The 44404-nt window shown below is 39.0% G+C and carries 38 protein-coding genes and 1 tRNA gene; 13 read left to right on the forward strand and 26 right to left on the reverse strand.

Going from position 1 to position 44404, the window contains the following annotated elements:
* Positions 1 to 34: 34 nt before the first annotated feature.
* The 3 genes from BKK50_RS07860 to BKK50_RS07870 are packed head-to-tail and all read right to left on the reverse strand — an operon-like array spanning position 35 to position 2520.
* On the reverse strand, positions 35 to 1387 hold the full coding sequence (locus BKK50_RS07860) for an anti-phage deoxyguanosine triphosphatase (protein ID WP_077416968.1): 1353 nt from the start codon (positions 1385 to 1387) through the stop codon (positions 35 to 37).
* A 5-nt stretch (positions 1388 to 1392) separates the two neighbouring features.
* Entirely contained in the window at positions 1393 to 2088 is a 696-nt protein-coding gene (locus BKK50_RS07865; protein WP_077416970.1) for a CidB/LrgB family autolysis modulator, read from the reverse strand.
* A 6-nt stretch (positions 2089 to 2094) separates the two neighbouring features.
* Positions 2095 to 2520, reverse strand: a complete 426-nt coding sequence (locus BKK50_RS07870; protein WP_077416972.1) for a CidA/LrgA family protein — start codon at positions 2518 to 2520, stop codon at positions 2095 to 2097.
* Positions 2521 to 2739: 219 nt separating this feature from the next.
* Here BKK50_RS07870 and BKK50_RS07875 point away from each other — a divergent pair, with 219 nt between their 5' ends.
* Genes BKK50_RS07875 through ppnN form a run of 6 tightly spaced genes read left to right on the forward strand, consistent with a single transcriptional unit; the run spans position 2740 to position 7786 of the window.
* Positions 2740 to 3228, forward strand: coding sequence for a thermonuclease family protein (locus tag BKK50_RS07875; RefSeq protein WP_077416974.1), 489 nt, complete (start codon positions 2740 to 2742; stop codon positions 3226 to 3228).
* Entirely contained in the window at positions 3218 to 4417 is a 1200-nt protein-coding gene (locus BKK50_RS07880; protein WP_077416976.1) for a cysteine desulfurase, read from the forward strand. The genes BKK50_RS07875 and BKK50_RS07880 overlap by 11 nt, the downstream gene beginning before the upstream one ends.
* Complete coding sequence (locus BKK50_RS07885) at positions 4414 to 4794, forward strand: SufE family protein (protein ID WP_077416978.1); 381 nt, start codon at positions 4414 to 4416, stop codon at positions 4792 to 4794. Before BKK50_RS07880 ends, BKK50_RS07885 begins: the two co-directional genes overlap by 4 nt.
* Positions 4785 to 5570: a Zn-ribbon-containing protein gene (locus BKK50_RS07890; RefSeq protein WP_077416980.1), complete on the forward strand. Its 786-nt coding sequence runs from the start codon at positions 4785 to 4787 to the stop codon at positions 5568 to 5570. Before BKK50_RS07885 ends, BKK50_RS07890 begins: the two co-directional genes overlap by 10 nt.
* Positions 5571 to 5582: 12 nt before the next feature.
* Entirely contained in the window at positions 5583 to 6422 is an 840-nt protein-coding gene (gene queF, locus BKK50_RS07895) for an NADPH-dependent 7-cyano-7-deazaguanine reductase QueF (protein WP_077416982.1), read from the forward strand.
* An 8-nt stretch (positions 6423 to 6430) separates the two neighbouring features.
* Positions 6431 to 7786 (forward strand): nucleotide 5'-monophosphate nucleosidase PpnN, encoded by a 1356-nt coding sequence (gene ppnN, locus BKK50_RS07900; protein ID WP_077416984.1) that lies wholly within the window; start codon positions 6431 to 6433, stop codon positions 7784 to 7786.
* 72 nt (positions 7787 to 7858) lie between these two features.
* Here ppnN and BKK50_RS07905 read toward each other — a convergent pair whose 3' ends face one another.
* The 12 genes from BKK50_RS07905 to topA all read right to left on the reverse strand — a co-directional run bounded on the left by BKK50_RS07905 (position 7859) and on the right by topA (position 22240).
* Positions 7859 to 8800 (reverse strand): restriction endonuclease, encoded by a 942-nt coding sequence (locus tag BKK50_RS07905; RefSeq protein WP_077416987.1) that lies wholly within the window; start codon positions 8798 to 8800, stop codon positions 7859 to 7861.
* Between the two features lie 19 nt (positions 8801 to 8819).
* Complete coding sequence (locus BKK50_RS07910) at positions 8820 to 9578, reverse strand: PP2C family protein-serine/threonine phosphatase (RefSeq protein WP_077417044.1); 759 nt, start codon at positions 9576 to 9578, stop codon at positions 8820 to 8822.
* Positions 9579 to 9589: 11 nt separating this feature from the next.
* Positions 9590 to 10426 carry an SIR2 family NAD-dependent protein deacylase gene (locus BKK50_RS07915; protein WP_077416990.1) on the reverse strand — a complete coding sequence of 279 codons (837 nt, stop codon included), beginning with the start codon at positions 10424 to 10426 and terminating at the stop codon, positions 9590 to 9592.
* A gap of 9 nt (positions 10427 to 10435) precedes the next feature.
* Positions 10436 to 12139, reverse strand: a complete 1704-nt coding sequence (locus BKK50_RS07920) for a leucine-rich repeat domain-containing protein (RefSeq protein WP_077416992.1) — start codon at positions 12137 to 12139, stop codon at positions 10436 to 10438.
* Positions 12136 to 12399, reverse strand: a complete 264-nt coding sequence (locus BKK50_RS07925) for a DNA translocase FtsK (protein WP_158074658.1) — start codon at positions 12397 to 12399, stop codon at positions 12136 to 12138. Before BKK50_RS07925 ends, BKK50_RS07920 begins: the two co-directional genes overlap by 4 nt.
* Positions 12400 to 12593: 194 nt before the next feature.
* Positions 12594 to 13301, reverse strand: a complete 708-nt coding sequence (locus BKK50_RS07930; protein ID WP_077416996.1) for an SIR2 family NAD-dependent protein deacylase — start codon at positions 13299 to 13301, stop codon at positions 12594 to 12596.
* A gap of 87 nt (positions 13302 to 13388) precedes the next feature.
* Positions 13389 to 15458 (reverse strand): AAA family ATPase, encoded by a 2070-nt coding sequence (locus BKK50_RS07935; protein WP_244149435.1) that lies wholly within the window; start codon positions 15456 to 15458, stop codon positions 13389 to 13391.
* A 76-nt stretch (positions 15459 to 15534) separates the two neighbouring features.
* Positions 15535 to 16764: a PD-(D/E)XK nuclease family protein gene (locus tag BKK50_RS07940; RefSeq protein WP_077416998.1), complete on the reverse strand. Its 1230-nt coding sequence runs from the start codon at positions 16762 to 16764 to the stop codon at positions 15535 to 15537.
* Positions 16765 to 16785: 21 nt separating this feature from the next.
* Positions 16786 to 17280 (reverse strand): opioid growth factor receptor-related protein, encoded by a 495-nt coding sequence (locus tag BKK50_RS07945; protein WP_077417000.1) that lies wholly within the window; start codon positions 17278 to 17280, stop codon positions 16786 to 16788.
* Between the two features lie 203 nt (positions 17281 to 17483).
* Positions 17484 to 18422, reverse strand: a complete 939-nt coding sequence (locus BKK50_RS07950) for a helix-turn-helix transcriptional regulator (RefSeq protein WP_077417003.1) — start codon at positions 18420 to 18422, stop codon at positions 17484 to 17486.
* Complete coding sequence (gene add, locus BKK50_RS07955) at positions 18422 to 19462, reverse strand: adenosine deaminase (protein ID WP_077417005.1); 1041 nt, start codon at positions 19460 to 19462, stop codon at positions 18422 to 18424. The genes BKK50_RS07950 and add overlap by 1 nt, the downstream gene beginning before the upstream one ends.
* A gap of 171 nt (positions 19463 to 19633) precedes the next feature.
* Positions 19634 to 22240 carry a type I DNA topoisomerase gene (gene topA, locus BKK50_RS07960; RefSeq protein WP_077417007.1) on the reverse strand — a complete coding sequence of 869 codons (2607 nt, stop codon included), beginning with the start codon at positions 22238 to 22240 and terminating at the stop codon, positions 19634 to 19636.
* Between the two features lie 95 nt (positions 22241 to 22335).
* Between topA and BKK50_RS07965 the strand changes: the two genes are divergently transcribed.
* On the forward strand, positions 22336 to 23229 hold the full coding sequence (locus BKK50_RS07965; protein ID WP_077417009.1) for a LysR family transcriptional regulator: 894 nt from the start codon (positions 22336 to 22338) through the stop codon (positions 23227 to 23229).
* Between the two features lie 178 nt (positions 23230 to 23407).
* Here BKK50_RS07965 and smrB read toward each other — a convergent pair whose 3' ends face one another.
* The gene (gene smrB, locus BKK50_RS07970; RefSeq protein WP_077417011.1) at positions 23408 to 23911 is read right to left on the reverse strand and encodes an endonuclease SmrB; all 504 of its coding nucleotides are present in this window, start codon (positions 23909 to 23911) and stop codon (positions 23408 to 23410) included.
* Between the two features lie 93 nt (positions 23912 to 24004).
* On the opposite strand from smrB, the gene prmB reads away from it, so the two are divergent.
* Together prmB and BKK50_RS07980 are read left to right on the forward strand one after the other, a co-directional pair.
* On the forward strand, positions 24005 to 24949 hold the full coding sequence (gene prmB / locus BKK50_RS07975; RefSeq protein ID WP_077417013.1) for a 50S ribosomal protein L3 N(5)-glutamine methyltransferase: 945 nt from the start codon (positions 24005 to 24007) through the stop codon (positions 24947 to 24949).
* Positions 24950 to 25109: 160 nt separating this feature from the next.
* Entirely contained in the window at positions 25110 to 25739 is a 630-nt protein-coding gene (locus BKK50_RS07980; protein WP_077417015.1) for a hypothetical protein, read from the forward strand.
* A gap of 266 nt (positions 25740 to 26005) precedes the next feature.
* On the opposite strand, the gene cysB is transcribed toward BKK50_RS07980, so the two are convergent.
* The 8 genes from cysB to BKK50_RS08025 all read right to left on the reverse strand — a co-directional run bounded on the left by cysB (position 26006) and on the right by BKK50_RS08025 (position 36148).
* Entirely contained in the window at positions 26006 to 26977 is a 972-nt protein-coding gene (cysB, locus tag BKK50_RS07990; RefSeq protein WP_077417019.1) for an HTH-type transcriptional regulator CysB, read from the reverse strand.
* Positions 26978 to 26986: 9 nt separating this feature from the next.
* Positions 26987 to 27904: a 23S rRNA pseudouridine(2605) synthase RluB gene (gene rluB, locus BKK50_RS07995; protein WP_425272390.1), complete on the reverse strand. Its 918-nt coding sequence runs from the start codon at positions 27902 to 27904 to the stop codon at positions 26987 to 26989.
* Between the two features lie 139 nt (positions 27905 to 28043).
* On the reverse strand, positions 28044 to 28667 hold the full coding sequence (locus BKK50_RS08000) for an L-threonylcarbamoyladenylate synthase (RefSeq protein ID WP_077417024.1): 624 nt from the start codon (positions 28665 to 28667) through the stop codon (positions 28044 to 28046).
* Between the two features lie 121 nt (positions 28668 to 28788).
* Positions 28789 to 29658 (reverse strand): succinate--CoA ligase subunit alpha, encoded by an 870-nt coding sequence (sucD, locus tag BKK50_RS08005; protein WP_077417026.1) that lies wholly within the window; start codon positions 29656 to 29658, stop codon positions 28789 to 28791.
* Complete coding sequence (gene sucC / locus BKK50_RS08010; protein ID WP_077417028.1) at positions 29658 to 30827, reverse strand: ADP-forming succinate--CoA ligase subunit beta; 1170 nt, start codon at positions 30825 to 30827, stop codon at positions 29658 to 29660. The genes sucD and sucC overlap by 1 nt, the downstream gene beginning before the upstream one ends.
* A gap of 99 nt (positions 30828 to 30926) precedes the next feature.
* Positions 30927 to 32156 carry a 2-oxoglutarate dehydrogenase complex dihydrolipoyllysine-residue succinyltransferase gene (gene odhB / locus BKK50_RS08015; protein WP_077417030.1) on the reverse strand — a complete coding sequence of 410 codons (1230 nt, stop codon included), beginning with the start codon at positions 32154 to 32156 and terminating at the stop codon, positions 30927 to 30929.
* Between the two features lie 86 nt (positions 32157 to 32242).
* Positions 32243 to 35050, reverse strand: coding sequence for a 2-oxoglutarate dehydrogenase E1 component (sucA, locus tag BKK50_RS08020; RefSeq protein WP_077417032.1), 2808 nt, complete (start codon positions 35048 to 35050; stop codon positions 32243 to 32245).
* A 324-nt stretch (positions 35051 to 35374) separates the two neighbouring features.
* On the reverse strand, positions 35375 to 36148 hold the full coding sequence (locus BKK50_RS08025) for an FNR family transcription factor (protein WP_077417034.1): 774 nt from the start codon (positions 36146 to 36148) through the stop codon (positions 35375 to 35377).
* A gap of 286 nt (positions 36149 to 36434) precedes the next feature.
* Between BKK50_RS08025 and BKK50_RS08030 the strand changes: the two genes are divergently transcribed.
* A tRNA-Leu gene (locus BKK50_RS08030) sits at positions 36435 to 36520 on the forward strand.
* Positions 36521 to 37122: 602 nt separating this feature from the next.
* On the opposite strand, the gene apbC is transcribed toward BKK50_RS08030, so the two are convergent.
* Entirely contained in the window at positions 37123 to 38235 is a 1113-nt protein-coding gene (apbC, locus tag BKK50_RS08035) for an iron-sulfur cluster carrier protein ApbC (RefSeq protein WP_077417036.1), read from the reverse strand.
* A gap of 157 nt (positions 38236 to 38392) precedes the next feature.
* Between apbC and metG the strand changes: the two genes are divergently transcribed.
* The 3 genes from metG (at position 38393) to tehB (ending at position 43133) form a co-directional block, all read left to right on the forward strand.
* Positions 38393 to 40441 (forward strand): methionine--tRNA ligase, encoded by a 2049-nt coding sequence (metG, locus tag BKK50_RS08040; RefSeq protein WP_077417038.1) that lies wholly within the window; start codon positions 38393 to 38395, stop codon positions 40439 to 40441.
* Between the two features lie 137 nt (positions 40442 to 40578).
* Positions 40579 to 42180: a multicopper oxidase CueO gene (cueO, locus tag BKK50_RS08045; protein ID WP_208606146.1), complete on the forward strand. Its 1602-nt coding sequence runs from the start codon at positions 40579 to 40581 to the stop codon at positions 42178 to 42180.
* 92 nt (positions 42181 to 42272) lie between these two features.
* Positions 42273 to 43133, forward strand: coding sequence for an SAM-dependent methyltransferase TehB (gene tehB, locus BKK50_RS08050; RefSeq protein ID WP_077417040.1), 861 nt, complete (start codon positions 42273 to 42275; stop codon positions 43131 to 43133).
* 70 nt (positions 43134 to 43203) lie between these two features.
* Here the strand turns inward: tehB and dapD are convergent, their stop codons facing one another.
* The gene (gene dapD / locus BKK50_RS08055; protein WP_077417042.1) at positions 43204 to 44031 is read right to left on the reverse strand and encodes a 2,3,4,5-tetrahydropyridine-2,6-dicarboxylate N-succinyltransferase; all 828 of its coding nucleotides are present in this window, start codon (positions 44029 to 44031) and stop codon (positions 43204 to 43206) included.
* Positions 44032 to 44404 lie beyond the last annotated feature (373 nt).

Here is a 44404-nt window from a genome sequence, read left to right on the forward strand (position 1 = left end):
CTGCATAATACCGAAAATTAGCCTTTTGTTTTCATTATAGTTGTTGATAAATCCTCATCGCATAGGCATCGGACATACTTGCAATATAATCACAAATGACACGTTTTTTCTGTTCATTTGGGGCATTTTGCCATTCTTCGGCAGTGTGACGAGGTAAAAGGCGAATAGGATCAGATTCAAAAATTTGGAACATTTCCGTCAACATTCTTTGCCCTTTATATTCAATTCTCTGTGTATCAACACTCCGAATCACATATTTCCACACAAATTTTTTGAATACATTAAGTGCCATCACCACCGGTTTGGGTAATTCTGCGTTATAACGTAACAAAGGCTCATCAAAATGCTCGGTAAGCATCCAACGTACATTAGTTATAAAAAAGTTGACTAATGCCCCAATGGCATTTTTTCGTTCAAAATGTTTGTCAGAGAAAAGCCCTTGGCTAATCTGTGGGATATTTTTTTCTAACCACGGATAAGGAATTTGCGCTAATGCGGCCTGGGCTTCTTGCCATTGATGTTGATTTACCATTTTGGTGACAATCGCATCTTCTAAATCATGTACGGCATAAGCAATATCATCCGCTAATTCCATAATACTGCAATCAAGAGATTTAAAACGGGTTTTTAAAAATTCGGCAGAAGTTGACCGCACTTTTTGTACTGACGTAAACAAAGTGCGGTCATTTTCACTGAGATTTTCCAACAACCAATGAAACATCGCCAAATCATCACGGAAAATGCCTTTCCCGGGTTTCCAATCACTGATTTTGATATAACGGGCATCAACTGAGGTTAAATGCGGTAAATGGGCATATTGTGGCGATGCGTTATCTAAAATAGTGGGATATTTGACAACACCAAGCAAGGTACGACGTGTTAAATTCATCCCTGCATTTTCCGTATAAGGTTCAAGTTTTGTCAGAATCCGGAACGTTTGCGCATTGCCTTCAAACCCACCATATTGATTCATCATAAAATTCAATGCCACTTCCCCACCATGCCCAAAAGGCGGATGGCCGATATCATGAGCAAAGCAGAGGCTTTCGATTAAATCATTGCTGGGTAATACCCCTTTAAGCTGCTTTTGTAGGTCTGTTTGTGCCCAATTTAATTGTTCGGATAAATGATGAAATGCCTCAGCATATTTTAGTTGTGCCACCAAACTACTTCCAATTTGAGCCACTTCTAAGGAATGGGTTAAACGGGTGCGATAAAAATCATTTTCGCCAATGGCGTGAATTTGGGTTTTCGCTTGCAAACAACGAAATGCAGCAGAATGTAAAATTCGTCCACGATCTCGGCGAAATGGCGGACGATAGTCTTTTTCACGGGGTAAATCGGGTATAAATCGTTCAGTCCAACGAGGGGATAAGGTATTTTTCATAGGGCTTAGACAAACACATAAATTATTTTAAACACCAAGGGGGCAAGGATAGCGCTGATAATGCCACAAAGCACCAAAGAAATCGAACTATAACTCCCCGCTTTGGGATGAATTTCCATACAGCTCACCGTACCCAAAGCGTGAGATACCGAGCCTACGGATAAACCTATCGCTTCTTGGTGGCGTAATCCGATTTTTTTCAAAATCAAGTAGCCAAAAATCGATCCTTGTAAACCGGCCAACACCACTCCTACGGCGGTAACCGCAGGCAGCCCACCCAAATGGGCGGAAACTTCCATCGCAATCGGTGTCGTAATGGATTTTGGCAATACTGTTGCCACCATTTCCGGTGTCGCCCCTAAAATTAAGGCAATCATTGCACCGCTAAACATTGAAAAGACAGAAGCAAGTAAGACAACAGAAAGAATAATACGCCATTGCTTGGCAATTTGCCGTAATTGTTCATAAAGTGGCAAGGCAAGCGCCACGATGCTCAGGCTCAATAAATGATTGATGGGGGCGTTGCCTTGCATATAGTCATCATAAGGAATTTTGCCCATCACTAAAATGGTGACTAGAATTAACACGGTTAGAATAAATGAGTTGAAAATAATGGATTTCCAACGCTTATTAATTTGGAGAGCAAGCCAAAATCCGAAAATCGTTAAAAAAGTATAAAGATAAAGGGAGTAATTCATCATTTTCCTCTAGTGTATTGGGTTTTCTTCTTGTGCTGTGCGCTTGGCTAACACTTTTTTACGTTTATGACGAAAGGATTGACGTTCAAACATCAGATTTGCCACAATACCGATAAAAACAAGTGTGGTACAAGTGCTAACGACATTCGGAATTAACAAAATATTCATTTGTTCCCATAGTAGATCGGAATACTTAATAATCCCCACGCTCACAGGGACAAACAACACCGCCATATAACGAATCAATAAACTTGCCCCCAAATAAATCCATTCCAAACGGATAATTTTTGTCGTCAAACCAACAAAAAGGAGCAACAGTCCCCAAATGCTGCCGGGCACACCAACAGGGATAAAATGGGCAATTTGATTACCAAGATAAAGCATAATGTAGAGGAGCAATAAGGAACGAACCAAAAGAAACAGCTTGTATAACATCTTTTTCCTTTTCAACTTTTCCAATAAAATTTAAAAAATATTTTACGCCTATTGCTTGAACCTTCGCTACCCTTTTTCTTGAAAAACACAAGAATTTATGCGTTTGATCAAAAAGCAGACTTATCGTTCATTTGCGCTGTAATTTGTTACAATAGCCAACTGCCTTTTTCAATGTAAGAAATTGCTCAATAATTCGCAGGAATGAATTTTAATAACGCTATGATTAAAAATACCATTATTTTAATTTCGCTACTTTTTTTAACCGCACTTTCAGCCCACGATCAGCCTTTCCGTAATTGTCTTGTGGTGGGAATCAGTGATGGCGATACCATCACTTGCTTGATGAGAGGGAATAAGCCGATTAAAGTCCGCTTGTCAGAAATTGATGCGCCGGAACGCAATCAACCTTTTGGCAAGAAAGCTAAACAACAGCTTTCGGCGCTCATTTATAAACGTTGGGTGAGTCTAAAAATAAGCGGTCAAGATCGCTATAAACGGACACTGGCAACTGTCTATTACAACGGAAAAAACATTAATCTTGAAATGGTGAAATCCGGTATGGCTTGGGCATATCAGCAATATCTTCGCCATTCTGTTTATTTAGAGGCGCAAGAAACAGCGCAGGTGAAACGATTGGGTTTATGGGCTGATCCTTCCCCTATTCCCCCCTATGAATGGCGCAAACAGGAGAGAAAATATGGCTTTTGATTATCAATCCTTTAAAGAAAATTTCCCTTATTTTAAACACCCTTATGCCACCGTGTATTTAGATAGTGCGGCGACAGCATTAAAACCCAATGTTTTAATTGAACGCACCGCTGAATTTTATGCCTCAGCAGGTTCGGTACATCGCAGCCAATATGATACTCAGCAAACCGCCCAATATGAACAGGTCCGCACACAAGTAAAACGGCTGATTAATGCAGAAGATGAAAAAGCGGTGATTTGGACATCAGGCACAACCCACGCCATTAATTTAGTAGCGAACGGGTTATTCCCCCATTTGAAAGCAGGCGATGAAATTCTAATAAGCCAAGCAGATCACCATGCGAATTTTGTCACTTGGTATGAAACCGCCAAAAAATGCGGAGCCACCCTGCGAGTTTTGCCGATTTTGGATAATTGGCTTATTGATGAAACGGCATTAAAACACGTCCTCAATGAGCACACAAAACTGGTGGCATTAAATTTTGTTTCCAATGTTACCGGCACGGAACAGCCTGTTAAACGCCTCATTCAAACGGTTCGCCAACACAGCAATGCCCTTGTTTTAGTCGATGCCGCCCAAGCAGTTAGCCATATTCAAATCGATTTACAAGATCTTGATGCGGATTTTCTCGCCTTTTCTGCCCATAAACTTTATGGACCAAACGGAATTGGCGTTTTAAGCGGAAAACTGACCGCACTTTCACAGCTCGCCCCTCTCTTTTTCGGTGGCAAAATGGTGGATCGTGTTTCAGCAGAAAACATTACTTTTGCCGATTTGCCCTATCGTCTTGAGGCAGGCACGCCTAATATCGCCGGTGTGATTGGCTTTAATGCCGTATTAGATTGGTTATCCCAATGGGATGTTACCCGTGCCGAGCAACACGCGGTGGCATTGGCGCAATCGGTGAAAGTGCGGCTAAAAGAGTATGCTAATTGTCGATTATTCAATTCCCCACAACCAAGCACGATTGTGTGCTTCACCTTTGAGGGAATAGACAGCTCGGATCTTTCTACCTTGCTTAGCGAACAACAGATTGCTTTGCGTGTGGGCGAACATTGCGCCCAACCCTATTTAGCAAGACTGGGAGAACGAACCACCTTACGCCTTTCTTTTGCCCCTTACAATACGCCGGAGGATGTGGCAAAATTCTTCGCTGCACTGGATAACGCTTTGGAACTTTTACAATGATCGACCAATTAAAACAAACCAAAAACTGGGAAGAACGCTACCGACTGATTATTCAAGCCGGCAAAAATTTGCCTCGCCCAAGTGATGAAGATCTTGCCAAAATGCAACAAATTCATGGCTGTGAAGCACAGATGTGGTTTCAAATTGTCCCTCAAAATGACCGCACTTTTCAATTCAGCGCCTTTAGCGAGACCCGCATTATGAACGGTTTGCTTTGGTTATTGTTAGAAAAAATCAATGGCAAAACCGCCGAGGAATTAAGTCAATTTGATCTCAGCGCTTTTTTTAGCGAACTCGGCATTGCACAACGTTTAAGTGAAACCCGTTTAAACGGCTTAAATCAAATTGGACAAAAATTAAAACAGTTATGTACTTAATTGAAACCTTCTTTAAATTGACTGCTCTTGAAAATGACATTTCAGAGCAAAGCCGCTTGCTGAATGTGGTTATCGATCAATGGCGTTATAACGGTCAAATTATCGGGCGTGAAATTCCGCTCTATTTGGTGGAAGAAAAGGCTCAACAAGGCTTTGCCATGCGTGTTATCTGCCCTGAGCAAGACAGCCTTTTACCTCAACATAATAATGTAGAGGTCGATGATGCCTTGGAAAAGGCTCAAAAGTGCGGTCTAATTTTTGAGGGTTTTCAAATTATGGGTGATGATCTCAATAGTGATCAAACCGCCTCAAACACGCATCCTGAATGGCAAATACTTTATACCACCCATTTACAAAGTTGCTCGCCGCTTCACAGTGGTGAAGATTTTTCCCCGATTCCCCTTTATAAACAATTGAAAAATCAACCGCACTTAAGCCAAGATGTGATTAAATGGCAGGAAAATTGGCAAGCCTGTGATCAGCTTCAAATGAATGGTGTAATTTTGGAACAACAAGCTCTAGAGGAAATCACCGATCATCAAAGCCGATTGGCAAAACACGGACGCTATTTGGCACAAGAAATCGAAAAAATAAGCCATATTCCCACCTACTATTATCTGTATCGAGTTGGCGGAAAATCCCTTGAAAATGAACAACATCGACACTGCCCTGAATGTGGTGGTAACTGGGCATTAAGTGAACCGATTTTTGAGATATTTCATTTTAAATGTGATCAATGTCGATTGATCTCAAATATTTCATGGAATTTTTTATAGCGAGAAAACACAATGAACAAGCAAGATTACGGATTAGCCTCACTGAAACTCGGTCAAAAAACCGACTACGCCAACGAATATGACCGCACCTTATTACAAGCCGTGCCAAGAGCCTTAAATCGTGATGATTTAGGTATTACTCAAAGCCAACCTTTCACCATTGGTGCCGATATTTGGACAGCCTACGAAATTTCGTGGCTGAATGAAAAAGGCGTGCCACAAGTAGCGATTGCCGATATTTATTTGGATCACCAAAGCCAAAACTTAATTGAATCGAAAAGTTTTAAACTCTATTTAAACAGCTTTAACCAAACAAAATTCGCCAATTTCAACCAAGTGGCACAAATTATGCAACAAGATTTAACAGAATGTGCCCAAGGTGAGGTGAAAGTGCGGTTAAATTCACTGGCGTTTTATCAAAACCAACAGATTGATACGTTACAAGGTGAATGTATTGATGAACAAGACATTGAAATTACGGACTATCAATTTAATGCGGGCTGGTTAGATAATTGCGTTTCTGATGAGGTGGTCGAAGAATATTTAGTCAGCCATTTATTGAAATCAAACTGTTTAATTACCAACCAACCGGACTGGGGTTCTCTTCAAATTCACTATGTGGGTAAAAAAATTGATCGGGAAAAATTATTACGTTACGTTGTCTCTTTTCGTCAGCATAACGAATTTCACGAACAATGTGTCGAGCGTATTTTTTGCGATTTAATGCACTATGCCAAACCACAAAAACTCACGGTTTACGCTCGCTATACCCGCCGTGGCGGTTTAGATATCAACCCTTTCCGTTCCAATTTTGAAAACTTACCGGAAAATTTACGTTTAGCCAGACAATAAGGATTGTTATGTCGAATATCCATTTTATCAACCCGAAAGGCAGCATGGCGTTACTCTCTCATCTCGAAGTAGAACGTCTTACCAAAACAGCCCAATCGGGGTTATACCAACTTTATCGTAATTGCTCCCTTGCAGTACTCAATTCCGGGGCGATCACCGATGATAGCCGAGCGCTTCTCCAACAATATACCGATTTTGATATTCATCTTGTGGCGCGTGAACGAGGGGTGAGTTTAGAACTTCATAATCCCCCGGAGCGTGCCTTTGTGGACGATAAAATTATTGCCAATATTCAGCACCACCTTTTTGCGGTATTGCGTGATATTTTATTTGTTAATTTATTGCATCAAGATACCCCAATGCAGGATAGCAAACAAATCACAAACCAGGTTTTCTCTATTTTACGCAATGCGAAAGCATTGATTGTGGGCGAACATCCTAATTTAGTCGTCTGCTGGGGCGGTCATTCAATCAATGAAGTGGAATATCAGTATTGTCGCCAAGTGGGATTAGAGCTGGGCTTACGAGAAATGAATATCATCACCGGCTGTGGCACGGGGGTGATGGAAGCGCCAATGAAAGGAGCGGCAATCGGACACGCCAATCAACGTTATAAAAACAGCCGTTTTGTGGGTATCACCGAGCCGTCTATTATTGCTTCCGAACCGCCTAACCCCATTGTGAACGAACTGATTATTATGCCGGATATCGAAAAACGTCTGGAAGCCTTTGTTCGTATGGGGCATGGCATTTTAATTTTTCCGGGCGGCCCGGGGACTTTTGAAGAACTGCTCTATGTCCTCGGCGTAAAACTCAATCCGGAAAATAAAGCGCAGCATTTACCGGTGATTTTAACCGGGCCAAAAGAAAGTGCGGATTATTTTGCCACGATTGATCGCTTTATTGGAGAAGTTCTTGGTGAAGAAGCGCAAAAACTGTACAGCATTGTGATTGATGATCCGGTAACGGTGGCACGCCATATGAAAAAAGCCATGGAAGAGGTGAAAACCCAACGCCGTCAAACGAATGATTCTTACGGCTTTAATTGGTCGCTAAAAATTGATCCACGTTTTCAACATCCTTTCGACCCAACCCATGAAAACATGGCAAATTTAGCGTTACATTTTAATCAATCCAAAATGGATCTCACCGCCAATCTCCGCCGAGTTTTTTCCGGTATTGTTGCCGGCAATATCAAACCTCAAGCACAAGATGCCATTGCCCAATTCGGAAAATTTAAACTCAAAGGCGACCGCACTTTAATGGAAAAAGTCGATACCGTCCTACAAGATTTCATTCAACAACACCGAATGAAACTCCCAACCGGCAAAGCCTATGAGCCTTGTTATGAGATTGTGAGGTGAAGTAAGGTGAGGTTTGGGAAGTTAATCTGACAGGCTCTAGTTTAAAAGGGAGAAGTCAGATTAACTTTATAACTATGAACGCTTATTAATAAGCCACTCAACTAATCCTGCGCTAATAACTAACTCCGCCATTTTATTCCCGTTTATTAAATTTACTCCTTGTGATTTGTAAGAATCAATATCAAGATCACCTAATCCTGAATGGTAAACATAATACATCTCATCATAGCCATATTGTTTATATTCTGATGTGAAACTTGAAATGTATCCATCTAATTCATGTTTATTTGTGTCTGATTTTATTTGCACAAAAACACGCTTTTGAATAGATGGAGAATACAAATCAAGATCAATACCCTTTTCTGTTTTCCCTAAAACGGAATAACGTTGCCAACCTAATTTTGAAAAAACCAAATCTGTTAATAATTCAAAATCTTGCCACCAAAGTCCTTTAATTAGTTTTTCTACCTTTTCTTTTAAATTATCAAAAGCATTCTTTGCCTCTTCAACTTCAACAATAGTTTCACCATTAATACGACGAATAAGGTAATCTTCCAATTCAACAGAACAAATAGTTCCCCTATATGCTTGAACTTTTGTAATTCTTCCATCAAGATTATCAACTAATAGTTCCTCACCATTTATATCAGAACAAGACCATTTTCCATTATTGCTAATCACTTTTCTTGTTCTTGAACCATCGCTTTCTTCAATAACATTTGAACTGCAAAATGCCCAATATAGTTTTCTACCAAAAAACGTAATCCAAAGCGTATTTTCATCTAACTGATAAAAATCTTTAATTTGTCTTACATGGTTTGTTGCTGCTCCAGAATGTTTTGACCAAAAAGCATAACAATTATCCCATTGATTATTTATACATTCTTTGTGAATTTCAGAACCTGCCTCATATCCTAATCTGATAGTATTGGTTGTTTCTATGCAATCTTTTTCCCAAGCTCCACCAGCACCTAATTTTATGAAGCGAATATTACTTGGATTAATTTTAGTCATGATCTTTTCCTCATATTATTTATTGAACCGCACATATTATAACCGACATATCATCATAAAAACACCCCGGCTCTTTTAATTCTTTCTGATAATATCGCAATTTTTCTAAAATTCCCTTATTATAACTCCAAATTATTTGAAGCCAACGTAAACCAATCCCATCTGTTAATCTATCGGTACATAACAATAATGTTTCCCCTTCTTTAATTTCAATTTCTTTAAAGAAAATTTTATCTTGGAAGGCTGAATTATCTGCGACCAAACAAGAAGAAATACCGCCATAAATTGAGGCATAATCATTAGGATTTTGCTCTTTTTTTAATTCTAGTATTTCTGACAAAATAGAATGATCCTCTGTAATCTGTTCCCATTCACCTTCTTTAGAAATTAAATAAGCTCGACTATCGCCTACGCTTAATATTTTGGCCTTTCGTTCAATTTGGTTAATTTCTGTGGCGACCAATGTTGTGGCTGAACCAAAATAACGATCAGCGAGAGCTTCCGATAATTTATCTTGCAAATAAATGACGCTTTCAACATTTAATTCCTTTAGATCTTTTAATGCGTCTATCACCGCTTTACTCGCCTTTCTCGGGCAAGGGCTATGATAAACACCGTCTGCTACACCAATAATAAAGTGCGGTCGATTTTCTATGCGTTTTTCCGGTTTTTTAAAGGCATATTGAAAAACAGATTCATCGTTAAATAAAGCATCTTGATTATATTTTTTATGTTTTCTGGCTTGTTGACAAAAACTGATTTCGCAAATTTGTTCCATTTTCCCACCCATTATTCTATTACCTGATTAAGTAATTTATCTATTGCTTTCAAGGCATCAAGTGCGGTCATTTCTAGGCTTAAAAAGTGCATTTTAGGCACACCGCTATCTTGCGGAGTAATCCGAATAAAACCGCCCTTTTTCATTTTTGCCGTGCGTTCGGAAAAATAGCGCACCGTTGGAATCGCTTTACCGGCTCCCAATTCAATCACGACCAAATTTTCCACTATTTTTAACCATTCATCCAACCGCACTTTTTTGAAATCTTGATAACGGCTTGAATAGCTCCAATCATCAAACATCAGTACATTTTGGCGGGCTAAACCATTACAATAAGGGCAATACGGTTTTTCACTGATTAAACGTAGTTTTTCATTATCAACTTCCGGTTTAAAATCAACTGCCGACCAACTTAAATCTCGACAATTTTCAATATATTGCTGGCGCTCCAATGTGCCGTGAACTTCATAAACCCGACTTTCATCAAAACCAGCCTTTTGAAAATGCCCATCCACATTACTGGTAAAAACAAAATAACCGTGGCGTTTATTTGCCGCCCAACGTTTTAAAATTTGGTATCCGTCGTGCGGGACAGCATTACGGTATTGAACGAGGCGATGCACATAAAACCAATAAGCGAGTTCCGGATTTCGCTGATAAGCAAACGGCGTAGCAATATCTTCAAAGTCAATGCGATACTCACGAAATGCCGGATAAGCATTCCAAAACCCGCCTACACTGCGAAAATCCGGCAACCCTGAATCGACACTCATTCCCGCTCCGGCAGTAATCAAAATACCATCTGCTTTTTTAATCAATTCTACGGCGTAATTCAAATCATTTTTCATTTTCGCACCTTAATTTTCTAAAAAGTCAAAATCTAATTCAGGGAAGTTTTGTTTAGTAAAAATGGTACAATCTTTAACATTACTATATTCAATATCTAAGTAATACAATTTTTTTAATGGTAATAATGGGGTGTAATCTTCAATTCGATTCCCAGCCAAATTTAGCTCTTCAATATTTATTAACTTAGAAATAAATTTTATCTCTTTGAGATTTAAAGAATCTATACCAAGATAATCTAATTTCTTAAAGTTAGATAAATAATTCAATTGATTTTTATTAATAGGATTATCACTAATATCTAGTAGAATTAAATTGATTAATTTTCTTAGTGGTGAAATATCACTAATGTTATTACTAGCCAAGTCCAACTCTTCAAGCTGTATCTTATCTTCCAGTACGGAAATATCGCTAATTTTTGCCTTTTCCCTTTGGTCTACTATTAAATTTTTTAATTTTTTTGAATGTTCAAGAGGAGAAATATCTGTAATAAAATTATCAGAAATATCTAATAATGTCAGATTAGATTTATTTCTTAATGACTCAATATGATAAAGATTGCATTTTGATAGACTCACCTCTCTTAAATTATTCAAATGTTTTAAATCTGAAATATGATTTAAGTGATTATTATCCATAATTAAACACTCTAATTTCTTACAATATTTCAACGATTTAATATTTCTTACACCGGCACTCTCACAATAAAGTTTTTTCAAATTTTGGCAAAAACGGATACAGCTAAAATTTTTTACCCACTTTTCTTCTTCACCTAAAAGTTTATTCATTGAAGAATATTCAAAATATTCCAACTCTTTTAGTGAGCGTAGAAATTTAAGATCTAATACCCTTTCTTTTCTTATAGAACATCTGATCTTAAGCCATTTCAGTTTTTTAAAATGGCTTAAAAGATGGAGATCAACAAAATCATTATAACTCAAATCTAATTTTTCTAACGAGTTTGCAAGTGCAATAATAGGTTTGAGTTTATTTTCATATACTCTACTAATATTTAATGATTTTAAATTTTTAAGTTTTCGCAAACAGTTTAGATTAATGTTATAACAACCTTCCAAGTTTAATTCTTCCAGTTGTGTCATTTCACCAATAGCCTTACTTAATGCTTTAACAGTCTCTTTATTCTTTCCATGTGTGACTTCATATAAACTTAGGCTTTTTAAATTTTCCATTTTATTAAGCATTTCAAAATGCTCAGCACGAATATGATTAGCTTTTAACTTTATTAAACCGGTTAATTTTTGAATATCAAAATTAATATAGCCAATTTCTAGTTCTTCCAAATTAGTTAAATTTTCTAGCTCATTAATATTATCTAACCTTTCATCAGGAATACTTAATCGTTTTAAATTTGTTAAATGTTCAAAAGGTAAGTTTTTTAAGTTATACATCCACCCACAAATATTTAATTTTTCTAACTGTTGTAATAATATTTTCCAACATTCAGGTAAACAATTAAAGCCTACATCATCTATATCTAATAATGATATTGACTTTAAAGACATTAATTTTTCTAAATAATCAAACTCTCTTAGAATATTAGGATTTTTCCTTTGAAATCTACGATAATAATAGAGATAAGAGTTACTCTTTTCTCCTATATCCGTAGTGAGATTGATATATAATACTGACTTAAATTTTTCATTCGATTTCTCCCATACATCCCGCCATTCTTGAATTAAACGTTGATCAGTCATTTTTTCACCTCATTTTCTTTATCAAAAAACTCTGCCCAACCAAGAGCAAATCTCACTTTTTTCTCATATTTTTCCTCTACAATTTTCCGTCTAAAATTTTTATCTTTTTTAGAAACAAACCGATCTTTTTCAAGTTGATCCAATATTCTTTCTGCCCGCATAAAGCCTATTTGAAATCGGCGTTGTATCGCTGAAACTGAAACAAATTGGCGCTCTAAAATAAATTGTTTTACATCGTTTAAAAGGGGATCTTTATTCATATTTTTTCCTCCTGCTCTATGCTCTCTCATAGGCTTTAAATCCTTTTAAAAAGTAAAAAATTGTTTTAATCGGATAAAAAACATACAAAAACTAATTTAATTGAATAAAAAACAATCAAAAATATGTTTTTGAGATAAAAAAATAGCAGCAGAAAATTGCTGCTATTTAAAATCTATCGAATTTTTGACCGCACTTAGTTACTAGATCGAGCAGCCTTATTTAGCAAGACTTTCACAATTTTCGGCACACCTTCGCCGGCCTTTTCTTTCACTGCAACAACGTGCTTGCGAATAAAACCGGTGTTAGGATTCGGGTCAACAAGATAAATTGCTGCACCATAAGGGGCTTCATTGACTAAACCATTGGTGGGATAAACCTGTAACGATGTACCAATCACGATCACGATATCCGCTTTTTTTACTAACTTGACCGCCTGATCTAACATGGGTACATTTTCCCCAAAGAAAACAATATGCGGACGCATTGGATGACCGTGGTTATCTTTATCGTCAATATGCTGATCGCCCAAGCAAGGAACGACGTAATCCGTATTAAAGCTACTTCTCGCTTTGTTCAGCTCACCGTGCAAATGCAATACATTTTGGCTGCCTGCACGTTCGTGCAAATCATCTACATTTTGAGTGATGATCTGCACATCATAAGCCTTTTCAAGCTCTACTAAAGCGAGATGAGCCGCATTCGGTTGAGCCGCTTGAGCATTACGACGGCGTTCATTATAAAATTCCAACACCTTAGCCCGGTTCTTTTTCAAGGCTTCGGGCGTGCAAACTTCTTCAATGTTATACCCAGCCCACAAACCATCTTCCGCGCGAAAAGTCGGAATGCCACTTTCGGCACTGATACCGGCACCGGTTAAAACAACACAAATTGGTTTATTCATATTTTTCTCCATTTTTATTACCACGATAAACTTTAATGGTTAAAGCCAATTTACTCATTTCATAGGCTTTGAATTAGGATAAAAAGTTTAAAATCCGATTTTTTTCGATTGAGTAAAATCCGGTTTAAGATGGCATTCATCCTGTAACGCATTAAGCCACATTCTTATCTCTTCAAAAGGGGCGAATTGATGACGGCGAGATACCGCAGCAAAATCGCCCGGAGTGAGTAATCCCAGTCCTTCAATAAAATATAACGCCTCTTCGTTCAATTCCCCTAGCCCTAACTGCCGAGCCTGATGTTTTGCAAAATTCTGTCGTTGCGTTGGGGTAAGATAATCAAATTTCAATTTGAGATCGAAACGTCGCAAGGCAGCCGGATCGAGTGAATCCATTAAATTGGTCGAAACCACCAATAAACCCTCGAATCGCTCAATTTGAGTGAGCATTTCATTAACTTGTGAACGCTCCCAACTTCTTTGCGCCCCGTCACGGGAAAACAAAAAGCTATCCACTTCATCAAATACCAAAACACAATTATCGCTTTTGGCTTGATCAAAAGCCTGCGCAATTTTTTGCTCTGTCCCTCCCACATAAGGATCAAGTAAATCCGATCCTTGTCTGAGCAATACAGGCATCTCCAACTGCTCGGCAAGCCAACCCGCCCAAGCCGTTTTGCCAGTGCCCGGAGGACCATAGCAACAAATTCGTCCTTTTTTATTACGCTTTAATCCTTCACTGACCTGTCGAATATTCGTTTGGCACGATACCCAATCCAAGTCATACGCCATTTTCCCCTCAATAAGGGGTTGAATTTTGGCTTTTCTCTGTGACTGCAAGGTCTGATTAAATAAATTCAATAACACCTCGGCAAAGGTTTTATTTTGTAAATCGACTTGCCCGGCAACTTTAATTGCACGATCTAAAATCGCCGGCGTTAATGACCGCTCTTTAGCGAAATGTTGAATATAGCCTTCCGATAATTTGTCCCCCGCTAATGAACGAATCAACTCCGCTTTATTTTTTATTGGCAAATCCGGCATTTCCAAAATAAAATCAAAACGGCGTAAAAAAGCCTCGTCAATGCCATAAACGGAATTAGAAAGCCAGATCATCGGTACCGCATTATTTTCTAACAATTGATTTAGCCATGCTTTATTTTTCTGAGCAACAGACCGCTCAAAAAATGAACCGGCAAATACATCTTCTATTTCATCAAAAATAAGTAAGTTATTTTGGCTTCGTTCCAATAAAGTTTGCGATAAACGGCAATGATTAAGACGATCTTCAGCAAAAATCACATCGCCATCTTCATCCATATAAGCGATGTTATAAGCCGTTAAATTTAACGATGTAGCTAATAAATTTGCCAGTTCCGTTTTTCCCGTTCCCGGCGCACCATAAATAAGAAAATTCACGCCTTTTTGCTTTTTCTCAATCGCTTGTTGAAGATAATTTCGCATCATGATGTGCTTATCTTCAATATGTTGAAATTGTGTCAAAGACAACTTTGGCGACTCGCTCAGTATCACACTATTTTTCAATAATTTTTCTTCATCTAAGGGAAAAAACAAAAATTCATCAGGATCTAAGGTTTCCCCCCATTCAATATATTCATCAATATCGGTTGAGCGATAATTACGGTGTAATAAACCATATTGAAATAATTTTCCGTTCTTTTTCAATACAGGGCGAAGAATATTACGAGGAAATACTAATAATTTCGCTAAAAAATCCACTGCCTGAGTAAGACTTTTCGGTGAGAAATAATTAAAGACCTCCTCAAAATCCTTTTCGAGTTTTAAATGTAATGATAAGCGCAAAATTCCTACTTCCGCTTCATTCAGCGATAAAAGTTGTGCTAACTGCAACAAATTTTCCTCTGCTTGTTGCCAATTTTCATCGGAAAGTGCGGTCATTTTTTGCAATGTTTTATAACGAGGTTTAAGTAATTGCACGACAATTTCAGGTAGATTTTCTTCTTTTTCCAATTTATTCGGCAGCCCCAATGCTCGCGCCACTTCATCACTTTTCCAGCGAGATTCCTCAAAAAGCGTTTCCAGCCCTTTATGCTCAAACAATACTTTTAGCATCATTTTTTCGGTATAAAGTGATACGGTTGGTGGGTTTAATTTGTATTCTTTTTTCGCTGCTGTCATTTTATCGCTCCTATAAAAAATACCTTTTGTCTTGTGACAAAAGGTATTTTAGGGGTTAATGCGACATTTGGTGTCGTTATAGTTTTTTAATCTCTAATTCCTTTATTTTATCTAAATTTTCTGTGATTACATCTAATAAAGGTTTCCATAATTCAAAAATTTGATCGGCTAGTTCACCGCTTGGAATTTTACTTAAAACTTCAGCATCCCAGTTTAATAAATTTCCTTCTAGCCATTTCCACATAGCCCACCATTTACTCGACTTGAAATCAGCTTTTATCTCTTCCTCATCAAAAATATCTTGCAATAATTTATGTAATTCTCCATATTTTTCCTTATGACAATAAATTCCATAGTACCCATTTCTAAAGTTTCTCTCTGAAAATTCAATGCCAACTCCCCAATAAATATTCTCTTGATCAAGAAAAATACCCGCTTCTTTCTCCGTAGCATATCCATTAAAATTACACTTCCAACCATAATTATTTAATGCTTTATAATTTTTTTCAAATCTTTCTTGTAACTGATTAACTAACGTACCAGCTAAATTTTCATATAGCTGTTCATAGGAATCAAGTATATTCAATGCTGAATATAAGGCCTCATTATTTTCTTTTTCTAGTAAATAATTAACTAAATCATTAGCTCTTTCAGTATTTCCCATAAGTTCCTCCTTTAAGAACTTTTTAAAATCATAACAAAATTGTCTAACTGCCGGTGCAACAATTAATGTATTATCTAGCCATTTAATCAAATCTTCAGCAGATAATAGTATTGCATTCTGATGATTAATTAATTCCTCCCACTCACTTTCCGAAATAGAACTTTCTGAAGGATTATGTTTAAAAACAGGAAGATAAATTAAGCAATAGTCTGCACCTTTGTATCTTTCTATATCAATACGATAATCTTTAAGTTGTTCTTCTTGATCGGAAGCAAATCTCAGTTTATTTTCAATGGATACTATCCAACGTCGTTTATTATCAAGAAAACCTTCAATAAAAATATCATGGCGGCGATTTTCTCTTGTTGGTTTTTCTACGCTTACTTTAGTGCTGTTATAAGCTAAAAAGTTATGTTTCCCAATAAATTTTAGAAAACTGTTTAAAAATAAATCACCCTGTCCATGTATTTCTTTTGGATCTAACAAAAACGCAAGAATCTTTGATAGCCCTATTTCATCGGTTCGCATAAATTGAAAAGGGTTAAAACGATTTGAGTTATAAAGTTCCGTTTTTCTCCGTTCACTTTCAAACTCATCCAGTTTTTGCTTGATTGAAAGCAAGTTATTGATAATTTCATTCATAATGAAATATTTCTCCTATTTTTAGTTTAGAATATTTTCCCAGATAGCCAATGTTTCAGGCTGAATAACGCCTTTTTCTGAGCCCAATTTTATTGCTAATTGTTGTAGATTTTTAGCTAACCCAAGGTGTCCGCAATAATGTAAACTTCTAATAATTCGAGATATTTTTTTGCTTTCATGCCCTATATTACGAAGCCACACTTTTCTCTCTGCTAATTCCGGTTTTGCAAAAACCCTATCGCCTTCTCTATATAAACAAAAATAATCAAGAATAAAATCAATAGAATGAAGATATTTTCTTTGGATGTCAGGATGATTATTAAAAAACTGTTGTTCTTCTTGTGTGAATACAGGAATAGATTTATTCCATTTTGAACTTTCAATAACAGGATATAGCCAAGGTATAAAAAAATAGGCATCGCCTAATAATTTAGGCGGCATATTCCACATATCTTGTAATGACAAATGATGTTGGCTATTACGTTTTTCTAAATAAAATTCAATGACAGGATGCATAACATTTACTCTTGAATTTAGAATATAATAATTAAGCTAAATATCGCTTAATATTTTTCTAAAACTTACCAATACTAAAAAAAAAAAACGGTTTTTCAATAGATTTTTTTAAATTTAAAAAAAAATCTAGAACAGTTCTTGAATAAACAAGAAACAATCGTTCAAATAAAATGTTAACCACCAATGCGACAATTTGTGTCGTGCTAAACGCTTTCCCGGCTAATTTCTTCTATTTCTTCGCCAAATTTCGCCATCCACCAATTTAGCATTTCGCTTTCAACCACAGTCGCTTGTATGAGGTAAGTTTCCCCCTCGTCAATCATCGTTTGGTCGGTGGATAACGGTGTTTCGGTTAAATGGAACCCCGCCCATTTTGCAATTCGGAAAGTAAAACGAATTTTTTTGCCGTTACCAAAGCCAAAATGTTGTTCGGCAAGATAATTCTTTAAGTTAAACACCGGGCGTTCAAAAGTAAAAGTGGTGGCGTTGGCGGTGATAAAACGGTGCAAGGCAAGATGTTTAATTTTATCGTTTTCATATTGCACCACTAAATAATAAGCCGGATCTTGTTGTACAAGGGCAAGCGGCTTGACTTCAGCCTGATGTTCTATACTTGATTGATTACGATAATGCACTTTTAGTAGGCGGTTATGGTAAAGTGCGGTACTAATTTCATTAAAAATTTGCGGATCAATTTGTGCCGGTAAAAGCGGTTGAGCGGTCGGGGCAATGGCAACTTTATCAAGCCATTCCGCCCCTGATTTTTTATTATTGTCGTACACCAAATTATATTCGGCTTGTTGAAAAAAACCGTCCATAGAACTCATAATTCCTGCGGGCAAAATACCTTTCAGATATTGTTTGGCAAGCATCAGTACGAGGGATTGTTGCTCATTTAAAATAGGCAAATCCAATCCCTTGGCATTTGGTTTCCAACGATAACCATAAGGACGATCACGCATATCACATTCAATATCAAACTGCTCACAAAGTTTTTGCATTTGCCGTTGAATTGTACGAATATCACGTTTAATCCCAAGGTCTTTCAATTTTTTCTGTACTTCAGCTGCCGTAATCGCCCCGGTTTTAGGAATAAAACGTAGGATTTCTAAATTTGATTGTAAATAGCCTGATTGAGCCATTATTCCCCCTTTTCCGAGTAATTTATCCGTTTTTCAATATGTCTTTCCAACTTACGCTTTTCTTCATCACTGAGAAAAGCGGCACGGATGGCATTTTCAAGCAACTGTTGAGCTTCGTTTTCATTTAGTTGGTATTCTCGTGCCAATAAATCAAATTCTTGCTGAATGTTGGTTTGAGAAACAGTCATATTGTCGGTGTTTAAGGTGGCAAGAATCCCTTTAGCTAGGAATGTTCTAAGGGGATAACTGTTTAAATGGTTGATAGCCTTAGTTTGTAAATTACTGCAAGGGCACATTTCTACAGCAATATGGCGGTGGGCTAAAGATTGCATAACGGATTCTGATTCCGCCGCACGAATGCCGTGTCCGATACGGCTTGCACCAAGGTCAATCGCCTGTTGAACATTCTCCGCTCCTGCCGCTTCACCGGCGTGAATGGTGAAAGGCACACCGAGCGATTTGGCAAGTTCAAATTCTTTGGCAAAATTCATTGTCGGATAACCGGCTTCAGGACCGGCTAAATCCACGGCTACCACGCCTGCTTTTCCACTTGAAAGGTATTTCTTCGCCATTCGTACGGTTTCTAAATTCCCTTCTTGCGAACCAATGCCACGCAAACAACAAAGGATTAAATTAGCTTTAAATAATCGGCTTCCTGTTAATCCTTCTTGTAAACCCACTAGGGCGGCTTCCACCACCTGTGATTGTGTTAAACCTTTTTGTGTGTGAAGTTGTGGGGCAAAACGAATTTCAACATAAGCTAACCCTTGTTGATCTAGGCGTTTTAATAAATCAGATACCGCAGAGCGGATGGCTTCCGGGCTTTGCAGTAAAGAAACGGGAATCGCAAAGCAACTGAGATATTGATTAAGATCGGCGCAATCTTGCGGAACTGAAATCAAAGAAAGAAGTTGTTCAATATTTTGGGCGGGTAAGTCGATATTCTGTTTTTCTGCCCATTCAACCATCCATTCAGGGGAAAGTGAGCCGTCTAGGTGAAGGTGCAAATCAATCAGACCATATTTTGCAAAATTTTTCATTGTATTACTCATTCGTTAGAAAAAAATTGCACGATATTTTAATGGGAAAGGGCTAGGAGGACAATATTAAAACAGTAGTGATGTCTTCGTTATAAAAAAACTGCACCTACGTCAGCTAGCATTTAGCTCAACCTTTGAGGTGCAGATCAAATTAATCTTACGTTTTACCGTCTATTTTTTTCTCTCAATCCATTTTCCGTCAATAAAATCAACAATCCACTTTGTGGCTTTACCGTTTTTTTCTGAAGTCACATATTGTTTTTTCTCTTTACGGCTAAAACGAATAATCGCTTCATTTCCTTCAGGATCTTTTAGCGGTGCATCAGCAAGATAGGCTAATTTTTCCGGTAAACGTTCCCGATACAAAGCAAGCTCTGCCACTTTTGTAGGTCGGGTTTCCCGTGATTTAGGGAAATTATGGGCAGACATAAACACCCCACTTGCACCGTCACGCAACACAAAATAAGCATCCGATTTTTCGCATTTTAATTCAGGGAAATGTACCGGTTCTTCTTTTGGTGGCGCCACTTCACCATTTTTCAAAATTTTGCGTGTATTATCACATTTTGTACAAGCCATATATTTGCCGAAACGACCTAATTTCAAGTGCATATCCGCACCGCATTTGTCACATTCAACAATTGGCCCGTCATAGCCTTTAATCTTAAAAGAGCCCTCTTCAATCAAATAGCCATCGCAATTTGGATTGTTACCACAAATATGAATTTTACGATTTGCATCAATAACATAGCTGTCCATTGCGGTACCACATTTTGGACAACGTTTACGTTCCATCAACGCTTTTGTTTCGGAAGATTCATCCAATACGTTGAGTAATTCCGCTTCAGGAATTAAATTAATCGTGGTTTTGCAACGTTCTTTAGGCGGTAAAGCATAGCCGGTACAACCTAAAAATACCCCGGTGCTGGCCGTACGAATCGCCATATTTCTACCACAGGTCGGGCATTTAATATCCGTTTCCACCAAACTATTCGGACGCATACCGCCTTCAAGTTCATCTAATTCCGCTTTTGATAATTGATTGGAAAAATCTTTGAAAAACTGATTTAATTCCGTTTTCCAATTTGCCGAACCTGAAGCGATTTGATCCAGCACATTTTCCATATTGGCTGTGAAATCATAATTCATCAAATCACCAAAGGATTCATTAAGCCTATCGGTAACGATTTCGCCCATTTTTTCAGCATAAAAACGGCGATTTTCTGTTCTCACATAGCCACGTTCTTGAATGGTGGAAATAATTGCCGCATAAGTGGAAGGACGACCAATTCCCCGCTTTTCTAGTTCTTTGACTAAAGCAGCCTCAGTAAAACGAGCCGGCGGCTTAGTGAAATGCTGGGTAGGCTGTACTTCTTTTAATGCCAATTTTTCAGCAACATTGACTTCTGGCAATTCTTGATCTTCAGGATTTTTTCCGATTTGTGGTAAGACTTTCGTCCAACCATCGAAACGTAAAATTCGCCCTTTTGCTTTTAATGTATAATCACTGGCGGTGACAGTCAGGGTGCTGCTATCATATTGTGCCGGTGGCATTTGGCAGGCTAAGAATTGACGCCAAATCAAATCATAAAGACGCACGGCATCTTTATCCATTCCTTCTAACTGTTCAGGGAGTATGTTCACATCTGATGGGCGAATCGCTTCGTGGGCTTCTTGGGCATTTTCTTTGCTTGAATAAAAATTCGGTTTTGCCGGTAAATATTGTGCACCAAAACGATGTTCAATATAGTGACGAGCCATATTGAGCGCATCTTGACTTAAATTTGTCGAGTCAGTACGCATATAGGTGATATACCCCGCCTCATAAAGACGTTGAGCCAGCATCATGGTTTTTTTCACACCAAAACTCAAACGGGTACTCGCCGTTTGTTGCAATGTTGAAGTAATAAAAGGTGCACGAGGGCGTGAACTGGTGGGTTTGGTATCTAAATCTGTGACAACGTAATCTGAAACACTGAGAAAATCGACCGCACTTTGTGCCGCTTTCTGATTTTTAGGATCAAATTTCTTGCCTTGATAATCCGTTACCTCTAAACGGATATTTTTTTTGCCTTGAGTTTGAGTGAGAACAGCAACTTCCCAATATTCTTCCGGTTGGAATGCTTTAATTTCCCGTTCACGTTCGACCAAGAGTTTAACCGCTACAGATTGTACACGTCCGGCAGATAAACCCCGGGCGACTTTTTTCCATAAAAGTGGTGAAACCATAAAGCCCACAACCCGATCTAAAAATCGGCGTGTTTGCTGCGCATTGACACGATCCATATTCAAATGTTCCGGTTTCTCGAAGGCTTGTTTTATCGCATTTTTGGTAATTTCATTAAACACCACACGACTAAAACGTTCATCATCACCCCCAATCACTTCTCGTAAATGCCAAGCAATAGCCTCCCCTTCTCTATCCAAATCGGTAGCAAGATAAATATGATCGGCTTTTTTGGCGAGATTTTTTAATTCAGCGACAACTTTTTCTTTCCCCGGCAAAATTTGATAGTTTGCTTTCCAATCATGATAAGGATCAATCCCCATTCGTTTTACCAGCGCATTACGTTCTTTCTCTGCTTTCACCTTTGCTTTTTCGTCCGCACTCATCCCTTTGGTTGAGATGGGTTTGGCTTTTTCACCGGTGCTTGTCCCCACGGTGGGTAAGTCACGAATATGCCCTACGCTGGATTTCACCACATATTGATTGCCCAGATATTTATTAATGGTTTTCGCTTTTGCCGGTGACTCGACAATCACCAAAGATTTACTCATTTGATTACCTAATTTTGCTAGCATTTTGTAAAAATGGCGGTATAGTGCAAACTTACGCTAGCAAAATCAAGTTTTTTTTGAAAAAAGGGACATAAATGGACAAGCTCAATGCGATTTCTATTTTTTGTAAGATTGTCGAAACGCAAAGTTTTACACAAGCGGCAACACAGCAAAATATGTCTGTTGCGATGGCAAGCAAATTGCTTTCTCAATTAGAAGAACACCTTAAAACCCGTTTGTTACAACGTACTACAAGAAAGATTATGCCCACAGAAGCCGGTATGATGTATTACCAACGCTGTCAAGGTATCTTACAAGATTTAGACGAGGCCGATGCAAGTATCAGCAATATGACAACAACCCTACAAGGTAACCTGTTGATTTCTGTTCCTCGAGATTTTGGGTTATTATTCATCTCCCCTAACCTTCCGATGTTTATTGCGGCCCACCCTAATTTACATGTTGAGGTGGAATTTAACGATAAAAAAATCGATTTACTTGCTGAGGGTTATGATCTTGCTTTACGCATTGGCTATATGCAAGATAGTTCTTTAGTGGCTCGTAAGATCAGCACTTCTAGCATTCACTTTGCTGCCTCTCCCCGTTATCTTGAGCGATTCGGTATACCAAGTTCCCCGAATGACCTAGAACAGCATGAAGGATTACTTTATAAAAGCACATTAAATCAAGTAAATTGGCAAGGTGCACGACTCAACCAAACCCAGCGTTTTAAAATTAAATCAAAAGTTGTGAGCAATAATGGGCTAGCCCTTTTAGATATGGCAAAAGCAGGGCTTGGCATTGTGAATTTACCCCGTTTTATTTTAGATGCTGCCTTTAAAACAGGGGAATTAGTGGAGATTTTACCGGAATACAAACAACAAGAATTAGAGATTCACGTGGTCTATCCAAATCGCCGACATTTACCGGCAAAAGTACGGGCATTTATTGAATTTTTAACAAGTTTAGGGCTCTGCTCTGAGCTTTGATTTAGGGTTATTTGTAGGAGGAATAAACTCAGTGTGTCTATTATAAAATTAATGTTTAAGCGGACACACTCAGTTTTTCCCTATTTTGAAACGCTTGATGTTGGGTATTTCTCCATCATTCCGAAAACACAATTAAAATTGACCGCTCTTTTTATTTGTTCTTCATAAAAAAGAAAGATCACACCTCGACTAAAATCAAAATTGCCGCATCGCCGCCCCATTCTCTTGGGGCTTGATGCAATGCACGCACTTTGGGGTGTTGAACCAACCAACGGGGAATTTGTTTTTTTAAAGTAAAGGAGCCGTAGCCGGTCATAATGCTGGCGCAATCCACCCGTTCACTCTCACAGGCAAGCAATAAAGCAGCAAGTTCCATTTTGGCTTGTTCACGAGTTAAACCGTGCAAATCTAAAAAGAGTTCAGGAGAAAAATCCCCACGACGTAATTGCTTTAACAAATGAGAATCCTCCCCCTCACGAAGGTATTTTATGATGCCATCATTTTCATTAAGCAATGGTTCATATTCATCGGAAAAATAAAATAAGGTATCCTCTTTTTCACGGATATCACGCAAATAAGACTTTTTTTGACCACTCTTTTGGCGTGGTGCAATAATAGTATCCTGTTTAATGGGTTTAATCCCTTTCGTTTCAGCACGAAATAACTCAAATTCTTCTTGCATTTTTCTTACTCATTTCAAATTTGGCGTATCATATCATAGTTATCCTCCACACCTTGTGGTATAACTAGGCAAATTTTTTATAAGGAAAAGACGATGGAAACCACATACAATCAAGAATTGGTGGCAACAATTTTAGAAGATAATGTTGCCCATGAACTCCATACCATTCAAGATTTTCTCCGTTGGACATATAGTGTATTCAACCGTTCTGATATTTACTATGGACATGGCTACGATAATGCCTGGGATGAAAGCCTTCAACTGGTGCTTGCCGGTTTACAATTGCCGATTGATTTTCCCACCGAATTATTCCCGAGTCGTTTGACCCCGTCAGAAAAAGAAAGTCTCATTCAGTCGGTTTTAACCCGTATCGAACAGCGTGTCCCTGTGGCTTATCTCACAAACAGTGCCTGGTTTTGCGGTCATGAATTTTATGTGGATGAACGTACGATTATTCCACGTTCTCCGATTAGTGCGCTCATTCAAGAGTGTTTTGAAGGCATAGTAAAACAAACTCCACAGCATATTCTTGATCTTTGCACAGGCAGTGGTTGTATTGCCATTGCCTGCGCGTATGCATTCCCTGATGCGGAAGTGGATGCGGTGGATTTATCTGTTGATGCGCTCAATGTGGCAGAAATCAATATTGCCCGCCATCAAATGGAACATCGAGTTTTCCCGATTCAATCAAACTTATTTGAGAATATTGCAGGGCAGAAATACGATCTTATCGTAACCAATCCCCCTTATGTGGATGAAGAAGATCTTACCGATATGCCGGAAGAGTTTCATTTTGAACCAGAGCTCGCCTTGGGTTCAGGGAAAGATGGTTTGGACATTACCAAACAAATTTTAAAACAAGCACCGGATTATTTAACGGAAAACGGTGTATTGGTTTGTGAGGTGGGAAACAGTATGGTCAGTCTGATCGAACAATACCCTGATGTGCCATTCAAATGGCTTGAGCTTAAAAATGGCGGTGTAGGGGTATTTGCCATCACACGGGAAGAATTGGTGAAATATCAAAATTTATTTTAATAAAAAGTGCGGTTGAAATTTTCTTGGAACTTTGATTAATTTTTAAAATATTAATTTGTATGATTTTTCATATTATCAAACTTCCATTTTGAAGAATCAATTAATGCTGAAATCAGATTGCATATTTATGATAATAAAATTAATCTTATGGAGATAGTAGATGTTTAATAAAAAAGAAATTTCTACCGGGTATTTTAGTAAAGATGCTATACCAATTAAAGTGAAGATTACAAGAAAAATCCCTGATGGTGTTTATGTATGGATTGAACTAGAAAGATTAGGCCATGTATTTTGGTCTATCCATCAAGGAAGAAATATAACAGTATATACATATGGTCGATATGATGATGTGGAGATGTGGGGATTTACTGGTGAAGGTGTTCTAATTAAATATGTAGGTAGTTTAGCTAAAACTTATATAAAGGAAAAACTATATCCAAAAAATAATGCCCCAAGTATGGTTTATAAAATTAATGATGTCAACCCACAAAAAATACTCGAGGTATCAGATAAGTTATGGTTTAGTAGTGATGAAAGACCGGATCGGGAAGATAAGGAAAATAGAATAAAAACATATGGAAAAGTTATAAATGACTACAATTTACTTGTAAGAAACTGTACCACAATGACTATTAATGTTTTAGAAGATTCTGGTAGTAATATTTTCTGGGATTTTGAGCTTGATCCAGTATCACCTCATGGATTATTTATTCAACTAGATGTAAAAGCTAAAATGAAAAATAATGTTGAAAATTACACTGATATAATGAAATCAATCATAAGAGAATAGTCATAGAATGATAAGAGTTATAATCTGCCTAATATTGATTGCTATAAATTTCCTATATTTGATAGGAAATCAGTTATTTATAAAATATTCTTTAGAGGAATATAATTTGAAAAAAGCTATTTTGTTATCTATAGAAAATGAAATGGATAAACTCTCAATATTAGCCATTCTCAATTTAATATTCTTTATAATTACATTATTTTTGCGAGAAAAAAAGTAGTTTGAAAATAATTCTAAACTACTTATTCAATATAGAAAAAATAATTCTACCTCACGTCCAATTCCACATTATCAAACAATTTTTTCACTGCATTGTTATCACGTAATCGCTCGGCTTTTTCCACCATTGGACGGGTAAGGTGTGGTGAGAAATATTCGATAAAATCATACATATAGTTACGCAAAAAGGTACTTTGTTTAAAGGCGATTTGCGTCATACTGGAACGGAATAAATGGCTAGCATCAATGGCAACGAGATCACTATCAAGTTCGGTATGCGCCATACTTGCCATAATCCCTACGCCCAGCCCTAAACGCACATAGGTTTTTATGACATCGGCATCGGTGGCGGTAAAAACGATATTCGGCAAAATGCCGGCGGCATTGAAAGCATAGTCTAAATCCGATCCCCCGGTAAAGCCAAAAGTATAGGTGACTAGTGGATATCGCCCGAGTTCCTCTATCGTGAGGTTTTTCACTTTTGCTAAAGGGTGATCGGATTTTACGATGGCAGAACGATTCCATAAGTAGCACGGCAATTGAATAAGATCATCAAATAAGTATGGGGCTTCTGTAGTAATCGCCAAATCCACTTCACCGGACATAAGCGCATCATGAATTTGTGTTGGTGAGCCTTGATGAATATGCAAGCTCACCTCGGGATATTGTTTAGAGAAGCGTTCAACCACCGAAGGTAACATATAGCGAGCTTGCGTATTTGTGGTCGCAATACGCAATACACCGTGATCCGGGCGGGTATATTCATTCGCGACAGATTTAATACTTTCCGCTTTGACTAACAATTCTCGGGCAATAGAAATAATTTTTTTCCCGGCTGGCGTAATTGATTTGATATGCTTTCCATTGCGCTCAAAAATTTCTAAACCTAATTCATCTTCCAACAAACGCACTTGTTTGCTGATACCCGGTTGTGAGGTATAAAGCGCATTTGCCGCCTCTGTGACATTCAAATTTTGATTCACTATTTCCACAATATAGCGAAGTTGTTGCATTTTCATCGCAGGCACCTATTTTTTATAACGTTTTCCTAATTCAGTATAACGTTTTACCGCTTTACGAATTTGTCCAGATTTCGGTCGACGGCGAGGTTTGGTTACATCAAGTTTGCTTTCTGTTTCCGGAGGTAGCCCCACTAATCCTCTCAGATAGTTCACTTTCTCAAGATCCATTTCTTCCCATCCGCCCCGTGGCAAACCTTTCATCAATTGAATATTGCCATAACGAATACGGATTAAACGGCTGACTTGAATACCTTGTGATTCCCACAGACGGCGTACTTCACGATTACGTCCTTCTGTTAAGGTCACATCATACCATTGATTCATACCGACCCCACCGGTAAATTTAATTTCCTTAAAATTTGCCGGGCCGTCTTCAAGCTGAACGCCTTTGCGTAAACGAGCCAACATCACGTCATCCACTTGTCCGAACACCCGCACGGAATATTCACGCTCTACTTCACGGCTTGGGTGCATAAGGCGGTTTGCCAATTCACCATCGGTGGTAAATAATAATAATCCGGAGGTATTAATATCCAAGCGCCCCACTGCAATCCAACGAGCACCATTTAAGCGTGGTAAACGATCAAATACTGTTGCACGTCCTTCGGGATCACTCCGGGTACAAAGCTCCCCTTCCGGTTTGTAATACATTAACACACGACACATTTCTTTTTGTGCCTGCTGAAGATTAATAACACGACCGTCAATACGCACTTTCACCCCGGAATGCACATCAATGCGATCACCCAAAGTAGCCATTTTTCCATCGACACTGACCCGATTTTCTGCAATCATCGCTTCAATTTCACGGCGTGATCCTTGCCCGGCGCGCGCTAAAACTTTCTGTAATTTTTCCCCTTCCAGTTTAGGCTGCATTTTTTGTGAGGGGGATTTTCCTTTCACTGAAAATTCTCGTCCCAAAATAGCCGCACTTTTGCTTTCTTTGCGCTCAAAGTGCGGTCGATTTTCTTGCAGTTTTTCACTACGTTTATGGGTATTTTTTCTTGATTGATTGGTTTTCATTATATGTCCTTTGTCGCTTTCACAAGCGTCTTAGTATAAGTTAAATAAACGGTGCGGTAGAACCGCTTCCTTCACGCAAAATAACCGGTGTATCTTCTGTTAAGTCTACCACCGTGGTGGGATCTTGTCCCAAATAACCACCATGAATGATTAAATCTACTTGGTGTTCTAAACGTTCCCGAATTTCTTCAGGATCGGATTGAGTGAGATATTCTTCGCCGGGTAACATCAGAGAACAAGAAAGAATAGGCTCCCCCAATGCACTGAGTAAATCTAAAGCGATTTGATTATCCGGCACCCGTAAGCCAACCGTTTTACGCTTTGATGTCATTAAACGACGTGGTAATTCTTTTGTTGCGGTCAGAATAAAGGTATAACGTCCAGGTGTATTATTTTTGATTAAACGGTAAGCAACATTACTCACTGTGGCGTAATGAGAAAGCTCGGATAAATCACGGCACACCAAGGTAAAATTATGCCCTTCCGGTAATTGACGAATCGCAATAATGCGATCCATCGCCTGTTTATCCCCAAGTATGCAACCTAATGCATAGCCGGAATCCGTGGGATAGACTATCACCCCACCTTTACGTAAAATTTCTACTGTTTGATTGATTAAACGCACTTGTGGATTTTCAGGATGAATGTAAAAAAACTGACTCATAATTTTTCCTTAAAAATATTATCGGGATTATACACCTTTTATCGTTACGTTATAAAAACTTGTTATAAAAAAACCGCACTTTGAACACGTTATCAAAGTGCGGTCATTTTTCAATGTGTTTTTAGCTGAGTAACGTTCTTAATGCAGAACCAATTTCTGCTAAGCTTCGTACTGTTTTCACCCCTGCACCTTCAAGCGCAGCAATTTTATCCTCAGCCGTCCCTTTCCCGCCACTGATAATGGCCCCGGCGTGTCCCATACGTTTACCTTTTGGTGCGGTGACACCTGCAATATAGCCCACCATTGGTTTGGTGATATGGGCTTTAATATAAGCAGCCGCCTCTTCTTCGGCAGAACCACCGATTTCACCAATCATTACAATGGCTTCGGTCTCCTGATCATCTTGGAAACGTTTTAAAATATCAATAAAACTTGAACCCGGAATCGGATCGCCACCAATCCCCACACAAGTAGATTGCCCAAAACCTTCGTCAGTGGTTTGTTTTACCGCTTCATAAGTTAAGGTTCCGGAACGGGACACAATGCCAATTTTCCCTTTTTTATGAATATTTCCCGGCATAATCCCTATTTTACATTCATCCGGTGTAATTACCCCCGGGCAATTCGGACCAATCATTATCACGCCCGTTTCATTCAATTTTTGCTTCACTGTCAACATATCAAGCGTAGGGATACCTTCGGTAATACAAACAATCAGTTGAATTCCTGCATCAATGGCTTCTAAAATCGCATCTTTACAAAATGGGGCGGGAACATAAATCATTGTCGCAGTCGCACCGGTAGCCTCAACCGCTTCTCTAACGGTATTAAATACCGGTAAGCCTAAATGGGTACTTCCCCCTTTATTTGGTGATACGCCCCCTACTAATTTTGTGCCATAGGCAATGGCTTGCTCGGAATGAAATGTACCCTGTGCACCGGTAAACCCTTGGCAAATGACTTTGGTTTCTTTATTAATTAATATCGACATCACTTTTCTCCTTTCGCTGCATTCACCACGGCTTGTGCTGCCTCTTGTAAACTATTGGCGGCAATTAAATTCACGCCGCTTTCCGATAAAATTTTACGCCCTAATTCTGCATTGGTCCCTTCCAAACGGACAACCACAGGCACCTCAACCCCCACGTCTTGAATAGCGGCTATCACCCCTTCCGCAATGAGATCACAACGGACAATCCCCCCAAAAATATTCACTAAAATCGCTTTTACTGCCTCATCAGTGAGAATAATTTTGAAAGCTTCAGCAACCCGTTCTTTTGTCGCACCGCCTCCCACATCAAGGAAATTTGCCGGCTCTCCGCCATAGAGTTTAACAATATCCATTGTGCCCATAGCCAATCCTGCCCCATTGACCATACAGCCGATATTGCCCTCTAAGGCCACATAATTTAACTGATGTTTTTCTGCTTCGGCCTCACGCAAGTCACTTTGGCTTAAATCACGTAAAGCCAATAAATCTTTATGGCGGAACAAGGCGTTATCATCAATGGCGACTTTCGCATCCAAGCAAACCAAATTGCCTTGTTTTGTGATGACAAGAGGATTTATCTCCAAAAGGGAAAGGTCTTTTTCGACAAATAATTTCGTCAGTTGTACGAATATATGGGTAAATTGTTTATTTTGCTCACCACTTAGCCCTAATTTAAACGCTAATTCTCGCCCCTGATACGGCATTCCGTCAAAAAGTGGATCAATTGATACGGTGTGAATTAAATTTGGAGTATCACGTGCCACATCTTCAATATTCACCCCACCGGCAGTCGATGCCATAAAAACAATTTTTTGTGAAGAACGATCAATGACTGCACCAAGATAAAGCTCTTTATCAATATCGCAGGTTTCTTCAATATAGATGCTGTTCACCGGCTGACCGTGCTTATCCGTTTGAAATGTCACCAGTCTATTACCTAACCATTTTTTTGCAAAGGTGTGGGCTTCTTCTTCATTATGAACGAGTTTTACCCCGCCGGCTTTTCCTCTCCCCCCCGCATGGACTTGACATTTTGCCGCCCAAACATCACCGTTAAGCTGAAAAAGCGCCATAACGGCATCCTCTGCTGAGTGACAAATCACCCCGTCACTTACCGGCAATCCATATTCTTTAAAAAGCTGTTTTGCTTGATATTCATGTAAATTCATTCTTTCACCTACATTTTTACGTATGATTGAGTCATACTGGAAAGTATCATATTTTTTTAGAAAAACAAAAGTGCGATCAAAATTGACCGCACTTTTTACTTAGATTTCTAAAAGTAGTCTTGTTGGATCTTCTAATAATTCTTTAATGGTTACAAGGAAACCAACAGATTCTTTACCATCAATTAATCGATGATCATAAGAAAGCGCTAAATACATCATGGGACGAATCACCACTTCTCCATTAAGAGCAATTGGGCGTTCTTTAATAGCATGCATACCAAGAATTGCACTTTGTGGTGGGTTGATGATTGGCGTGGACATTAATGAGCCGAATACACCGCCGTTTGTAATGGTGAAATTACCGCCGGTTAAATCTTCCACAGTTAATTTTCCGTCCCGCCCTTTTTCTGCGAGGGTTTTAATTTGTTTTTCAATTTCTACCATACTGAGCTTGTCACAATTACGCAACACGGGAGTGACTAACCCTCGTGGTGTGGAAACGGCAATGCTAATATCAAAATAGTTATGGTAAACAATATCATCGCCATCAATCGAAGCATTGACTTCCGGATAACGTTTTAAGGCTTCAACAACGGCTTTAATATAAAATGACATAAACCCTAAACGCACACCATGTTGTTTATCAAATTTTTCACCGTAAGTTTTACGCAAATTCATTATTGGTTGCATATCCACCTCATTAAAAGTGGTGAGCATTGCCGTGCTGTTTTTGGCTTCCAGTAACCGTTCAGCGATACGTTTACGTAGCCGTGTCATTGGTACACGTTTTTCGGAACGGGCACTATATGCCACAGTACTGATCGTGTTTTGTTCTGTTGCAACTTGCTCTTTCATTTTTTGAGCCTCTCGCTTGCTGAGTTCACGTTCAATATCTTCGCGGGTGAGCCGTCCCCCCACACCGGAACCTTGAATTTGTAAGGCATCGAGATCATGTTCTGCTAATAAACGACGAATTGCCGGACTTTGATCCATTGCATTATGGTGGCTATTTTCAATGGCTGCATTTTTACGATCCGCCGGTGTAGGCTCATTACTTTCTTTTATCGTAGCCGTACTAAAATCACCGGCCTGAGAAGTGGACAGTTTCCCTAATACCTGTTTACTAACGACTGTCGCTCCCTCCGATTCTAAAATTTCAACGAGTACACCATCAGACAGTGCCGGCACTTCTAACACCACTTTATCCGTTTCAATTTCCACTAATACTTCATCGCGTTTTACTGCCTCGCCCACTTTTTTGTGCCACGTTGCGACTGTCGCATCGGAAACGGACTCTGGGAGATCGGGAACAAGAATTTCAATTGTCATAGGATTTTCCTTTTTATTTTTAGCCTTTTGTCGGGAAACTGGCGATACACTTTTCCCGACAAATCTTTGTGATTTTTAACCGCACTTTACAAGGTTAGCGCATCATTCACTAATTGCTTTTGCTGTTTTGTATGTAATGACATATACCCGACTGCCGGTGAAGCCGAGGCCGGACGCCCTGCATAGCTGAGTTTCACTCCATCAGGAATAGAACTCTCAAAATTATGCTTACTACTGTACCAAGCCCCTTGATTGAGCGGTTCTTCTTGACACCACACATAATCTTTCACGTGAGCATAAGGTTCAAGGACTTTTTTCACATCTTCATGAGGATAAGGATAAAGCTGTTCAATTCGAATAATTGCCACATCGGTTTGATGATTAGCACGACGTTGCTCCAATAAATCATAATAAACTTTACCTGAACACAACACGACACGTTTAACCCCTTTCGGATCAAGTTCATCCACTTCACCAATCACCGTTTGGAACGCCCCGTTAGTGAGTTCATCAAGTGTTGATACCGCTAAAGGATGGCGTAGTAAAGATTTTGGAGAAATCGCAATTAATGGTCGGCGCATTTTACGTAAAGCCTGACGGCGTAACATATGGTAAACCTGTGCCGGGGTAGAAGGGATACAAACTTGCATATTTTGTTCCGCACAAAGCTGTAAATAACGTTCTAACCGTGCGGAAGAATGTTCAGGACCTTGTCCTTCATAGCCGTGCGGTAACAACATCACCAAACCACACATTCTTCCCCATTTTTGTTCTCCTGAACTGATAAATTGGTCAATCACAATTTGTGCACCATTGGCAAAATCGCCAAATTGTGCTTCCCAAATAGTGAGTGTTTTTGGATCTGTGGTCGCATAACCATATTCAAAAGCCAGTACTGCTTCTTCCGAAAGGACGGAATCCCACACTTCAAAACGCCCTTGATTGGCGTGTAAATGGGTAAGCGGTACATAGCCTGTACCATCATTTTGGTTATGAACAACGGCATGACGATGGAAGAACGTCCCCCGTCCGGCATCCTCACCGGATAGACGCACATTAATTCCCTCATCCAGCAAAGTGGCATAAGCCATGGTTTCAGCCATTCCCCAATCAAATAATTTCTCACCTTGATACATCGCTTTTCGATCATGATAAATTTTTTCCACCCGAGGATGGGCGCGTAAACTTTCCGGGTATTCACAGACACGTTTAGCAAGCGTGACGAAACGCTCTTGTGGGAAGGCGTTTTCATAGGGTGATGTCCAGTCGTAATTCAGATATTGCAGCCAATCCATTTTGGCGGTATCCATCTCACGCCATTCTGTCACAACACGATCACCGTTATCTAAGGCATCACGATAAAGATTCATCATTTCAATGGTTTGTTCTTCACTGAGCACACCCTCTGCCACTAAGCGATCGGCATAGACTTTGCGTGGTGTTGGATGTTTTTTGATAATGCTATACATCATCGGCTGAGTGGCCAATGGCTCATCGGCTTCATTATGTCCATGACGACGATAAGAAATTAAATCAATGAAAATATCCCGTTTAAATAGGTTACGATATTCCACCGCCATACGAGCAGTAAAAGCGACAGCTTCCGGATCATCGCCATTAACATGGATAATCGGTGCTTGGATCATTTTCGCAATATCGGTGCAATATTCTGTGGAACGGGTGTCGTTCGGATTTGAGGTAGTAAAGCCAATTTGGTTATTGATTACAATACGAATTGTGCCGCCTACGGTATAACCTCGTGCATTGGACATATTTAAGGTTTCTTGTACCACACCTTGCCCTGCTACAGCGGAATCACCATGGACGGTGACGGCTAATACTTGGACCCGTTCAAGATCGTTTCTCTTGGTTTGACGTGAGCGAACCGCCCCAATCACCACTGGGCTGACAATTTCCAAATGAGACGGATTGAAAGCCAGGGTTAAATGAACCAAGTTATCTTCTACTGCAAAATCAGAAGAAAAACCTTGGTGATATTTCACATCACCTGTGCGATCACCTGAATGTTTACCGGCAAATTCATCAAACAAATCTTCCGGTTTTTTACCCAATACATTGACGAGCATATTCAGACGCCCACGGTGCGCCATCCCCATCACAATATCTTTTACGCCTTGCTTACCGGCATGACGAATAATTTCTTTCATCAATGGAATAAAGGCATCGCTCCCCTCTAAGGAAAAACGTTTTGCGCCGGGGAATTTTGCCCCAAGATAACGTTCCAGTCCGTCTGCTGCGGTTAATTCATTAAGAAAATTAATTTTTTCTTGATGGGTAAAGAGCGGTTGATTTAAGCGACTTTCTAATTTGTTTTGAAGCCACATTTTTTGTTCCATATCCTGCACGTGCATAAACTCTAAGCCAATAGAACCACAATAGGTTTCTTTCAGCATATCGTTTAATTCTGCGAGGGTGATGGTGTCACGTTGATAGACATAATGATTAATATTGAAGGTTTCGTTGAGATCTTGTTCCGTAAATCCATGATAACGGTAATCTAATTCCGGCACACTAGACACTTTCCAACGATAGTAATTCAGAGGATCAAGGTTTGCTTCCAAATGACCTCGGAATCGATAAGCATTAATAAACTGTAGAACTTTCACTAATTTTGCACTGGCTTCCGGATCAATCACAGTAACAGTTTCCGAGCTATTTTCACGCGCCAAACGACGAAAATAATCACGAACCGGTGAATGAGGTTGTTCAAGTGCGGTTGATTTTGGAAAGGAATCGAACGTGTTCTTCCAACTCCCATCAATAGAATCAGGGTCATCCAAATAACGTTCGTATAATTCTTCGATATAGGCTTGGTTTGCACCACCTAATGCCGTTGTTGCCAACCATTCATCAAAAGCTTTGTTTGGTTGCATATTCACCTCGAATGATATTATTTGTTAAGTTCGCTCAACATTATACATAGGATTAAAAAGGAAAAAATATTACATTTAAAAGTTTGTTACAAATTTGTGATCTAGCTCAACAATATTTTTAATTTTTAACTAAAAACAAAAAAACAACAAATACTTAGCCAAAATTTTAGTAGTTTAAAAATGTGATCTATAAATATATCCATTATTAAAATAATACGTGTATTCAGACTAAACTAAAAGGACTTAGTCCTGTGAAATACAGTGCCAAGTCCTTAGTTTAAATAAGTCTAAATGTTAAAATCAGCGCAAATACTACGCCTTATTTTATTCCTTCATCGTAATCTTTGTTTTATTTGTTCCTGTAAGTTCAATTAGGGCATTAATATCATTAATCGTAATGTATTTACCTTGTACTGAAAGCACGCCTAGTTTTTGAAACCGCCCTAAGAGACGGCTAATTGTTTCAACCGTTAAACCAAGATAGTTACCAATATCACCACGCGTCATTGTTAAACGAAATTCTCTTGCGGAGAATCCTCGGGCTGAATAACGCCTTGAAAGGTTATGAATAAAAGCGGCGAGTCGTTCTTCCGCATTCATTTTTGAAAGCAACAGAATCATTTCTTGATCACTTTTTATTTCACTACTCATCAAACGAATAATCTGTTGCCGAAGTTTCGGCATTTTACCGGAGAGATCATCTAAAATATCAAAAGGGATTTCACACACCATTGCAGTTTCTAATGCTTGAGCGAAGCTTGGATGTTGCATATTCGTGATCGCATCAAAACCAACGAGGTCACCAGGCAAATGGAATGAGGTAATTTGTTCTTCACCGGCTTCGCTAATGGTATAGCTTTTAATTGTACCGGAACGAATAGCATAAATAGAGTTAAGTGTATCTCCCGCTTTGAATAATACTTGGGATTTTTGGATGGGTTTTTTACGTTCAATAATATTGTCAAGTTGATCAAGTTCGTGTTCATTTAGTGTAAAAGGAATACAAAGTTGGCTAATACTACAATCCTGACAATGAATTGCACAACCACCTGATTGAATCCGACGTCCTGCCTTAGTGTCTGAAACGAAGTTTTTCATTTAACCCTCAGATAAAGATAGTGTAAAATTGATCTAACGCAAAGATTTTAACACTAAATAGGCACTTTAAGAAGATGGCAGCAGAAAAATTAACAAGGAAAAGACTGATTCAAATTTTAGTTGTATTATGTATCTTAATTACCGCATTTATTTGGCGGTATTTCCTTTCTTAAAAACTTCATCGGTTAATGATTTATTTTTGCTTAATTTTAAATCAAATAAATAAAATCTAACATTTTTTACTTGATACAAGTTTGGATATGCGTATAATCCACCTCGTTCCCAAGCCTGGGTGGCGAAATTGGTAGACGCAGCGGATTCAAAATCCGCCGGTGAATAACCGTGTCGGTTCGAGTCCGACCCTAGGCACCAAAATTTTGGGGACTGTCTTTTATAACTTCCCCCACTTTTTGAAGTGGTGCTCAAATTTTATCTTCAACAAAATAAAGTCTACCTTTGATTCGCCAAACATTCCCCGTCAAACAAATCATCACATTAAGATGATAAATAGCTTAATCTCAATAAAAACACCCGCCTGAGTTTAAACTTACCGACATACCAGCGGTTAAAAACAAGATGTGACTTATGAAGATATCGACTATGACAATAATGAGTGTATTCAGATGAAACAAAATAACTCAGTCCTTAGATTTTAAGTTTAGCTATAAATAAGGCCTTGTCAAAAGAGAGGCTATAAGATTTGGGATTTTTCGTGTGAGTTCATTTTCAATGAATAAAAAAAAGTGCCTCGGGAGAGACACTACTCGGAAAGCAAAACTTATGTCGGCTATTTAAGATAGCACTTATTTTGATTGCGTTCAGAATACGCCTGTCAAAAAATTTATGCAAATATTGATTTTCAAATTTGTGAAGTAAGTCACGGTTTTTCTTAAATTTTTTATAAAAATCTAGCTTTCATTAGCCGGTGTTTAATCCAACTTTGGGAATATAGCTCAAACACAGCCTTTTATTACTTATTTTACTTCTCTAAATAAAATCTCGCTTGGAATGACCGATCCTTGCCAATAAAGTTCGGTGGAAATTTTCTCTGCCAATTGTAGGAAAGCTTGTGCGATTTCACTTTCCGGAGCGGCCACCACAGTTGGGTTGCCAGCATCTAAATCTTCACGGATACGAAGATGTAACGGCAACTGTGCTAATACTTTCACCTTGTATTTTTCCGCCATTTTTTCAGCCCCACCGGTGCCAAAAATGGCTTCGTGATGCCCACATTGGCTACAAATATGCATCGACATATTTTCTACAATGCCTAGTACCGGTACAGATACCCGTTCAAACATAGATACCCCTTTTACCGCATCAAGCAAGGCTATATCTTGCGGTGTGGTCACCACCACCGCACCGGTAACCGGAATTTGTTGTGACAGGGTAAGTTGAATATCTCCCGTGCCGGGCGGCATATCAATAACCAAATAATCCAAGCTATCCCATAGGGTTTCATTGAGTAGTTGGCTTAATGCACTGCTTGCCATTGGACCACGCCAAATAGTGGCACTGTCTTCATCCATTAAAAAACCAATAGAGTTTGCCGATAAACCGTGCGCTTTAATGGGGGTGATATGTTGATTATCCGGAGATGTTGGGCGTTGATGAGGAACGCCAAGCATATGAGGGATCGATGGACCGTAAATATCCGCATCTAAAATACCCACTCTCGCTCCTTGAGCTTGTAATGCTAAGGCTAAATTCACCGAAACACTGGATTTTCCCACGCCACCTTTACCGGAGGTTACCGCAATAATATTCTTCACCCCTTTTACAGCAGGCTGATTATTCGCTCGTTTTAGGGTGGCAATTTGATAATTCACCTCCCATTTGATCGTTTTGCACTCTGAGATTTTTAATAGTTCTTCAGAAATGGCTTGTTTAAGCTGTGCTACACCACTATTCCATGCAAAGGGAAGTTGTAATTCAATGCGTAATGTTTCGCCCCCTTTTTCGACTTTTTTTAGGGCATTGAGTGAAAGAAGATCTTTTTGTAAATGAGGATGTTGAAATTGCTGAAAAACTTGTTGAAGCTGGGTTTGCTGTGTTGACGTCAGATTGTCGGAAAAATAGATTGTCATAAAATATCCTGTTTAAAAATACAAAATCGACTAAATAAGTCGGGATATTTAATCACGGAAAGTGCGGTCTGTTAAGCTAAAGTTTTTCAAGCTAGAAAAAATACCCTTTCTCAGGTAAGATAACGGCAATTTTTTTGTGTAATAAAAGAGAACAACAATGACAACTCAACCCCGTAAAATGTTAGTCACTTGCGCCCTCCCTTACGCTAATGGTGCAATTCATTTAGGCCATATGCTCGAGCATATTCAAGCGGATATTTGGGTGCGTTTTCAACGTATGCGTGGCAATAAGATTTATTTCGTGTGTGCTGATGATGCCCATGGTACGCCAATTATGCTCAATGCCGATAAATTAGGCATGACACCGGAAGAATTGATCGCTAAAGCGAAAGCGGATCATATTCGTGATTTTGCCGGTTTTAATATCAGTTTTGATAACTATCACTCCACTCATAGTGAAGAAAATAAACAAATCACCGCAGAAATTTATAACAAATTAAAATCAAAGGGTTTCATCAAAAGCAAAGTGATTGAACAACTTTATGATCCGGAAAAAAAGATGTTTTTGCCGGATCGTTTTGTGAAAGGAACTTGCCCGAAATGTAAAGCAGAAGATCAATATGGCGATAACTGTGAAGTCTGTGCTTCCACTTATAGTCCAATGGATTTAATTAACCCTCGTTCTGCAATATCCGGTGCGACACCGATTGTGAAAGAATCTGAACACTTTTTCTTTGATTTGCCGGCATTTGAAAGCATGTTGAAAGAATGGACAAATTCGGGTTCTCTTCAAGCGGAAATCGCCAACAAAATGCAAGAATGGTTTGAAAGCGGTTTACAACAATGGGATATTTCTCGTGATGCGCCGTATTTTGGTTTTGAAATTCCGGGAGCAAAAGATAAATTCTTCTATGTATGGTTGGATGCACCAATTGGTTATATGGCATCGTTCAAAAATCTTTGTGATCGTGAAGGCATTGATTTTAATGCATTTTGGGCAGAAAACAGCGAGACAGAACTTTATCATTTTATTGGAAAAGATATCGTCTATTTCCACAGTCTATTTTGGCCAGCCATGCTAGAAGGCAGTGGCTATCGTAAACCAACAAATGTATTTGCCCATGGTTATGTCACTGTCGATGGGGCGAAAATGTCAAAATCCCGTGGCACGTTCATTCAAGCCAGCACCTATTTGAACCACATTGATCCTGAGTGCTTGCGTTATTACTATGCGGCAAAAATCAATAATCGCATTGAAGATTTAGATTTTAATTTAGAGGATTTCGTTCAACGGGTAAACACGGATATCGTTAACAAATTAGTGAATTTAGCCTCTCGTAATGCGAGTTTTATCGCAAAACGTTTTAACGGAAAATTAGCCGATAAATTGGAAGATGAGGCATTATTTGCCGAGTTTACTGCACGAACTGAACAAATCGCCACCTATTATGAAACCCGCGAATTTAATAAAGCGATCCGTGAAATTATGGCCTTGGCAGATAAAGCCAATAAATACATTGATGATAAAGCCCCTTGGGTGATTGCCAAAGAGGAAGGTAAAGAAGCCGAGCTACAAGCGGTTTGCTCCATGGGCATTGAACTCTTCCGTATTTTAATGACCTACTTAAAACCGGTATTACCCAAACTGGCTGAACGCTCAGAAGCGTTCTTGCAAAGTGAATTAGCTTGGGACAATCTCGCTCAACCGTTACTGGGTCATACCCTTTCACCGTTCAAAGCCCTGTTCTCCCGTTTAGAGAAAAAACAAATTGATGCGGTAATTAATGAAACCAAAGCCTTGTTTGCACAAAGCAATCAGACTGCGGAAAAAACAGCATCAAAATCGACCGCACTTTCTCATATCGAACCGATTGCTGAAACGATCACCATTGATGATTTTGCAAAATTAGATATGCGGGTTGCCAAAGTGTTGAAATGCGAAGCCGTGCCGGAATCTAATAAACTTTTACGTTTTGAATTGGATCTTGGTGATCATACCCGCCAAGTTTTCTCAGGCATTAAAGCGGCTTATAACAAACCGGAAGAATTAGAAGGTCGGTTTGTGATTATGGTGGCAAATCTTGCGCCAAGAAAAATGAAATTCGGTATATCGGAAGGCATGATTCTTTCTGCCGGCACAGGTGGTAGTGATTTATTCTTACTCTCTGCAGACAGTGGTGTCACAGCCGGCATGCAGGTAAAATAATTCATTCAATACAAATTAGGCGGCATTGACCGCCTTTTTCTTTATCAAAAATTTATTCAATATCATACAATTCCCTCTTGACCTTAACCTAAGGTTAAGCCTTATCCTTGCCACCGATTCAATATTTAGCGGAGAAAATGATGATGCAACGGAGAAAATTTCTAAAACACAGCGCACTTTTTATTGCAATGGCAGCGACACCGATAAAATGGGTTTGGGCGAAAGAAAAACAAGCCATATTGCCTATTCCAACACTATTGGAAGCCGATAAAGGGGAAATTCACTTATCGGTGGAACAAGGCACTAGCCAATTCGGGCAACATAAAACCGCAACTTGGGGCTACAATGGTAGCTTGCTAGGACCGGCAATTCGGGTAAAATCAGGACAAGAAGTGCGGGTAAATATTCAAAATAATTTACCGGAAGAAACAACCGTACATTGGCATGGATTGGAAATTCCGGGTGACGTTGACGGCGGCCCACAGGCAATTATTAAACCGGCACAACAATATCAGGCGAAATTTACCGTTAATCAACGGGCATCTACCTGTTGGTTTCACCCCCACCCCCATCGCAGAACGGGCTACCAGGTGGCAATGGGATTAGCCGGTTTATTTTTGATTGAAGACGAATTAAGTTCAACATTACCGCTACCGAAACAATGGGGCGTCGATGATATTCCCGTCATCTTGCAAGATAAACGTTTTGATGAACAAGGTCAGATTGATTATAAAATTGATTTACTAACCGCAAGCCTTGGTTGGTTTGGCGATACCATGCTGACAAACGGAGTGCAATATCCGAAACATATCGCACCAAAAGGCTGGGTGCGTTTACGCTTACTTAACGGCTGTAATGCCCGTTCACTAAAAATAGCTACCGGTGATGAACGACCGATGTATGTTATCGCTAGTGACGGCGGATTTTTGAGTGAACCAATAAAAGTGAATGAATTGGAAATCCTTATGGGGGAACGTTTCGAAGTATTGATTGATTTGAGTGACGGTAAGTCCGTGGATTTAGTCAGTTTACCGGTGGATCAAATGGGTATGGGATTGCCTCCGTTCGATCAAAAACTCCCGCTATTAAGTTTGGAAACGACATTACAAAAAGGACAAGGCAATTTACCGACAACATTAGCGGCGTTACCGAAAGTAGAAATCCCGAAAGATATTGTGGTACGTCATTTCCAACTCACGATGGATCCGGAATTAGATCACCAAGGTATGCAATTATTTATGCAAAAATACGGTCATCAAGGTATGAATATGATGCATCATACGGATATGTCAAATCACGCTATGCCGGATCACTCAATGCCAATGTCGCAGGATATGCATATGCAACATATGAAACATGATGGTGATATGACGCATAAAAAGGAAACATTGGATATTTGGACGGCAAATCGCATTAACGGACAAAGTTTCCATCACCACCCAGTATTCAGTGCCAAACAAGGACAATATGAAAAATGGGTTATTTCCGGAGAAGGTGATATGATGCTGCACCCATTCCATATCCACGGCACGCAATTCCGTATTCTGACTGAAAATGGAAAACCACCTGCTGTTCACCGTCAAGGTTGGAAAGACACTGTCAGTGTGAATGGGAGTATCAGCGAAGTGCTGGTTAAATTTGATTATTTAGCCGGGGAACAAGCGCCTTATATGGCTCATTGTCATGTATTGGAACACGAAGATACCGGTATGATGTTGGCGTTTGCCGTTGAAAAATAATGGTAAATAAAGAGGATTTGTGGCAATTTTACCGATGCATAAGCAAAAAATAAAACACTCACAAACCCTAAGTAATTTATTGGAGAACCACAATGAAAAACGAATTAATCTGTTATAAACAAATGCCGATTTGGACAAAAGACAAACTGCCCCAAATGTTTCAAGAAAAGCATAACACTAAAGTCGGTACTTGGGGAAAAATCACCGTATTAAAAGGAAAACTAAAATTTTATGAATTAACCGAACAAGGCGATGTGATTGCAGAACATATTTTCACTGCGGAAACAGAAACACCTTTTGTCGAACCACAAGCTTGGCATCGAGTGGAAGCCTTAACAGAGGATTTAGAATGTACCCTTGGGTTTTATTGTAAAAAAGAAGATTACTTCAACAAAAAATACAATATGACAGCCACCCATTCTGAAGTAAAAAATGCGGTTAATATCATCAAACCGTGCAAAACCCTCGATCTCGGTTGTGGACAAGGACGAAATTCCCTTTTCTTAAGTTTACTTGGGTTTAATGTTACCGCTTGGGATCATAATGCCAATAGCCTAGCTTTCCTAAATGAAACCAAGGACAAAGAAAATCTCAACATCTCAACCGCACTTTATGATATTAACACTGCGAATATTCAGGAAAATTACGATTTTATTCTTTCTACTGTGGTATTTATGTTTTTAAACCGAGAACACATACCGGCAATTATTCACAATATGCAGGAACATACCAATATCGGTGGATACAATTTAATTGTTGCTGCGATGTCCACAGAGGATGTGCCTTGTCCGATGCCTTTTTCTTTCACCTTCCAAGAAAATGAATTGAAGAATTATTACCAAGGCTGGGAATTGATTAAATACAACGAAGAAATGGGCGAACTACACAAAACTGATGAAAACGGCAATCGCATTAAAATGAAATTTGTGACAATGTTAGCCAAAAAGAAATAATCCATTGCTGATAAAAGAAAAAACCGCATTTTGTGACAACAAAGTGCGGTTTTTTTGAGAAAATTTTTAATTATTCTTCGATAGAACGTAATAACTCGTTAATACCGACTTTACCGAGGGTTTTCGCATCCACTTTTTTCACGATCACCGCACAGTAAAGGCTATATTTACCACATTTTGACGGAAGGCTACCGGAAACCACCACCGATCCTGCCGGTACACGGCCGTAATGGATTTCACCGGTTTCACGATCATAAATTTTCGTGGATTGACCGATGAATACCCCCATTGAAATCACACAACCGTCTTCAACAATCACCCCTTCCACCACTTCAGAACGTGCGCCGATAAAGCAGTTGTCACCAATGATAGTTGGATTGGCTTGTAATGGTTCTAATACCCCTCCAATGCCGACACCACCAGATAAGTGAACGTTTTTACCGATTTGTGCGCAAGAACCTACTGTTGCCCAAGTATCGACCATCGTACCCTCGCCCACATAAGCCCCGATATTGACATAAGACGGCATTAACACACAGTTTTTAGAGATATAGGCGCCTTTACGCACAGTGGCTGATGGCACCACACGGAAGCCTTCTTGTTGAAAACGTTCTTCCGTGTAATCGGCAAATTTTAATGCCACTTTGTCGTAATATTTGGTTTCTGCGCCATCAATCATTTCGTTGTCATTGATACGGAATGAAAGCAATACCGCTTTTTTTAACCATTGGTGAGTGACCCACTCCCCATCAATTTTTTCTGCAACACGATATTTGCCGCTATCTAAACCTTCAATCACTTCTTCAATCGCAGCACGAGTTTCTGCATCCACCGTTTTTGGCGTAATTTCTGCACGTTTTTCAAAGGCGGACTCAATAATTGCTTGTAAATTTGACATGGTACTTCCTATTTCGTTAATGAATAAAACGGCGCTAGTTTTACCATATTTTTAATCCTCAAGCAAAAAACACCGAAAAAATCACCGCACTTTGACAACCCAAAGTGCGGTGATAAGTGATAAGAAAAGCTATCTCGTTAATTTAATTAAAAGATAGCGAATGTTAAGCCAAATAGAAAAGCCATAACTAACGCCGCGGAAACCACCGCATAACCTAAATCACTCATTGTTTTCTCCTTAAATTGATGTTGAATCCCCGCCATTCTAACAAGAAAAAGAAAAAAAACGACCTTTTTTTAAAAAATTTTTGTTCTCCACTTAACTATTCTTAAACAATCCTTATAATGGGAAAAATTTTGGGGCTGTACTAGAT

Source organism: Rodentibacter rarus (genome assembly GCF_001998965.1).
GTDB lineage: Bacteria > Pseudomonadota > Gammaproteobacteria > Enterobacterales > Pasteurellaceae > Rodentibacter > Rodentibacter rarus.

Coding starts and splice junctions, on each gene's coding strand:
- BKK50_RS07860 (WP_077416968.1), bottom strand. CDS start 1,387: ATGAAAAATACCTTATCCCCTCGTTGGACTGAACGATTTATACCCGAT.
- BKK50_RS07865 (WP_077416970.1), bottom strand. CDS start 2,088: ATGATGAATTACTCCCTTTATCTTTATACTTTTTTAACGATTTTCGGA.
- BKK50_RS07870 (WP_077416972.1), bottom strand. CDS start 2,520: ATGTTATACAAGCTGTTTCTTTTGGTTCGTTCCTTATTGCTCCTCTAC.
- BKK50_RS07875 (WP_077416974.1), top strand. CDS start 2,740: ATGATTAAAAATACCATTATTTTAATTTCGCTACTTTTTTTAACCGCA.
- BKK50_RS07880 (WP_077416976.1), top strand. CDS start 3,218: ATGGCTTTTGATTATCAATCCTTTAAAGAAAATTTCCCTTATTTTAAA.
- BKK50_RS07885 (WP_077416978.1), top strand. CDS start 4,414: ATGATCGACCAATTAAAACAAACCAAAAACTGGGAAGAACGCTACCGA.
- BKK50_RS07890 (WP_077416980.1), top strand. CDS start 4,785: ATGTACTTAATTGAAACCTTCTTTAAATTGACTGCTCTTGAAAATGAC.
- queF (WP_077416982.1), top strand. CDS start 5,583: ATGAACAAGCAAGATTACGGATTAGCCTCACTGAAACTCGGTCAAAAA.
- ppnN (WP_077416984.1), top strand. CDS start 6,431: ATGTCGAATATCCATTTTATCAACCCGAAAGGCAGCATGGCGTTACTC.
- BKK50_RS07905 (WP_077416987.1), bottom strand. CDS start 8,800: ATGACTAAAATTAATCCAAGTAATATTCGCTTCATAAAATTAGGTGCT.
- BKK50_RS07910 (WP_077417044.1), bottom strand. CDS start 9,578: ATGGAACAAATTTGCGAAATCAGTTTTTGTCAACAAGCCAGAAAACAT.
- BKK50_RS07915 (WP_077416990.1), bottom strand. CDS start 10,426: ATGAAAAATGATTTGAATTACGCCGTAGAATTGATTAAAAAAGCAGAT.
- BKK50_RS07920 (WP_077416992.1), bottom strand. CDS start 12,139: ATGACTGATCAACGTTTAATTCAAGAATGGCGGGATGTATGGGAGAAA.
- BKK50_RS07925 (WP_158074658.1), bottom strand. CDS start 12,399: ATGAATAAAGATCCCCTTTTAAACGATGTAAAACAATTTATTTTAGAG.
- BKK50_RS07930 (WP_077416996.1), bottom strand. CDS start 13,301: ATGAATAAACCAATTTGTGTTGTTTTAACCGGTGCCGGTATCAGTGCC.
- BKK50_RS07935 (WP_244149435.1), bottom strand. CDS start 15,458: ATGACAGCAGCGAAAAAAGAATACAAATTAAACCCACCAACCGTATCA.
- BKK50_RS07940 (WP_077416998.1), bottom strand. CDS start 16,764: ATGAATGAAATTATCAATAACTTGCTTTCAATCAAGCAAAAACTGGAT.
- BKK50_RS07945 (WP_077417000.1), bottom strand. CDS start 17,280: ATGCATCCTGTCATTGAATTTTATTTAGAAAAACGTAATAGCCAACAT.
- BKK50_RS07950 (WP_077417003.1), bottom strand. CDS start 18,422: ATGGCTCAATCAGGCTATTTACAATCAAATTTAGAAATCCTACGTTTT.
- add (WP_077417005.1), bottom strand. CDS start 19,462: ATGAAAAATTTTGCAAAATATGGTCTGATTGATTTGCACCTTCACCTA.
- topA (WP_077417007.1), bottom strand. CDS start 22,240: ATGAGTAAATCTTTGGTGATTGTCGAGTCACCGGCAAAAGCGAAAACC.
- BKK50_RS07965 (WP_077417009.1), top strand. CDS start 22,336: ATGGACAAGCTCAATGCGATTTCTATTTTTTGTAAGATTGTCGAAACG.
- smrB (WP_077417011.1), bottom strand. CDS start 23,911: ATGCAAGAAGAATTTGAGTTATTTCGTGCTGAAACGAAAGGGATTAAA.
- prmB (WP_077417013.1), top strand. CDS start 24,005: ATGGAAACCACATACAATCAAGAATTGGTGGCAACAATTTTAGAAGAT.
- BKK50_RS07980 (WP_077417015.1), top strand. CDS start 25,110: ATGTTTAATAAAAAAGAAATTTCTACCGGGTATTTTAGTAAAGATGCT.
- cysB (WP_077417019.1), bottom strand. CDS start 26,977: ATGAAAATGCAACAACTTCGCTATATTGTGGAAATAGTGAATCAAAAT.
- BKK50_RS08000 (WP_077417024.1), bottom strand. CDS start 28,667: ATGAGTCAGTTTTTTTACATTCATCCTGAAAATCCACAAGTGCGTTTA.
- sucD (WP_077417026.1), bottom strand. CDS start 29,658: ATGTCGATATTAATTAATAAAGAAACCAAAGTCATTTGCCAAGGGTTT.
- sucC (WP_077417028.1), bottom strand. CDS start 30,827: ATGAATTTACATGAATATCAAGCAAAACAGCTTTTTAAAGAATATGGA.
- odhB (WP_077417030.1), bottom strand. CDS start 32,156: ATGACAATTGAAATTCTTGTTCCCGATCTCCCAGAGTCCGTTTCCGAT.
- sucA (WP_077417032.1), bottom strand. CDS start 35,050: ATGCAACCAAACAAAGCTTTTGATGAATGGTTGGCAACAACGGCATTA.
- BKK50_RS08025 (WP_077417034.1), bottom strand. CDS start 36,148: ATGAAAAACTTCGTTTCAGACACTAAGGCAGGACGTCGGATTCAATCA.
- apbC (WP_077417036.1), bottom strand. CDS start 38,235: ATGACAATCTATTTTTCCGACAATCTGACGTCAACACAGCAAACCCAG.
- metG (WP_077417038.1), top strand. CDS start 38,393: ATGACAACTCAACCCCGTAAAATGTTAGTCACTTGCGCCCTCCCTTAC.
- cueO (WP_208606146.1), top strand. CDS start 40,579: ATGATGATGCAACGGAGAAAATTTCTAAAACACAGCGCACTTTTTATT.
- tehB (WP_077417040.1), top strand. CDS start 42,273: ATGAAAAACGAATTAATCTGTTATAAACAAATGCCGATTTGGACAAAA.
- dapD (WP_077417042.1), bottom strand. CDS start 44,031: ATGTCAAATTTACAAGCAATTATTGAGTCCGCCTTTGAAAAACGTGCA.